Annotated in this window: 44 protein-coding genes (2 of these 44 running past the window's edge); 21 read left to right on the top strand and 23 right to left on the bottom strand. The window is 59.3% G+C overall.

Annotated elements, in window-relative coordinates:
• The 5 genes from PLH32_08480 to PLH32_08460 form a co-directional block, all read right to left on the bottom strand.
• Positions 1-343: the beginning of an SGNH/GDSL hydrolase family protein gene (locus PLH32_08480; protein HQJ64634.1), read on the bottom strand. Its footprint begins 725 nt before the window's first position; 343 of the gene's 1,068 nt are visible here — the first part of the coding sequence; the start codon lies at positions 341-343; its stop codon lies beyond the left edge, outside the window.
• On the bottom strand, positions 327-1,502 hold the full coding sequence (locus PLH32_08475; protein ID HQJ64633.1) for an acyltransferase family protein: 1,176 nt from the start codon (positions 1,500-1,502) through the stop codon (positions 327-329). The genes PLH32_08480 and PLH32_08475 overlap by 17 nt, the downstream gene beginning before the upstream one ends.
• Entirely contained in the window at positions 1,475-2,131 is a 657-nt protein-coding gene (locus PLH32_08470; protein HQJ64632.1) for a phosphatase PAP2 family protein, read from the bottom strand. The genes PLH32_08475 and PLH32_08470 overlap by 28 nt, the downstream gene beginning before the upstream one ends.
• 84 nt (positions 2,132-2,215) lie before the next feature.
• Positions 2,216-5,065, bottom strand: coding sequence for a hypothetical protein (locus PLH32_08465; GenBank protein ID HQJ64631.1), 2,850 nt, complete (start codon positions 5,063-5,065; stop codon positions 2,216-2,218).
• Between the two features lie 587 nt (positions 5,066-5,652).
• Positions 5,653-5,946, bottom strand: coding sequence for a hypothetical protein (locus tag PLH32_08460; GenBank protein ID HQJ64630.1), 294 nt, complete (start codon positions 5,944-5,946; stop codon positions 5,653-5,655).
• Positions 5,947-6,186: 240 nt separating this feature from the next.
• Here PLH32_08460 and PLH32_08455 point away from each other — a divergent pair, with 240 nt between their 5' ends.
• The 7 genes from PLH32_08455 (at position 6,187) to PLH32_08425 (ending at position 16,679) form a co-directional block, all read left to right on the top strand.
• Entirely contained in the window at positions 6,187-7,128 is a 942-nt protein-coding gene (locus tag PLH32_08455) for an MBL fold metallo-hydrolase (protein HQJ64629.1), read from the top strand.
• Complete coding sequence (locus PLH32_08450) at positions 7,125-9,659, top strand: helicase C-terminal domain-containing protein (protein HQJ64628.1); 2,535 nt, start codon at positions 7,125-7,127, stop codon at positions 9,657-9,659. The genes PLH32_08455 and PLH32_08450 overlap by 4 nt, the downstream gene beginning before the upstream one ends.
• Positions 9,660-9,709: 50 nt before the next feature.
• Complete coding sequence (locus PLH32_08445; protein ID HQJ64627.1) at positions 9,710-10,207, top strand: carboxypeptidase regulatory-like domain-containing protein; 498 nt, start codon at positions 9,710-9,712, stop codon at positions 10,205-10,207.
• 42 nt (positions 10,208-10,249) lie between these two features.
• Entirely contained in the window at positions 10,250-11,176 is a 927-nt protein-coding gene (gene queG / locus PLH32_08440) for a tRNA epoxyqueuosine(34) reductase QueG (protein ID HQJ64626.1), read from the top strand.
• 277 nt (positions 11,177-11,453) lie between these two features.
• Positions 11,454-12,152, top strand: coding sequence for a MerR family transcriptional regulator (locus PLH32_08435; GenBank protein ID HQJ64625.1), 699 nt, complete (start codon positions 11,454-11,456; stop codon positions 12,150-12,152).
• Between the two features lie 150 nt (positions 12,153-12,302).
• Positions 12,303-13,784, top strand: coding sequence for a DUF4070 domain-containing protein (locus PLH32_08430; GenBank protein HQJ64624.1), 1,482 nt, complete (start codon positions 12,303-12,305; stop codon positions 13,782-13,784).
• A gap of 198 nt (positions 13,785-13,982) precedes the next feature.
• The gene (locus tag PLH32_08425; GenBank protein ID HQJ64623.1) at positions 13,983-16,679 is read left to right on the top strand and encodes an FG-GAP-like repeat-containing protein; all 2,697 of its coding nucleotides are present in this window, start codon (positions 13,983-13,985) and stop codon (positions 16,677-16,679) included.
• 245 nt (positions 16,680-16,924) lie between these two features.
• Here the strand turns inward: PLH32_08425 and PLH32_08420 are convergent, their stop codons facing one another.
• The 7 genes from PLH32_08420 to PLH32_08390 all read right to left on the bottom strand — a co-directional run bounded on the left by PLH32_08420 (position 16,925) and on the right by PLH32_08390 (position 28,629).
• Positions 16,925-17,917: a PorV/PorQ family protein gene (locus tag PLH32_08420; GenBank protein HQJ64622.1), complete on the bottom strand. Its 993-nt coding sequence runs from the start codon at positions 17,915-17,917 to the stop codon at positions 16,925-16,927.
• A 51-nt stretch (positions 17,918-17,968) separates the two neighbouring features.
• Positions 17,969-19,984, bottom strand: coding sequence for a hypothetical protein (locus tag PLH32_08415; protein HQJ64621.1), 2,016 nt, complete (start codon positions 19,982-19,984; stop codon positions 17,969-17,971).
• A gap of 12 nt (positions 19,985-19,996) precedes the next feature.
• A complete protein-coding gene (locus tag PLH32_08410; GenBank protein ID HQJ64620.1) occupies positions 19,997-22,765 on the bottom strand; it encodes a TonB-dependent receptor in 2,769 nt (922 codons plus the stop codon).
• A gap of 380 nt (positions 22,766-23,145) precedes the next feature.
• Positions 23,146-24,468, bottom strand: coding sequence for a TldD/PmbA family protein (locus PLH32_08405; GenBank protein ID HQJ64619.1), 1,323 nt, complete (start codon positions 24,466-24,468; stop codon positions 23,146-23,148).
• An 11-nt stretch (positions 24,469-24,479) separates the two neighbouring features.
• A complete protein-coding gene (locus PLH32_08400; GenBank protein HQJ64618.1) occupies positions 24,480-26,006 on the bottom strand; it encodes a metallopeptidase TldD-related protein in 1,527 nt (508 codons plus the stop codon).
• A gap of 37 nt (positions 26,007-26,043) precedes the next feature.
• Positions 26,044-26,934 (bottom strand): hypothetical protein, encoded by an 891-nt coding sequence (locus PLH32_08395; GenBank protein ID HQJ64617.1) that lies wholly within the window; start codon positions 26,932-26,934, stop codon positions 26,044-26,046.
• Positions 26,935-27,084: 150 nt separating this feature from the next.
• Positions 27,085-28,629 (bottom strand): alpha-L-arabinofuranosidase C-terminal domain-containing protein, encoded by a 1,545-nt coding sequence (locus PLH32_08390; protein ID HQJ64616.1) that lies wholly within the window; start codon positions 28,627-28,629, stop codon positions 27,085-27,087.
• 177 nt (positions 28,630-28,806) lie between these two features.
• Between PLH32_08390 and PLH32_08385 the strand changes: the two genes are divergently transcribed.
• Positions 28,807-29,175, top strand: a complete 369-nt coding sequence (locus PLH32_08385) for a cupin domain-containing protein (protein HQJ64615.1) — start codon at positions 28,807-28,809, stop codon at positions 29,173-29,175.
• Positions 29,176-29,246: 71 nt separating this feature from the next.
• Here the strand turns inward: PLH32_08385 and PLH32_08380 are convergent, their stop codons facing one another.
• From PLH32_08380 to PLH32_08350, 7 genes are all read right to left on the bottom strand, one after another.
• The gene (locus PLH32_08380) at positions 29,247-29,948 is read right to left on the bottom strand and encodes a hypothetical protein (GenBank protein HQJ64614.1); all 702 of its coding nucleotides are present in this window, start codon (positions 29,946-29,948) and stop codon (positions 29,247-29,249) included.
• A 94-nt stretch (positions 29,949-30,042) separates the two neighbouring features.
• Entirely contained in the window at positions 30,043-30,870 is an 828-nt protein-coding gene (locus PLH32_08375; protein ID HQJ64613.1) for a 2-phosphosulfolactate phosphatase, read from the bottom strand.
• A 10-nt stretch (positions 30,871-30,880) separates the two neighbouring features.
• On the bottom strand, positions 30,881-32,485 hold the full coding sequence (locus PLH32_08370; GenBank protein ID HQJ64612.1) for a hypothetical protein: 1,605 nt from the start codon (positions 32,483-32,485) through the stop codon (positions 30,881-30,883).
• Positions 32,486-32,498: 13 nt separating this feature from the next.
• Positions 32,499-33,812: a nucleoside transporter C-terminal domain-containing protein gene (locus tag PLH32_08365; protein HQJ64611.1), complete on the bottom strand. Its 1,314-nt coding sequence runs from the start codon at positions 33,810-33,812 to the stop codon at positions 32,499-32,501.
• Between the two features lie 174 nt (positions 33,813-33,986).
• A complete protein-coding gene (locus PLH32_08360) occupies positions 33,987-36,281 on the bottom strand; it encodes a hypothetical protein (protein ID HQJ64610.1) in 2,295 nt (764 codons plus the stop codon).
• A 19-nt stretch (positions 36,282-36,300) separates the two neighbouring features.
• On the bottom strand, positions 36,301-36,915 hold the full coding sequence (locus tag PLH32_08355) for a hypothetical protein (GenBank protein HQJ64609.1): 615 nt from the start codon (positions 36,913-36,915) through the stop codon (positions 36,301-36,303).
• A gap of 265 nt (positions 36,916-37,180) precedes the next feature.
• Positions 37,181-38,182: a hypothetical protein gene (locus PLH32_08350; protein ID HQJ64608.1), complete on the bottom strand. Its 1,002-nt coding sequence runs from the start codon at positions 38,180-38,182 to the stop codon at positions 37,181-37,183.
• Positions 38,183-38,494: 312 nt separating this feature from the next.
• On the opposite strand from PLH32_08350, the gene PLH32_08345 reads away from it, so the two are divergent.
• Together PLH32_08345 and PLH32_08340 are read left to right on the top strand one after the other, a co-directional pair.
• Positions 38,495-38,983 carry a hypothetical protein gene (locus PLH32_08345; GenBank protein ID HQJ64607.1) on the top strand — a complete coding sequence of 163 codons (489 nt, stop codon included), beginning with the start codon at positions 38,495-38,497 and terminating at the stop codon, positions 38,981-38,983.
• Positions 38,984-39,417: 434 nt separating this feature from the next.
• Complete coding sequence (locus PLH32_08340; protein HQJ64606.1) at positions 39,418-44,226, top strand: VWA domain-containing protein; 4,809 nt, start codon at positions 39,418-39,420, stop codon at positions 44,224-44,226.
• A 118-nt stretch (positions 44,227-44,344) separates the two neighbouring features.
• Here PLH32_08340 and PLH32_08335 read toward each other — a convergent pair whose 3' ends face one another.
• Entirely contained in the window at positions 44,345-46,057 is a 1,713-nt protein-coding gene (locus PLH32_08335) for an NAD-dependent malic enzyme (protein ID HQJ64605.1), read from the bottom strand.
• A 171-nt stretch (positions 46,058-46,228) separates the two neighbouring features.
• On the opposite strand from PLH32_08335, the gene PLH32_08330 reads away from it, so the two are divergent.
• The 6 genes from PLH32_08330 (at position 46,229) to PLH32_08305 (ending at position 49,841) form a co-directional block, all read left to right on the top strand.
• On the top strand, positions 46,229-47,164 hold the full coding sequence (locus PLH32_08330) for a GNAT family N-acetyltransferase (GenBank protein ID HQJ64604.1): 936 nt from the start codon (positions 46,229-46,231) through the stop codon (positions 47,162-47,164).
• Between the two features lie 116 nt (positions 47,165-47,280).
• Positions 47,281-47,604: a thioredoxin gene (gene trxA / locus PLH32_08325; protein HQJ64603.1), complete on the top strand. Its 324-nt coding sequence runs from the start codon at positions 47,281-47,283 to the stop codon at positions 47,602-47,604.
• A gap of 10 nt (positions 47,605-47,614) precedes the next feature.
• Complete coding sequence (locus PLH32_08320) at positions 47,615-48,694, top strand: mannose-1-phosphate guanylyltransferase (protein HQJ64602.1); 1,080 nt, start codon at positions 47,615-47,617, stop codon at positions 48,692-48,694.
• 2 nt (positions 48,695-48,696) lie between these two features.
• On the top strand, positions 48,697-48,975 hold the full coding sequence (locus tag PLH32_08315; GenBank protein ID HQJ64601.1) for a hypothetical protein: 279 nt from the start codon (positions 48,697-48,699) through the stop codon (positions 48,973-48,975).
• Between the two features lie 65 nt (positions 48,976-49,040).
• Positions 49,041-49,502, top strand: a complete 462-nt coding sequence (locus PLH32_08310; protein HQJ64600.1) for a PTS sugar transporter subunit IIA — start codon at positions 49,041-49,043, stop codon at positions 49,500-49,502.
• 3 nt (positions 49,503-49,505) lie between these two features.
• Positions 49,506-49,841 (top strand): hypothetical protein, encoded by a 336-nt coding sequence (locus PLH32_08305; GenBank protein ID HQJ64599.1) that lies wholly within the window; start codon positions 49,506-49,508, stop codon positions 49,839-49,841.
• Between the two features lie 109 nt (positions 49,842-49,950).
• On the opposite strand, the gene PLH32_08300 is transcribed toward PLH32_08305, so the two are convergent.
• On the bottom strand, positions 49,951-51,144 hold the full coding sequence (locus PLH32_08300) for a pyridoxal phosphate-dependent aminotransferase family protein (protein ID HQJ64598.1): 1,194 nt from the start codon (positions 51,142-51,144) through the stop codon (positions 49,951-49,953).
• 364 nt (positions 51,145-51,508) lie between these two features.
• Between PLH32_08300 and PLH32_08295 the strand changes: the two genes are divergently transcribed.
• The gene (locus PLH32_08295) at positions 51,509-52,489 is read left to right on the top strand and encodes an NAD-dependent epimerase/dehydratase family protein (GenBank protein HQJ64597.1); all 981 of its coding nucleotides are present in this window, start codon (positions 51,509-51,511) and stop codon (positions 52,487-52,489) included.
• Between the two features lie 13 nt (positions 52,490-52,502).
• Here PLH32_08295 and PLH32_08290 read toward each other — a convergent pair whose 3' ends face one another.
• Complete coding sequence (locus PLH32_08290; GenBank protein ID HQJ64596.1) at positions 52,503-53,546, bottom strand: hypothetical protein; 1,044 nt, start codon at positions 53,544-53,546, stop codon at positions 52,503-52,505.
• 185 nt (positions 53,547-53,731) lie between these two features.
• Between PLH32_08290 and cutA the strand changes: the two genes are divergently transcribed.
• The 4 genes from cutA (at position 53,732) to PLH32_08270 (ending at position 57,390) form a co-directional block, all read left to right on the top strand.
• A complete protein-coding gene (gene cutA / locus PLH32_08285) occupies positions 53,732-54,067 on the top strand; it encodes a divalent-cation tolerance protein CutA (GenBank protein HQJ64595.1) in 336 nt (111 codons plus the stop codon).
• Between the two features lie 8 nt (positions 54,068-54,075).
• Positions 54,076-55,182 (top strand): aminotransferase class I/II-fold pyridoxal phosphate-dependent enzyme, encoded by a 1,107-nt coding sequence (locus PLH32_08280; protein ID HQJ64594.1) that lies wholly within the window; start codon positions 54,076-54,078, stop codon positions 55,180-55,182.
• Positions 55,183-55,221: 39 nt separating this feature from the next.
• Positions 55,222-56,718, top strand: coding sequence for a sigma-54 dependent transcriptional regulator (locus tag PLH32_08275; GenBank protein HQJ64593.1), 1,497 nt, complete (start codon positions 55,222-55,224; stop codon positions 56,716-56,718).
• Positions 56,719-56,958: 240 nt separating this feature from the next.
• Complete coding sequence (locus PLH32_08270; protein ID HQJ64592.1) at positions 56,959-57,390, top strand: HEAT repeat domain-containing protein; 432 nt, start codon at positions 56,959-56,961, stop codon at positions 57,388-57,390.
• A 117-nt stretch (positions 57,391-57,507) separates the two neighbouring features.
• Here PLH32_08270 and PLH32_08265 read toward each other — a convergent pair whose 3' ends face one another.
• Positions 57,508-57,671, bottom strand: the end of a protein-coding gene (locus PLH32_08265; protein HQJ64591.1) for an oligopeptide transporter, OPT family. Its footprint extends 1,825 nt past the window's final position; only the last 164 of its 1,989 coding nucleotides appear in the window; its start codon lies beyond the right edge, outside the window; it ends in the stop codon at positions 57,508-57,510.

The raw sequence follows: 57,671 nt of genomic DNA, 5'->3' as shown, positions 1-57,671 counted from the left end.
AGGGCGGAACGAATCCATCCGGCATGATCTGGTAGGTGGTAATACCGCCGACCGCTAGATTGATGACATCCAGGTCTGGCGTGTAATACTGCAGATAGCTCCGGTACCGGTTGACCCAGGCGCTGTCCGCCGGAACTGCGCCGACTCCGGCAGCAGTGGAAGAGCCCAGCACAACCACAACCTCTTTTTCTGTGCTGCACCCCGAGGCCCGGTGCACATCGCCGGAGCCGGCGTTCATGCCAGCCGGCGGTCTGCCCGATGCACTCCCACGGCCTCCGGCCAGAATCAGGAGGATCAGAATGGCGATGCCCCGGTTCAAATTCTTCTCATCCGCTTTCCTCACGGGGGGCTCCGGTTGTTTTTTTCAGAATCCAGGGGTTGGCCTTGAATGGCAAAAACATCAGGGAGAGCCAGGTGTTCCTGCTGACGAACTCACCGAACAGGACGGGCAGCGCGACGCCGGCCAGAATAGCCAGAATACCGGCAGGGACCGATAATGCCGGATTGGCTCCCTGCAGCCGGTGCGCGGTATGTTGCATGATGATAAAATGAAAAATCAGAACGAAAAGACTTTTACTGCCCACCCGGGATAAGGCCGGGCGCACCAGCCTGATCCTGGCCGATACCGCTGCAAGCGAGAGGACTAGATAGATCATCGCGAATGCGTTGACAGTCGACAGAAAGAGGTTGTCGTAGCGTCTGAGATTCAAATCCATCGAGGCCCGGGTGGAATACTGGATCACGGCGACGATCGCGACCGCTAAGATCAAGATCTCCCGCCGGATGGAAAACTGCAAAAGAAAGTCGCGCAGCAAAAATCCGCTGAGAAAATAGAAACCGGTCAGGGGCACCAGATCGATGCTCAGCGGCAGTCCGGCCTCCCGGTAAGAATGGGCGAGGATCCGGATAGGGAAGGCCGTGGCTGGATGAAGGATCAGGACACCCGCACCCAGCAATCCGAAAAGCAGCAGGATCCTGGCGTAAAGTGTTCGTCTCCTGATTTGCGTAATGCGGACGAACACCCAGGAAAAAAGGATGACGCTAAAAAGATGCGGTAAAAACCACAGCGGCCGCCAGCGCAAGGGCAGAAGATGGCTGGTGCCGTAAAGGATGCCAAACAGATACCCGCCCGGGTCCGCTTGATGCCGCGCCACTTCGATGATTCCGTAGAGCAGCAACGTGACCAGGTAGGGTTTCAGCAGGGCATCCGCTTTGTCGGCGAGAACCCGGCCGAAGGGTTTGCTGTAATTGAAAAAGACTCCCGAGACAAAAAAGAAAAAGGGCAGCCGGAACGAGGTGAGAAAGTTGTTCAGCGGAATCATCCTGACCAGCACGGGACTGTGTCCGATGACCACCAGGATGATACTGATGCCTTTGGCAATATCAATGACCACATTGCGTTTTTTGAGCTCATTCACCATGTAGAGTTCCAGTGCGACCGACAGAGAGAAGTGCAGAGGGGCCGCCCGGCAGATCAGGCCCGGGCTTTTTTCCAGTGCCATTTTGTAATGGCCGCATTGGCTGCCCAAACAGCGGCCGGGAAACAGATCAAGGCAACGCCGACTCCCGCCAGCACATCGCTGAGAAAATGCACGCCCAGGGCAATCCGCGAATAACACACCGTCAGCGCCACGATCACCAGCACGAGCTTCAGGAGGAAGACACGGCGCGATTCCTTTCTCAGGAAAACAAGAAAGGGAAGGATCAGGGCCGTGCTTTCGGTGGCGTGGCCTGAGGGAAACGAGTGGGTGATGGGCCGGGTGACGGGCTCGATCTGACCTGAGTAGGCGATGAAGGGGCGGGAACGGCCGATCAGCACTTTCAGCCCCTCACTGGTCAGGCCCGAGAGGACGAACGCCAGAACCATGAGCAGGTAGAGGGCTCTCGACTTGCGCAGGGCCGGCCGGGTGAAGGGCAGCAAGTAGGCGAGGGTGAACACAAAGATGGCTCCCATGCCATACCGGGAGACCAGGGAGAGGAACAGGATCAGGCTCGTATGCTGGCGGAGCGTTTCATGGGCGAAGACGATGCGGCGGTCGAGTTCGCTTTGTTGCCAGATGGCCAGAGCCAGGATCCACAACCCCGCAAAGAGAAGCAGCATCCAAAGTGTTTGTTTTTTGGTCAGGCTCAATCCGTCCTCCAGACTCGTTCTCGTGCAAACGGTCCCTGTGGGACCGTATCGTCGCGATGCTGAAATTGGCGACATTCCAGCAGGTTAAATGGGCAAGCCCAGAATCGCCTCCGTCCGCCACTCCTTTTCACGCCAACGCCAGGCGATGCGTACGCCGAGATCGAGGATAACCGGGAGGGAGAAGAGGTTGACATCGGCGGTCAGCTCGACGCCGCTGGCGTGGTACCGGGTGTTGCGGCCCTGCAGGCTGGACCAGCCGCTGTCATGGAAGAAGAGGCTTTTCAGCCGTTGCACATAGAGAAGGGCCCAGAGGTGCTGATCGGGATAAGCGAGCGGCAAGGTATAATCGATAGCGAGGCGGCCGATGCGGTCCTGGTAGCGGTAGCCGTAACCGCGCGGGAAGCGGATGAGGCTGCTGTACCGGTAGTTGGTCGGTTTCTGCTCCTCATAGTCGGCGTGCAGCGCCAGGCCGTGGCGGCGAGCCAGGCCGGGCAGGTAGAGGCTGGCGCTCAGGTTGACTCGCCGACCCTGATAGCTGCTGCTCCAGGGGGTATGGTTGAATCCGGCCCTGAGGCTCTGCCCATAGACCGGCAGAATGTCCGCGGCGGCTTTGCGGTAGTGGTAGAACTCGATGGCATAGCCCAGGGATTTCCACCAGCCGTTCTGATTGTCCCAACGGTCAAAGGCGTTGTCGTCGCTGATGGCGCTGATCCAGGTCAGCCGGGCGGCGCTTTGCAGGGTGAGGCCGGTGTTGTAGCCGCCGCGGCTGAGGTTTAGCGGCAGGCGCAGGCCCGCCTGGGCGCTCTGTTCCCGCCAGGTATAGCGCTGCAGCCGGCCGGCCGTATTGCGGTAACTGGAGGCGCGGTGGCCGTAGATCACGCCGGCATCGATGAGAGGATACAAGCGCGCCCAGGTGAGGCGGGCACTGGCGGCGCCGGCTTTTTCATCGCGGTCATAGTCATAGCCCGCCGAGGCCTGCAGGGTGCCGAGCAGGTTCTGCGAGTAGAGCCGCCCGCCGTAGGTGCGCGCGGTTTCGTCGGCGGTGATCTGCCAGCTGTGCACGCGGATGAGATCGTTCCGGAACCCAAACGCACGGACCGGATAGTGCTCGGTGGAGAGATCCTGGATCGCATCGGCGCCCGCTTCCTGGGCGGCGACGGGATCGAACCAGGAATTCTCCATCACCGGGAGATGCGCGATGGCGGTCCAGCGCGAGGAATCCAGGGCCATTTCCGCGACGTGGTAGCCCTCGAGGTCATAATCGCTGAAGAGCAGCCGCCGGCCGTCGGCTGAGACCGCTGGATAAAAGGCGCCATAGGGCCGCGCGGTGACCCGAAAGAGGCGGCCGCTGCGGCGTTGCACCGCAAAGATCTGTTCGACGTCGCCGTCGTTGCTGCTGAAGAGGATCGACGCCCCGGACCAGACCGGGGTGGTGATGCTCCAGGCACCAGGGGGGATGATATCTTGCATCCGGCCGTCGTCGAGAGCGATGACGGTCAGGGCCCGGCCTGTGGCAGTCAAGCGGCTGCAGACGATCTCGCGGCCGTCCGGCGACCAGGCGGGTGTCATGAGAAAATCGTTATCGGGATTGTCAAAGCGGCGGATTTCCGTGCCGGTTTCGGCGTCGAGCAGCACCAGGTGGCACAGGTTATCCTTCTCAAGGAGGATGGTTGCGACAGTCCGGACGTCCGGGGCAAGGGCCGGGGCGAAACAGCGGCTGCGGGCGGCGAGGGTCTTGCGGGCACCGCTGGCGAGGCTGCAGATCCGGATGGCACGGAAGTCCTGATTGCCCCAGCGCGGGTCATAGGCCCGTTCCGACCAGGCCAACAGCCCGCCCCCGAGGCTGTGCGGGCTGCCGTCGACCGGATTGGGGTGGAAAAGGATCTCCTCGCGGCCGTCGGGATGGATGCGGACGAAGGCGCTCTGGTCCGCCAGCCCGAGCTTGAGGGCGATGACGGAGCCATCGTCGGAGAATTGCGGCGCCTGGTAGACCGTCCAGAAGCCGGCATTGCCGCGGTCCCAGCGCCGCACGGAGTCGCCCGGTGCTGTTCGCTGTTGCGCCAGGTTCGCCCGGTAATGGGCCTCCAGTTCGGCCAACATCGCCGCATGGCTTTTCATATAACCCATCCCGGTGCGGCGCTTGAGAGCCCAGGAGAAGCGATAGGGAATGAATGGCAGGGTCGCCGTGCTTTTCAAAATCCCGGGCCAAAGAGCGGCGCCCTGATGGCGGCGCATCCAGGTATTAAGGACAAAACCATATTCGTAGGGATTGGCGATCCAGTTCTTGTAGGAGCCGAGATTCATCTTGTAGTACGAGTAGCGCCGTCCGGAGAGCAGCATCGTGCGGATCGGCATCAGGAATTCGGGCTGGCGGCCGCGGCCGCCGCGGGTCAGCGCGGTTTCCATCACCACAGCATCCCCCTCGAAGAACCAGGTCGGTGTGGAGATGCCGGCCCCGGCGAGCCAGCCGTACTCGCCGAGGGACCAATAGAGCAAGCGGTTGAACCCCTGTTTTAGCGCCTGAAACTGGACGACATGGCGATACTCATGGATGGCGAGTAGGGGGTACCAGCCGACCGGACCGGTCAGACCGACTTGCGGTGGGGTGTTGTACCACTCGCTGCGGCGAGGGGCGAGGGCGACAAATCCGTTGCTCACCGTGTTGCGGGTATGCAGGATCAAGGGCAGCCGGCCGGGTCGGACGCCGAGGGTCTTGCAGTCCGCCGGATAGATGTGCTCGAGGAGGTTGGCGATGTGCTGGGCCTCCTTTTCGATCTCCCGGGGGAAAACGATCTCGAAGTGGGGCGAGTCCAGAGACTGCCACGAAACCCCGGGGGGGACCTGGGCGGTGCCGAGCTCGAGGAGTTCGGACTGGGCGAGGAGGGCATTGACGCAGAGCAGCAGAATGGAAACTATATGACGTAAAACGGCCATGAATTGTCTCCGGGTAAGGATTTCTTAAAGATAAACAATTCATGGGGGAATACAAGAAATATTTCGCGAACGCCTCCGCAACGATGCCGCAAAAGTGAGCGATGCGATGTTCCCAGCGCAGCAGCATTGCATGAGTACATCGTTATTGCCAATTGCGACTGCGCAAGATATTAAAGGGCTATTTTGCGGGATGAGGACCGGGAAGTGAGCGTCTGAGTTGGTTTGGTGCTTTGAAAATGGAAGAGGCGTAGTGTTATTGATTCGGTAAAGGGCATACTTCCATAACCCACGTGGATTGCTTTTCTGGGAAAAATGGGGCACTTACCGCGGCGGGGCAATCGCAGGATTTTGTCCTGCAAACTCCACATTGGTGGATATTCAGGTAAGCAACCGTCAAGCCATCGGAATGTGGCCGCATTTCGGGCAACGTTCGTAGCGGCGCACATTCTCTCCTCGAGAGAGGGCTGTGTCCATCAGAGAATTTTACACCAGGGATCCGCAGCCCGGTAAAAGCCGACCGGCCCCCCCGGGCTGGCGGGCGCTCCCCCATCGTCGCAGCATGGAGGGCCCCTAAGCGGGACTTTTCTTTAGCTTCGGTGTAGAGTTTGTTCAACAGACCACCAAAGCCCTCCTGCGCGGCCGGGGTGCACTTCTGCCAGGAGGTCCGTGTTGGCGGCGGTGATGATGCGCGCCCGCAGCGGCAAGGTGCCGACATTCGGCTTTGTCGAGGCATAGTGCTGGGCGCCGAGCTTCATCGCTTCGACCGCCGTATCGAATCCCGTGTGGTCGGTGACCATGACTACCGGCAGGTCGGGATGGCGCTCCCGGATGCGGCGCAGGGTCTGGAACTCTATCTGCAGGATCTGGCTGCGGCGCACCATATTTTGCAGGAATTCACTCGTGCCAAGACGCAGGTCGACCTTAAGTCCGCTGGATCCCTGGAAAGCCCTTTTCAGTGAGCAGCGGTGTGTAAATTTTTAACAAATTAGCCAAATTATCGATTTTGTCAATCATAATAAAATTCGGCGCGGTGCGGCTTTCGCTGCTCACCCCTGAAAAAGGATTGGAATCCTCAATTATTCTCCCTATTTTGCTGTTAACCCCTTCCAGTGGATACCCTTATGTTTACCTATGATCAAAAAGGCATTCAGATTGCGGGCGTGGAGCTTTGGCTCGACGCCTTGCGCAAGGTGAGCTTTTCCTTCGTCTCGCATGGCCATACCGATCATCTCAAGAATCACACCCGCATTCTCGCCACGCCCGCGACGGCCTGTTTCCATGCCCTGCGCGCCAAAAAGGCGGAGGCGAAGACGCTGAATTTCGGCGAGACCCTCGAGATGGCGGGGATGCGCATCCGTCTCTACCCCGCCGGTCACATCCTCGGATCGGCGATGATCCATATCGAGCGCGACGGCCTCTCCCTCCTTTACAGCGGCGATTTCAAGCTGCGTCCCAGTGCCACCTGCGAGCCGATCGAAACACCGCACGCCGATATCCTCATCACCGAAAGTACCTTCGGCCATCCGCAGTATGTGGTCGAGCAGAGCCGCGAGGCGTTGATCGCGGAGCTGACCGGTTTTATCCGCGACTGTCAGCGCGCCGGTTTTACGCCAGTCGTCATGGCGTACACTCTGGGAAAATCCCAGGAGGCGATGAAGATCCTTGGCGATCTCGGTTATGGCGTGCAGGTCTATCCCTCAATCTGGCAAATGGCAGAAGTCTATCAGCAGTGCGGCGTGATCTTTAGCAATTGTGCGCTTTGGCAGGGGGCCGGGATCGGCGCGGAGGAGGTGCTGATCGTACCACCCCACGTCGCCTTCACCCGCGCCCTGCAGTATGTTCCACGGCGCAAGACGGTATTCCTCTCCGGCTGGGCCAACGGCAGCCAGGGCCCGGGCTGGCGCTGCGATCACCGCATTCCACTCAGCGATCACGCCGATTTTCACGAACTCATTGAATTTGTCGGCCGGGTCCAGCCGCACAAGATCTATACCACCCACGGATTCGCCGAATTCCCCGGCTATCTGCGTGAACTGGGCTATGATGCGGAGCTGCTCGCATGAGCGCGATCGGCGCCTACCTCTCTGAAGCGGTCCGGGAGCGGATCCGCGCTACGATCGACGAGGCGGGCGGCAACGAGGCCTTCTTCATCGGCTACACCGAGGAGGATCTGATCGTCCACGATGTCGCGGTGGCGGCGCGTGGCCACAAAACCGCGGTGCCGGTGATCACCCAGCTCGCCGCCGAGGCCGACGTGGTGATCCACAACCATCCCTCCGGACACCTCACTCCCTCCGAGGCCGATCTCGCAATCGCCGCGGCCCTCGATCCCTTCAGCGTCGCCTTTTACATCGTCGACAACCAGGCTGAGCAGATTTATGTGGTCGTCGAGCCCTTCGCCAAGCGGGAGATCGTCCCGCTCGATGCCGATGTGCTGATCAAGATCGTGCAGCAGGGGGGAGCGGTCTCGCGCGAACTCCCCGGCTACGAGGAGCGTCCGCAGCAGGAGGAGATGATCCGCGGTGTTGTGGAGGCCTTCAATTCGGGAAAAATTGCGACCATCGAGGCGGGGACCGGCACCGGCAAAACCCTGGCCTATCTGATCCCGGCGATCCGCTGGGCGCTGCAGAACAAGGAGCGGGTGGTGGTCTCGACCAACACCATCAATCTGCAGGAGCAGCTGATCAAAAAAGACCTGCCCTTTCTTCAGAAGGTGCTCCCCGACCCCTTCACGGCGGTGCTGGTCAAAGGCCGCGGCAATTATGCCTGTCTGCGAAAGGTCGGTGACCTCAGCAGCGAGCTTGATCTGCAGAGCGACGAGGAGGAGGAGCGTGAGGAGCTGAAACAGCTGATCGACTGGGCGCGCAATTCCAGCGACGGCAGCAAGGCGGACCTCGCCTACATTCCGCGTGAGGTGGTTTGGGAGAAAATCGCCGCCGAAAGCGACACCTGCACCCGCAGCCGCTGTCCCTTTTTCCGCGATTGTTTCGTCAACAAGGCACGCCGTCATGCCGCCCGTGCCAATATCCTCGTGGTCAATCATCACCTCCTTTTCGCCGACCTTTCGATCCGCTATCAGATCGGCTCGATCAGTGAGGCTGCGGTGTTACCGCCGTACACGCGCATCATCTTCGACGAAGCGCATCACCTCGAAGATGTGGCGACCAATTATTTCGGCGACCGGGTTACCCGCGCCGGGATCCTGCGCATCCTCAGCCGACTCCACCGCCAGCAGAAACAGGTGCTCAAGGGGCATCTCCATACCGCCCTCTACAAGCTGCGGCGCCGCCGCGGCCAGGTTGACGGTGCCCTGCTCGCCCGGGTCGAGGAGACAATCACGGGTCGCCTAGCGCCCGAGGTGGCTGCCCTACACGACGCCACGCAGGAGCTGATGGACCATCTCTACGAGGCTGTCAAGGGCTTTGCCCAGGAGAACCAGGGCTACGAAATCAAGCTGCGGCTGGTGCCGGAGGTGGTCCAGGCCCTTCTGGTCGACAGCGGGCTGAGTCGGCTGATTCAGGAGTACGTCACCAGCATGACCGATCTGGCGGTGGGATTGGCGCATCTCGGCGGCTGGGTGCACCAGTTACAGTTAGGGCCCGAGGACGATCTGGCCTCGACTGTCGTCGAGATCAAGGCGGCCTCCGACCGTCTCGCCGCTGCTGCCGCGGTGATCGGCGAAGTGGTTTTCAAACAGGATGAGGAGAATATCCGCTGGATCGAGGTGCGCCCCGGCTACAAGGGGCGCCATATCGTCCGCTTTCAGAGCTCGCCGCTCGATATCGCGCCGATGATGCAAAAGGCGGTCTATGAGAGCTACGAGACTATCGTTATGACCTCCGCGACCCTGGCTGTGGAGAATTCGTTCGAGTTCCTGAGCAAGCGCATCGGCCTCAGCGCCCTGGCGCCCGAGCGCCGCAGCGAGCTGCTCCTGCCCGCCCCCTTCGATTACGAGAAGCAAGCGGTGGTCTGCATCCCCACTGACATCCCGGATCCCAACGACCGGTCCTTTTCGGGCGAGCTCGGCAAACTGATCTACCGCTCCGTCGCTATTTCCAATGGCCGGGCCTTCGTGCTCTTCACCTCCTATGGCCTGTTGACGATCATCTACCGTCAGCTCGAGGATTCGTTCAAAAAGCTGGGCATCACCCCACTGCGGCAGGGCGAGGAAAACCGTCACGAGCTTTTAGCGCGATTTCGCCGCGACAAGAGTTCGGTTTTGTTCGCCACAGACAGCTTCTGGGAGGGCGTCGATGTTGAGGGCGAAGCGCTCGAGAACGTCATCATCAGCAAGCTCCCCTTCAAGGTGCCCAACGAGCCGGTCATCGAGGCGCGCTGGGAGGCGATCGAACGGACGGGAGGCAATCCCTTCATGGAGTACGCCGTACCCCTGGCGGTGCTCAAGTTCAAACAGGGATTCGGCCGGCTCATCCGCCGCAAGAGCGACCGCGGCGCGGTGATCGTATTGGACAACCGCGTGGTCAAAAAGGCCTATGGCAAACGCTTCATGCGCTCGCTGCCGCCCTGCCGCACCGTGATCGGCGGCAAGGAGCAGGTCTTCGCCGAGCTGGTCAATTTTTTCAACCGACGCTAATCGCTTCCTCATGAAGCGCGTTCCTGGACCCTGGATGAAAGGAATGTGCCATGAAACCGATCCATTATCTGCCCGTTCTGCCGTTTCTCACCCTGGCTTGCACCAAAACCGTCGAAAAAATCGTTTACCCGGAGAGTAACGCCAATTCCGACAAGGGGACTATTGTCGGCCTGGTCAAACAGACGGATAGCCGGGCCCATGTGATAGTGCGCCAGGCCGTTGCTGTCGATACGGTGCAGATCGACCCGGCCACCGGCGAGTTCCGCATTGAGAACCTGACGCCGGGGAACTATGACCTCAGCATCAAGGCGGCGGGTTACGGCACCACCTGGATGCGCGGTGTAATCATCAACCGCGGCACCGTCAGCTGGGTCGGCGAGATCACTCTCGCCCGCGTGCCCCTCGAATTTCCCCTGACCTTCTCCTTTCGCACCGTGCAGTCGGCCAACACCAAGTATACGGTCACCATCAGCGCCGATGCCGCCGATCTCTACGGCACGACGATGCCGGCGCCCTATTCCTTTGTCTTCATCACCGAGCCGGAATAGGGGAAAGCCTCTGGACCTTAAAACGGAAATCAGCAGGCCGGAATGATGGAATTGAAATCCACCATTGTGGAGCGCGCGCGATCGCTCGGATTTGACCGCATCGGTTTCGCCCGGGCCAAGGCGCTGCCGGAACACATCCTGATCCACCGGCTCCAGCAGGGATACTACAGCGGCTTGAAGTGGATGGCCGAACGGCTCGAGATGCGCCTCGATCCGCGACAGCTCCTGCCCGGCGCGCGCACGGTGATCGTTGCGGCGATCAACTATTACGCGGCCGAGGAGCCTCCGGAGGCGCCGCATCTGGCGCGGGTCTCGCGTTATGCCTGGGGGGAGGATTATCACCGGGTCATCCGAAAGCGGCTCAAGGCCCTGCTGGCCTCCATGAAGGAGCTGGTTCCCGGTGCGAGCGGACGCCTTTGCGTCGATTCCGCCCCGATCATGGAAAAGGAGTGGGCGCGACGTGCCGGGATCGGCTGGGTGGGCAAGCACAGCCTGGTCCTGGCCCCGGAGCTGGGTTCCTGGATTTTCCTCGGCGAGATCATCACCGATCTGGAGGTAGAGCCCGATCAGCCGGTTGCGGAGCGCTGCGGTGCCTGCACCCTGTGCCTGGAAGCGTGTCCCACCGGAGCGCTGGTAGCGCCCTACACCCTGGATACGCGGCGCTGTCTGGCGTGCCTGACCATCGAGAGCGAAGCCGACCTCCCGGAGGAGGTGCGCCGGGCTCTCGGCAATCATGTTTTTGGCTGCGATATCTGCCAGTCGGTCTGTCCTTGGAACCGGAAATGGGCGGTGCCGGCTGTTGATCCGGTATTCCAGCCGCGGCCGCTGTGGTTATCGGCCGGGCTGGATGAACTGGCCGCCTGGTCCCCGGCGCAGTTCGCAGCGGCGGCGAAGGGTTCACCCTTGCAGCGGCGGAGTTACGCCGGTTTTATGCGGATGGTGCGGGCGGCGCAGGCGAACCGCAGGTAATACCTCGTCCCCACCTCGGTGCCGCCAAGGATCTGGTGCCCACCCTAGGATCTCGTCCCCTCCCTGGTGCGCCTCATGCTCTCGTCCTCGCCCTGGGCTTCTCTCCTCCTCACCCTATATCGCCTCCCATCCTGCACCCGAACGTGCCGGCGCGCCCCCTTCCTTGCGGCATCAATGCGAAAAAAGTATAAAAATCTCTTGCATTCGGCCTGAATATTAACTATAATGTATACGTATACTGATACATTAAAAATAATCTATACGATAAGGGATATTTATGGAGAATAACCTCTACGACCAGCAAGAGTTTCTGCAAAAAACCGGTCTTTCGCCGGAAGATCTGGCCCAATGGGAAAAGAACCATCTCCTCCACAGCGAGGTGCGGATCGACAACAACCTGCCGGGGTATACAGAGGAGCATCTCCGGGCGGCGCAGCAGATCCAGAATTTGGTCCAGATCGGCTACAGCTTGCCGGAGATCCGCAAGATCCTGAAAAAAGTAGGCTTGCCGAATCGGGGCGAGAACGGGAATGGACGCCTTGCGGCCGAATACCTCACCGTCGGCGAACTGGCCGAACAGGCCCAGGTCAACAATCGCACGATCAAGTACTGGGAGGAGCGGGGGATTATCACGCCCGATCGCCGCACCAGTGGTGGTTTCCGGCTCTATGCCAAACACTGGGTGCAAATCTGCCAGCTGATCCTGGATCTGCAGAATTTCGGCTATACCCTGGAGCAGATCAAGGAGCAGGCCGATCTCTACCGTTTTTTGCTGGAGCTGGAGGCGGACAAGTCGCACAGCCATAACCCCCAAGCGGCCCTTGGGGCGCTGGAGGAGATGGAACGGCAGATGCAGGCTCTGTTTGCGCGAATGAAACTGCTGCGGGAGGGCATCGAGCGCTGGGAGGCCATGCTCAAGAAACGGCGCAAGGAACTGGCGCAGCTCAAAAACGAGTATGCCCGGCCGGGGGCCTGACAGGCCGGCCGGATGGGGGCGAGTTGGGCGGAACCAGCGCAGCTCAAAAACGACTAGGCCCGGCCGGCATAAGATAATCCGGCTGGAGGGTATGCCATTGAAAAGTGTTGGCCTTATTAACCGGGGGCGGAAAAGGGAGGATGAAGCATCATGCGTGTATTACTGCTGTACCCCGAGTTTCCCGATACCTTTTGGAGTTTCAAGCATGCCTTGCGTTTCGTGCGCAAAAAAGCCTCATCGCCGCCGCTGGGATTGATCACGGTCGCGGCGCTCCTCCCCTCGACCTGGGAGAAGCGCCTGGTGGACGTCAACGTCGCCCGCCTGCGCGACCGCGACGTCGCCTGGGCCGATATTGTGATGATTTCGGCGATGATCGTACAGCGCGAATCGGCGCATGCCTTGATCGCGCGCTGCAAAAAAGCGGGCAAGACCGTCATCGCCGGCGGCCCCCTCTTTCTCAGCGAATACGAGGCGTTCCCCGAGGTAGATCATTTCATCCTCAATGAGGGCGAGATCACTCTGCCCCTCTTCCTCAGCGACCTCGCGCGGGGCTGCCCGCAGCGGATCTACAAGACCAGCGAGTTCGCCGAAATGAGCATGTCGCCGGTGCCGATGTGGGAGCTGGTCGATTTCCGTAAGTATGAATCGCTCAGCATCCAGTATTCACGCGGCTGCCCTTTTCAATGTGATTTCTGCAACATCACGGCAATGCTCGGGCGCCGGCCGCGCACCAAGAACGCGCGGCAGATCATCGCCGAACTCGACCGCATGTATGCGCTGGGCTGGCGCCGCAATGTCTTTTTTGTCGACGACAACTTTATCGCCAACAAGCGTCAGCTCAAGGAGGAAATCCTGCCCGCCTTGATCGCCTGGCGTCGCGGCAAAGCGGGCTGCAATTATCTCACCGAGGCCTCGATCAATCTCGCCGACGATGAGGAGTTGATGACGATGATGGCCTCGGCCGGTTTCAACTCGGTCTTCGTCGGCATCGAGACCCCGGATGAAGCGAGCCTGGCCGAATGCAATAAAGGCCAGAACGTCCACCGCAACCTGGTGGAATGTGTCCAGGCCATGCAGCGCCACGGCCTCCAGGTGATGGGCGGCTTCATCGTCGGCTTTGATCATGACACCGACTCCATCTTCGACCGGCAGATCGAGTTTATCCAGAAGAGCGGGGTGGTGACGGCGATGGTGGGGATGCTTCAGGCCATTCCCGGCACACCCCTCTTCGCCCGGCTGCATGCCGAGGGCCGGATCGTCCACGAGATGACCGGCGACAATGCCGACGGCACGACCAACATCATTCCGAACATGGGCCTCGAAAAGCTCAAGGCAGGATATGCCCGCCTCATGGCGGAAATCTACAGTCCGGAGAAATTCTACGCCCGCATCAAAACCTGTCTCCGCCTCTATCGCCCTTCCAAAACGCCGGTACGGCTGCATTTTGCCGAGCTCTATGCCTTTATGCGCTCGATCTGGAAACTCGGGACCGTCGGCCAGGAGCGACGCCATTACTGGCGGCTTTTCTTCTGGACCCTCTTTCACCGGCCCCGCAGTCTGGCCCTGGCCGTCACCCTGGCCATTTACGGCTTCCATTTCCGCACGGTGAATGCGCTGAACGGCATCCGTTGACCGTCAGTACTAATGTCCCCAATGTGTATTTTTTGACTTTTTCCTTGATTTTCAGGATCATGAAAGTTATATTGCTTTACATACTTTCGCCATCTATGACCTACAATGCACATGAACATTTTCCATCCTGATACCGCCTAACAGACGTCTGAATTCAGCACCAAACCCAACATCCCACCAAACAACAAGGAGGTAGCCATGAGGAGCAGAACCGTTACTATGTTGTTGATGTGTGTGGTCGCGCTGCTTTTCGTTTCGAGCGGGAGCCTCGCTCAGGGACCGTTTGTCCGCGGGACAGAGATTCCGGTTCCGGAAACCGATCTCAACAACGGAGGCACGGGCAATTTCATCGCCGGTGTTGATCTGGACAAAGACGGGAAAACGGAAATTTACCTCGTCAATGATAACTGGAATGATACGGCGACCGAGGTGATCCCGAGGATCTACAAGCTGGAAAAACAAGGCTCCGAATGGGTCGTGGTCTGGAAAGCGGTTGGCCCGGTGCTGCGGCAAAATACCTGGCCCTGCCTAGCTGTTGGCGACCTCGACAAGGACGGCAAACAGGAGATCATCTGGGGCGTGGTCAATAACACCGGCGACGACAACCTCAATCCTTATCGCATCCTGGTCTATGAAAGCAAAGGCGATGGCAGCGATGTGATGGGTGTCGATGACGGCGTCGGTGGTTATCTCCCCAATGCGAAGTGGACCATCACGGCCGAAAATAAAGCCAACATCCGGCCGATGCGCTGGGTGATCGCGGATCCGGACAAGGATGGCAATGACGAGATCGTTTTCGCGGATCGTACCGGCAAGAGCGGCTCCGGTTATTTTTTCGGTGTGATCGGTGTCGATAAAATCCCGGACAACGGCGATGGTAGTGAGGTTTGGAGCCTGAAAACGAGTGGTCTTGATTTCAATCTCAAGTCCGGCACAACCCAGAACAAGTGGGACGTTGCCGTGCTGGGATCGAACATTTACACCTTTTGCGAAATCGAGATCACCAAGGTTTCATGGGACGGCTTTGGCTGGTCCTACAGCAAACTTGCGCCGATGGCTGGCGGCTCGCCGGTTCAGTCCGCCCAGGTCGTGGATCTCGATGGCAACGGCACCCAGGAAATCGTCTGTGCTGTCTATGATTGGGGCAACGATGCCTACAAAGGTATTTATCTCCTCCAGGAGGAAGCCGATACGCTCAAGCGCACCGAGCTCTTCAACATGAGCGCCTATTGGCCCGGCGGTAGCCGGGGTCCTTGGGGCAGCGCCTGCGGTGATATCGATCGCGACGGCAAAATGGACTTTGTCTTCGGCTCCCGTGCAGGTACGCCGAACGCTAGTATTTATAACATGTCTTATCGCGGCGGCGATATTACCAATCCGGCCAGCTACACCTTTGCGCGAATCGACTCGATGTATGCTGAGGGTGGCATCTGGACCAACCTGGCCATCGCCAACGTCGATGACGACCCCCAACTCGAGGTGCTCTATACCTCCAGTACCGATGCCGGGGTCTTCCCGGATCTGGGCACGAAACCGATCGTGGTGCTCGATTACCAGGGTTCCAGCGCGCCGGTGTTTGACAACCTGGTGGTGGCTACCGAGGTTCTGCTCAACGGAGCGGCGCCGGGAGACGGCATCCGCTTCAAACCCGGCAGCATTCTGGATAACGGTAAAATCATCTGGTTCTGCGCGGAGAATATCAATGATGAGGTGTCGTGGGTGTGGAGATCCATCGATGGCGGCAAGACCTTTACCCACAATGCCACTGCCATTCCATCCATGACTTCAGGGATGGTGGGCTTTGATGCCAATACCGCAGTGACCGTTCAATCGGACGGCAAGATTTGGCGTACCACCGACGGCGGCGCAAACTGGACCGAGGTCTACTCCTATACGATCAGCCCGATAGCGCCAGGATGGTTCGATGGCGTCAGTCTCATGGGCGAAAGTTCCGCCATTGCCTTTGGCGATATGGAACCCGATGGCTCCATGCATTTTGTGCGTACGGATGACAAGGGTGCGACCTGGAATGAGATTTTTGGGATCGACTACATGCAAGCCGCATATGCTTTTTACAGATGGGGTCTCGCGGGCTGCACCGTCGGCCAGAATATGTGGGTCTGCGCTGAGCCGACCAACTATGTCGGTTCCTTTGTCTTCCGCACCAGGGATGGCGGTTCGACCTGGGACAGTTTTGCCATTCCCGCCTCTATCATACCCACCTACCCCCGCGCCATCGCTTTCTCGTCGGCTGATAATGGCTTGATCGCGGACCGGCGCGGTAATGTCGTGGCCAGCGTGGATGGTGGCGCAACCTGGTATCCAACGAACAAGGCCGATACTTCTGCAGACAGCTGGGTCAACGGCGTGCAGAATATCCCCGGCACCAATATCATCCTCGGGTATGATGATCTTGGCGTCTATGCAACAACCGACCTCGGTGCAACCTGGAGCAAGCTGAACACTCCGGCGGAAGTTGTTCCCATTGATAATTATTATTTCTCGGGCCTCTTCCTGAACAAGGATTTTGGCTATGTTTTCGCCTATCCTGGTATCGTTCTGCGCTTCGCCAATCAGCTGACCGGAGTCACCGACCGTCCGATCGAGAGCCAGCCCGAGGCGTTCCAGCTGGCCCAGAACTATCCCAATCCCTTCAATCCAACCACGACCATCAGCTACACCCTGCCAGCCCGGCAGAATGTCTCTCTGGCCATCTACAATCTGAAGGGCGAGCTGGTCAAAACCCTTGCTGACGGTGTGATGAGCGAAGGCGCCCATACGGTTCAGTGGGATGCGACCAACGAGTTCGGCCAGAAGGTCACCAGCGGCATCTACCTCTATCTGCTTCGCTCCAACGGCCAGCAGATCGCACGGCAGATGGTGCTGATCAAATAATTTCCGCTTTGACGGAGTTTGCTCCCCCGGCAGGATCATTCGGCCGGGGGATTTTTTTTGCCGGGATTCTGAATGGGAGAGGTATAAACCATGGGGGTACATAGGAGGTGCCACGCGCGCGGGCACGAGCGGCCCGGCTGCAAGGTGGATGAGTCCGTGCAGCCCGGCCGCAAGTCAGGTGGGCACCAGCGAAAAAAAAGAGCCTCCAAACGGAGGCTCTTCTCGTTAAATCGCGCCGGGGGTGGTCAGTAGGTGATCGCCAGCGAAAAGCGGTGGGCGGAGGTGAGAATACCGAGATCGGCATAGGAGTAATCGAAGGTCACGCCGAGGTGACCGCTCATCGTCGTCTGCACCCCCAGACCAAGCCCCAGGCCGCCCTCGTCGGCCTGAATCTGGTAGCCGCCGCGCAGGAAGAACATCCGGTTGAAGCCGTATTCCAGCCCCACGTTGTACTGCTCGAGGTTGTTGTTGGGGTGGACCATATCCACCGCCGTGGTCAGGCGGTGCTGATCGTTGTTCAACAGATCGATGGCGGCGCCGAAGCGGAAATTGATCGGCAGCGAGTAGGAATTGAACGACTTGGATTTGTTGACGCTGTAGGATTTGGAGTCGCTGTAATCGATGAAACTGCCGCTGAACGTCACCTCCGGGCCAAAATGGAGAATGGACATGCCGAGGCGCAGGCCGTGGAAATCGGTGTGATACTGGGTGCCGAGGTCCAGGGCCCAGTTGGTATAGCCATTGGTCCAGTACTTCTCATGTACGACCTTGCCGGTGACGCCGACGCAGAAGCGGTCGGTGAGATAGCGGGCGTAGGAGAGTCCGGCGCTGAAATTGCTGATATTGAAATAATTGCCGGTGCCGCCCGGCTGGGCCAGGGTGGTGATCTCCATATCATCGGTCATCAGATAGACGCCGCTGATGCCGATCACGCCGGCGCTGCCGAGATTCACCGCATAGGAGAGGCCGAGCAGCGAGATGTCCGCCGGCCAGGTGCTGAAGGAGCTGTAAAAATTCTGGCCGCTGGTCTCCGCCAGGCCGGCTGGATTCCAAAAGGCGGCTTCCGCGCCCGCGGCGATGCCGGTGCAGGCTTGACCGAGTCCGGTTGCACGGGCGCCGGTGCCCACTTCGAGAAACTGGGCCACCGACGTTCCCACCGGCGCAAAGCTCTGGCCGAAGCACCAGCCAGCCAGGCTGACGAGCACCAGGATGGGAAGAGTATAGGTAAGAGTTTTCATGGTTCATCCTCGTTTATACAAATCCATAGTTCTCTCGGTTGGTCACCGCGCTTACTGGATGATGACAAATTTGCCGATCTTCTGGCCGAGTGAGGGCGAATCCACTACGTACATATAGAGCCCCGGAGCAGCTTCCTGGTTGTTGCGGGTGATGACATCCCATTCCGCCACACTAGCCGCACCCGGCACCGCGCCATTGGCGGTCTTGCGCACACCCTGGCCGGCATGGATTTCGTCGATCAGATCCCCATCCAGGGTGAAAATCTTGACCGTGGCGTCGGCCGGGAGATTGGTGAACTGGATACGATGTTGCCAGGGATCGGTGTCGCTCGGCATGGGATTGTTCCAGATGGCACTGCCGATGTAGGGATTGGGCACGACCAAAACATGGTCGAGGGTGGCAGCCACCGGATTGGCCGGCGAGAGGGTGATGGCGCTGGCGAGGATGTTGCTCTGAATCACCCCGAGAGGGATTGGATCGTTGATGTCGGGGGTGAAGGATTGCACCGAATAGGTGTAATCGAATCCATTTATGATATCCGTATCGATGAGGGCGAAGGTGCCAGCCTGGCTGCCTGCCGGGGGCGGCCAGGTGCCACCGGCCGCAATGGAATAGGTGCCGACGCCGAGGGGCATCCAGTCATAGGAGCCCTGGGCGTTCTTGCCGACCGCCTTCCATACTTTATACCCTTCAAAATACTTGTGCGCAGTCGCCGCGTTGTCCCAGGTCACTTTGATGCCGGTCACCTGGCCATTGGTGATCACTGGTTCGGCCTGAACCCTGGGCGCTGCCGGTGCGAGGGCTTCCGAGGAGATGTTGTAGTTGTTGTCGACGATGAACTGGGCGGTCTTGAAGTTTTTCACCAGTTTCATCAGGCTGTAGACCCCGCCGCTGTCCGGGTCGCTGCCCACCGAGAGGGCTGCGGTGACCTTGAACGAGTCGCCGTACATGAATTTTTCGATCGGCCCGAAAGAGAGAATGCCGCGATAATCGTAGGCGTAAGGCTTGCCCTTGCTGTAGAGTAGGCCGTCGTAAGAATGGACGTTGATCATCTTGGTCCAGGCCTCGAGATCGGTTGAGGGATCGTTGTAGATCTGGCACTGGTGGAAGGAACTCGGCTTGAGATAGGGTTCGGTCTTGAGGATCTTGAAGCCGAGGAAGCCAGGGGTCTGGAGCTTGCCGTCGGGACCGGGATTGCCGAAATCGTCAGCGACGCCGTTATCGGCGGGATAGCTGGGGTTATCGCCGTCCCACATGAAGATCATGCTGCTGTCAAGATCGGCGTCGGTGAGGGTATGGGGCCGGCCGGCCATCTCGGGAAAATCCTTGATCCACGAATTCCAGGGCTGGGCATTGCTGAGGACATAGTCGTCAATATTGCAGAACTTGGATTCCGCGCCCCAGCTCGGCAGCTTGGAGACGTCGCCGTCGAAGCGGATGGTGAAGTAGAACTGGTCAAGATTGCGCGGGGTGTCGGGCAGCTCGTCGCCGTTGGTGTCGATTCCGACGTTTTTGACTGTATATTCATAAATGATGAAATCGCCGGCCCAGCTGGCGCTCCAGGCGTAGGTGCGTTCGACCACCTCGACGCCGAGTGGAAAATGGGCGCTCGCCAGCGGCGCCGAGACGTCATAGTAGCGGGTCCAGGTATCCTCCTCGGAACGGGCGCCGGGACCGGTGTAAACATGGACTGAGTCGAGCGGCGAAAACTCGTGGTCATCGCCCTGGGTCGAGTGGGGCACGCCGTCGACCAGAGCCGTGAGCCAGATGGTGCCGCGGTAGAGGTAGGAATTGCCCGAGCCCCCCGGATAGTCGCACGAAGGGGTGCGGTTGTTGTAGGCGTCATCGCCCATGTAGCTGAAATTGGTCACCCGCGACCACAGGGTGCCGATCTTGTGGAATTTCCAATTGTCCGGCACGATCGGCGAAGCGGCCGATAGGGTGGCGGTTTTATGCAGGCGGGCCCGGTGCTCCGGACTGTCGGCCGCCCTTCCGCTCAGCGAGAGGCAGAGAAGGAACAGCAGCAGGAGCGTTCCGGCGGTGATATATCGATTCACTTTGACCATGAATAGCCTCCCTTATAGTTGAATGGCGACGCCGGCGCGAACCTGGCGGCCATTATCCCAGACCTGGGGATTGCGGATATAGTTCACGCCATCCACATCGAGCATGATGACGGAGGGGTCACCGGTGATCTCGTAATATTGCGAACTGTTGATATAGTTCACATTCTTGCGGTCGAAGAGGTTGAAAACATCGATGAAGAGGTCCAGCTTGAGCGGCGCGAGCGCGAACTGGCGCATCAGCTTGAGGTCGGTCGTGCTGGTCCAGGGCAGGCGCTGGTCGTTGACCTTGTTGGTGCCATAGCTGGAGTAGGGAAGGCCGCTGCCGTAGGCGAACTGGATGTTGCTCTGCCAGTTGGCCAGAGGGCGGATGCCGGCGAATTTCGGGCCGAATTCGCCGGGGGTGCGCAGGCTGATGTTGGCGTTGACGGTGTGGGTTTGGTCATAGTCGAGCAGGTTCATACGCTTGGCGTCGGTGAAGCTGCCATAACCGCCGAAGGCATCGGAGCTGCGGCCCTTGGCGACCGAGTAGGTATAATTGACCGTGCCGCCCCAATACCGGCCGAGGCGCTTGCTGAGGGTGAACTCGAGGCCCTTGACATTGCCGTAGTCTGCGTTGGTGAAGACATTCATCTCGATGTTCTGGATCGAGCGGCCGACATATTTCATCTGGTCGACCAGGTTGGATATGTCCTTGTAATAACCGGTGACCGTCCCCTTGATGTCGTCGTTGAACTGGTGCTCGAGGCCGATCTCGTAAGCCACAGTCTTTTCCGGATTGAGGTTGGGATTGCCGATGTAGTTGCCGACCTTGGTCAGAGCCTGATATTTATTGTTGCGGAAGAGCCAGTAGAGATCGGGCCGCTGGAAGTAGTGGCCATAGGTATAGTGGATCACATCGCGGTCGGTGATGGGATGCGAGATGCCGATGCGCGGGCTGAGCTGGTGTTTGACACTGGGTTTTTGCGGATTGAGGAGAACCGGCACATCCCCGACCACCTGGGAGAAGGGATTGCCGAAATCGGCCGGATAGTAGATCGGATCGCCGAGGCCGTTGGGATTGAAGGCGTCATAGCGGAGACCGATCAGCGCGATGATGCCCTCGAACTCGAGTTTGTCCTGGAGATAGGCGCCGAGATCATAGGCATCCTTGTCCCAGATATCTTTGCGCTGGGTCTCCAGGGCCAGGGTCCAGCTGATGTTCTCCACCTTGGTGCGGTTGTCATAGAACTCGATGCCGCCCTTGAGCAAGTGGTTCTGGTTAACCTGGCTGACCAGATCGGCCTTGACCGATTTGGTCCATGAGGCCTGATAGAGGTAGCCGGGATCGTCGCCGCGCACCCACCAGAGGTTGTTCTCGCGTTCGCGGTAGATGGGATGCGGCCCGGGCTGGGCCGTGTCCCAGACCAGATCCTCCTTGGTATTGCCATCGTTGTCACGGTCTTCGACGTCGGGGGTGGCATAATGGTAGTTGGAGAAAAAGTGCTGGGCGCGGATCTCGTAATAGGTGCGCGGATTGAGGGCGTGCGTCCAGATCAGATAATTGGTGTTGCTGCGCTTCTCATAGTTCCAGAGATAATCCTGCATGCCGCCGACGTAATAGGTCTGCATTTTGGTGTAATCCTTGCCGTTGTAGGTTCCGGAAATGGCATTGATGGCACCCTGCCGGGCCTTGAATTCGGCGGGATTGGTGACATAGAGATAATTATAGAGGGTGGCATTGTCGACGTATTGGTACTGATGCTGTTGATACTCGGCGCCGGGACCATATTTAGCCGCCCAGAAGTAGTACTGGTCCCAGTCGTCCTGATTGTAGAGGGTGCCGTAGGTCAGCTTGTAGCTGGGTGAGATCCGCCAGGTCAACTTGCCCTGCAGCGTGCGGTCATAGGTGTACTGATTGAAATACCAGCCGTGGTCCTGGTCGGTGAGCTCGCCGGAGAGGGAGAAGGAGAGCGAACCGGGCAGCAGCTTTTTGGCCAGCGGGACCGGCCCTGAAAGCGCGGCCTCATAAATCTTGCGGTTCAGAGGGGTATTGATGCTGGCGCTGCCGAAATCGGTGGTGGAGGCGCGGAAGCGGCCGCTGTAACGGTTTGAACCCTCTTTCATGGCGAGGTTGAGCACACCGGACTGGACGTTGCCGTATTCGGCGCCAAAACCGCCGAGGGCGACTTCAAGCTCCTCGATACCATAATTGGGGACGTTGCTGGTGAAACCGCCCATGTTACCGGCATACTCGCCTGAGGGGTCGCGCACCGGGATGCCGTCGATGAGCACCAGCACGTCGCTGCCGCGGCCGCCGCGAAAGTGGTTGCCGACCACGCCCGCCTGGTTGCGCGCAATCTCCTGGAAGGAGTCGACCGGCTGCAGCTCGATCTCCTCGGTGGAGATATAGTGCTTGGTGGCTACCTCATCCTTCTGAATCATCGGCCGCTGCGCCACCACCGTGATGGCGTCGGTGATGTTGAGGACCTCCGAGCTGAGATTGACATTCACCCGGCTTGTGAGATCGATGGAAACCTTCACCCCCTCCACCCGCACGGTGGTGAATCCGATCATGGACGCGCGCACCGTATAACTTCCTGGCGGGATGTTGAGGATGGTATATTGGCCATTGACATCCGTAATGCTCCCCATACTGGTACCTTCTACCAGGACATTGACCCCCGGGACAGGCTGCCTGGTCTGGGCATCGGTTATTTTTCCGGCGATCTTGCCGGTGACGCCGGCGTGGAGTGAAAAGGCCCATACCAGTGAACTGATGATTAAAAACCACTTTTTAATCATTCACCGCCTCCGTTGAGTTAGGACCATGGCTTTATTGGGCTGTAAATGTAAGATTCGCTGTGGAAATGATGCAAAAAATGTGCAGGTGTTCGTGCGGGAATCTGTAAACCTAATTTAGCTATTTATGCATCAAAGTCAAGGAAAAGTTGGCCATGAGGCAAAAAGAAGCAGGAGACGGGGCAGCCGGGTGGGAACGAGAGCAAGCCACAAAGGCCGGGAGCCAGGGATAGCAATGGCCGGAGGTCCGGGTTGAGCCGAGGGGACGCGAAACCCGGCTGCCGGGTGAGACCGAGAGTGCGCAGCGAAGCCCGGGGCAGCCGGCCCCGGGCTTTTACTCTCGTGCCCAACCGGATGGGTTGGGCGGGATCCGGAGGCTCGGCTCAGATGCCCGAGACCAACACCTCCTTAAAGACCAGGCTCGGCGTCCGCCACGAGGAGTAGGGCCAGGGATCATTCGCCGCCTCGATCAGCTTATGCCAGAACTCCAAATGGTTGCCGGCGATGTTCATCTCGGCGACCGACTGCACCGGCACGCCGTTCTCAAAGAGCTTGCCGAGGATGCCGATCGAGCTGTCGCCGGTGGTGGAGTTGGAATTGCCGCCGATGAAACCGGTGATATAGATGCCGCGCCCAAGTTCCTTCATGATTTCCACCACGGAACGGCTGCCCGGCGGGATGATGAGGTTGCTGGGTCCGCCGGTGGTCGGTTCCCAGCCCAGCTTGCGGCTGTAGTACCAGTCCACGAAAAAGTCGTTCAATACCCCTTTGTCGATCATGATCCGCTTGCGCGCCGCCAGGCCGTCGCCATCGAAGGCGCGGCTTCCCAGCCCGCCGACCAGCAGGGGATCGTCGATCAGGGTGAGAACGTCGCTGGCGATTTTCTGGCCTTTCTTATCGGCCAGGAAGGAGCGCTTTTGCTGGATGCTGGAACCGTACATCGCCGCCAAAAGGGCATTCAATACTCGTGGCACGTCCTGATTGCGGATGATGACCGGCAGGGTTTCGGTCTTGATTTTTTTAGCCCCGAGCAGGTCAAGGGTATTCATCGCCGCGGTGCGGCCGATCTCCTCCGGTTTGGGCAGGTCGTTGCGACGGATAGCAACGGCATAATGATAGCCATTGGGACGGCGATCTCCCGCATCCTGTGCGGTCATGTTAGCAACGCCGACATAATAGGTGGAGGCATGATACCCCTCGAGGCCATTGCTCGTGAGCAGTACCGATTCGCTTTCGCCATCCTGCGCCTGTGCCGTGACCGAGACGACCTTGTCGCCGCCGGTTTCCAGGCAGGCCTCTTCCATGGCGCGGGCGGTTTTATGCCGTTCCTCCGGGGTATATTGGCCGTAGGTCGCATCGGTCAGCTGCAGATCGGCAGTCGAGCGGCCCTGATAATAGCGCGGATCAGGCAGGGAGCGGTAGGGATCTTTTGCCAGGAGACGGGTAGTCCCGACGGCGTTGGTGATGAACTCCTGCAAGGCTTTCTTGCGCAGGTCCGAGGTCGTCTGTCCGGAAAAGCGGCCGTCGACGAAGATTTCGATGCTCAGGGTCCGCTTGGCGGCCTCCTTGATGTTTTCTGGTCTGCGTTCGCGATAGCTGATCTCGACCGAACGTTCGCGGTCTATGGCGACGCGGCTCGCGGCAGCCCCGTTTTTTTTTGCGGTCTCGATGGCCCAGGAGGCCAGATCGAAAAGTTCCTTGTTCATGGCGCTCCTCCTCATGATTGCACGCCGCCGACGGTCATCGACTGGACCCGGCAGGTAGGTTGCCCGAAGCCGACGGGTACGCTCTGGCCACCCTTACCGCACATGCCGGCGCCGCCGCGGTTCATTTCCAGATCGTTGGCGAGCATGGTGATATTGGCGAGCATTTTGGGCCCGTTACCCATGATATTGACATCCTTGATGGGGGCGGTGAGTTTTCCATTTTCGATCATCCGGCCCTGGGAGACATAAAAGGCGAAATCGCCTTCGCCGATCTTGACCTGGCCATTGCTGACGTCCTTGACATAGATGCCTTTATCTACGCTGGCGATCACCTCCTCGGGAGTGGCTGGCCCGGCGAGCATGTAGGTGTTGCGCATGCGCGGTTGGACATAATGCTCGTAACTCTGGCGGCGGCCGTTGCCGGTCGATTTCACCTTGTAGAATTGGGCCGAGATCTTGTCGTGCAGGTAGGAGGTGAGGATGCCGTTCTCGACCAGCAAGGTTTTCTGGCCGGGCGTGCCTTCGTCATCGATATTGAGAGAGCCCGGCAATCGTTCGTTGGTGGCGTCGTCCACGATGTTGACGAAGGGCTCGGCCACCTTTTTGCCGAGCATGGTGGCAAAGGTCGAGATCTTTTTACGGTTGAAATCGGCCTCCATGCCATGACCGATTGCTTCATGCAGCAGGACGCCGGTGACGCCGGGACCGAGGACCACGGGCATCTCCCCGGCCGGGGGTTTGACCGCCTCAAAGAGGACCAGCACGCGGCCGACCGCCTCGCTGCACAACTCATCGACCAGGGCCGGGGTATAGTAGGAGAAATTCCGGCGGCCGCCCAAGTTGTAGCCGGCACGCTCACGGCGGCCGTTGCGTTCAGCGGTGACCGAGACGGCGAGAAAACCGTTGGGCTGCAGATCCTCTGCCTTGACTCCGTCGCTGGTGACGATGAGGATGCGTTTTTGTTGATCGTTGAGCGTGGCGTTGACCTTGATGATCTCACTGGAAAGGGCGAAGCACATGTCGTTGGCGGATTGCACCAGGGGCAACTTGTCCGAAAGCGGCACAGCCGAGTAGAGCTTTTCCAAAGGGTAACGGTTGGGTAGGGTGATTTTAGAAAATTTCACTGCCGGAGCCATCTGGGTGCCAGCGGCTATGGTGGCTGCGGTGGCGGCCGCGGCGAGCATCGGTTTTTCTTCCAGCTCCTGCGTGTAGCCATAACCCACCTGGTCCCCCTTGACCGTGCGGATGCCGACGCCCAGGGCGATCTCGCCGTAGGCGCGGTTGACTTGGCCGTCCTCGAGGATCAGATAGTTCGAGATAGTGTGCTCGAAAAAGAGATCGGCGAAATCACCGCCCTTGGCCAACGCCCGGGCGAGCACTTTTTCGCAGAGGGCATCGCTGATGCCGAATTCAGACGCGAAGTAATCCATGGTTTCACCTCGGGAATGACTCAGCCAGCCGCCGTCCATGATGAGCGCCCCGGCGGCAACACCCATGGCTGAGGTTTTGAGAAAGGATCTTCGGGTTATAGTTTGCATAGATCCTCCTTCTTGATAACGGAAATGCCATCAGGGATTAACACTCCGTATACGGTATCGGGAAGGATTTGATACAGAATAAAATTTCCGGACGCGCCCCCGCCGTTGCGACCCTGGCCGGCAGAATCGTCCCCTCCTCCAGGAGCTGTTCCAGGCTCTGGCCGATATCCCCGGCGGGCCAGCCGAAAAGACGCTGGATCGAGGTTGCTCCCGCGGCTCCGGCGATGGCAAAATAGCGGCGCAGGATCGCGAACCGGGCCTGTGCGGAGGTCAGCTTCCGGGCGGCTTCGGCTGCTTCGGCATACCGGACGGTGAACAACTCCCAGAGAAAGGTGAAGGGATCGTAGAATTCGGCGATCTTGCAAAGGTGCATACGCATCTGCAGTTCGGCCATGCCGCGGTCGAATTCGGCGCGTTTGCGGGGATGGGCGTAACCGCTGGAGAGTTTTAACTCGGAGGTGATCTGGGGCGAGCGTTCGGTCAGGGCCTCCATGATGCGTCGCGCCGCGGGGGAGAGCGCCCCGGCCATGTACTCCGCCAGATAGCGATCCTCGCCGCGTTTTCCGGCGATCAGCCGGTAAAAGGCGGGGAGGAAGGCGAGTGAGATCATCGCGGGCCGCTGTCGGATCGCCTTGCCGTAATAGATCGCCCGCTGCGCAGGCAGCTCATCCTTGACTTGCCATACCAGGCTGATGAAGGGATCCGAGTGGGTGTGCTCGGGATAGACCGGGCTGCGTTCGCCGCAGGCCGCATTCCAGAGGCAGGGCAACTCGGCGCTCCGCGCGCTGAAGGCGAAGCAAAAGCCCACAGCATTGACGAAGCGCAGGGCGTCCGGGATGCTGCGCACCTGACGCTGAGGCGTGCGGCAGAAAGTGTAATCCCGGTAACACTCTATTTGTTCTTTTTTTAAGGCTATCGATTCCGGCACAGCTGTTTCCTTGAAAACGCACACCTGGACTGCGCCAGGGCATCGAGCCGAGGGCGCGACCCGGGTGGGGACGAGAATACCGGGATTGCTCCTGGCTATCGAGCCGAGAGCGCGACCCGGGTGGAAGCGAGAATGGGGCACCCGCCGCTGCTAGCGCACCTCCAGCATCAGCACCGATTTGGCTGGCAGGGTCAGCAGAAGCTTGTCGCCAAAGATGCGCTCGCCTTCAAAGGGCTGGATCCTGACGGCCTCGGGCTTGCCGAAATCGTTAAAAGCCGTCATGCTATCGGCGGTGATGATCCGGCCGTCGACCTGCTCCGGCGATAATCCGCTGAGGTTGCAGGCGATCTCCTGGCTCTTGTTGGGATCGGCGTTGGTGAGGGTGATGTGGATGACGCCGGCGCGGTCCTTCGATGCCGAGACCGTGACCGCGGGGATACTCTGGCCGCCGAAGGAATACAGGGCGGACTCGACACGGCTGGGCAGCAGAGTGGCGTCATGATGCGGCCGGAAGAGCCGGAAGGCATAATAGGTCGGGGTACGCACCGTCTCGGTGCCACGCGTCAGGACGATCGACTGCAGGACGTTGACAGTCTGGGCGATGTTAGCCATCTTGACGCGGTCGCAGTGGTTATTGAAGATATTGAGGTTGATCGCAGCGACCAGAGCATCGCGCAGGCTGTTCTGCTGATAGAGAAAGCCGCCGTTGGTCCCTGGTTCCACGTCGTACCAGTCGCCCCACTCGTCGACCACCAGACCGATCTCCTTTTTAGGATCGAAGCGGTCCATGACCCGGGCGTTCAGGTTGATGGCCTCCTCCATCTGCAGAGTGGCCTTGATCTGTTCGAACCACTCCGCCTCGGTGAACTGAGTAGCCGAGCCCTTCTTGTTCCAGTCGCCGCGAGCCACGGTGTAGTAGTGCATCGAGATGCCCTGAAGAAGGCCGCGGTTGACGTTTTTCAGCAGCGTGGCGGTCCAGGTCGTATCGCCGCCGTAGGGTCCGCAGGCGATGCGCTGGCAGCGGGTGTCGTCATAGTCGCGGCAAAAGGTGGCGAAGTGGTTGTAGATATTGGCGTAGTATTCGGCGTTCATGTTGCCGCCGCAGCCCCAGACTTCGTTGCCAATACCCCAATAATGGACGGCCCAGGGCTTGGCCCGGCCGTTGGCGGCGCGCAGGGTGGTCATGGGACTGGTCCCGCCGGCATTGACATACTGCACCCAATCCTTGAGCTCGCGCGGGGTGCCGGTGCCCATGTTGGCGGCCAAGTAGGGTTCGCATTCGAGCAGTTCGCAGAGATCAAGAAACTCGTGCGTGCCGAAGCTGTTGTCCTCGGTGACGTTACCCCAGTGGTAGTTGAGGATGGGCAAGCGTCTGGTCTGCGGGCCGATGCCGTCCTGCCAGTGATAGATGTCGGCGAAGCAGCCGCCGGGCCAGCGTAGGTTGGGGATGCCGATCTCCTTCAGGGCGGCGACGACGTCGGCGCGGTACCCGTTGATGTTGGGAATTTTGGAGCTTTTGCCCACCCAGATGCCGTCATAGATGCAGCGCCCGAGGTGTTCGGAAAAGTGGCCGTAAAGGTGGCGGCTGATGGTTTGCGTCCCCTTGCCGGTCTCGATGAAGATTTTAGTCTGGGCGGTGAGGGGAAGTACACAACAAAACGAAAGCAGGATCAGCAACAGCTTGTTAGGTCTCATCACGGACTCCTTTCATTTTCTACCAAAATGTAAATAGTACGCCACGGAATAACAATATTTATTTCGCACGGGTTGATTTTTCTGTTGCAGCTGGATCGCACGCATGTAAAATGCGGATTAAATTCCCCTCTGTCCGTGTTGCTCATTCAAATGGAGACCTTCAGCGGAGGGAACACCATGGCCAAAGCCAAAGTAGTCCATTTCGAATCCATCCCCGCCCGCGCGGTCGGGCCGGAGGCCGCCGGGGCCGCTATCCGGGTGTTGATCAGCGATGAGGCGGACGACGCCCCGGTGTATGTGATGCGCATGATCGAGATCCAGCCAGGGGGCCATTCTCCCGATCACGCCCACCCCTATGAGCATGAAAATTATGTGCTGGAGGGTGAGGGGGAGGTGATGATTGAGGACCGGGTCTGGCCGGTCGGGCCGGGATCGGTTATCCTGGTGCCGCCGGACGTCCGGCATCAGTACCGCAATACCGGCTCTTCCCTGCTGCGTTTTCTCTGCGGCATTCCGGTCGCGCGTCTGCGCCCGAGCGCGCACTGAGGGCAGGCGGTCGAACCGGGAGCAGGCCTCCTCGGGAGAACGCCCTCCGGTGGGTGCCATCGATCCATCTGTCAGAACGCCCAGCCAAATTTCAGCAGCTCGATATCGACGATGAATTTACCGTCGTCGTTGTTGAACGAGGCGATATTGTCCCAGTCGCTGTGGAAAATGTCGTTGCGTCCGGTGAGATAACGGCCGAAGCTGAAACTGCATCCCCAATAGGGGCCTTTGTAGGAAAATTTGCGGTACCCCAGGCCCACACCGATGCCGATCTTGTCCTGTGTCGAGCTGACGCGGGAAAGGCTGCCCGAATCAGAGAAGGAGATATCATCCTCTCCTTCATAGCCTTCGAGGTGGGCGAAGCGGGCGAAGCCGCTGAGGTAGAATCCGTTGCGGGTGTTGCCGAGAAAATAGCGGTAGTGGCAGTCGACGGTGATCTCGCGCAGGTTTTTCGGGTCATCGGGATGGGCGTAATAGATGGGAAAGGCGATCTCGGCGTTGCGATCGACATCGAAAAGCGAGAAGCCGCCGCTGAGGGTGACATCGTCGCCGATCAACAGCGCGCGGATGAAATTGAATTCCACCCCCATGCGCTTGCCGGCGAGCGGTTCATTGCGGATTTCCCGGTAGATCTGTTTTTGCATCCGGTAAACGGAATCGATCTTGGACTGCACCGAGAGAGTATCCTGGGCTTCCTCCCGGGCGGCTGTAAGGCCGGATCCGATCAAAAGCAGGAATACGGTCAGCAAACCGGGTACACCAATGGTCTTCATGGCGCCTCCTTGTGCTACTCCCCAAGGGTAATACGACTTTCCCGCCAAAAAGTTCACCCACTCCATGCGCCCCGGTTCCGGGGCGATTTGCCTTTTAGATCAAGCGGATGGTGCCATCCTGCAGTTCGGGCACGATCGGAATGCGGTTCAGCCGCGCGCAAACAGTGAGATCGGCGCCGAACCCGTTTTCTGCGAGAAAGCGTCCGTGCGGGCTTGCTTGCATCATGGCCAAGAGATCATCCCGATGCGTCCGAGCCAGGCCCAGAGTTTCCCGGGCCGGTTCATCCAGCGTCCATCCGCGTGCGGCTGCCGCATTTGCGGTGAGGAGATCGATGAGCATCCCGGCGCAGACCTCGTCCTCGAGGGATCGATCTCCGTTGCGGCCGGAACAGAGGATATGCAGGTCAAGCGGCTCCTTCTGCAGCCGGGCCGCCACCGCCTCCAGGTTGAGGAAGGCGAGCAGCAGTGTCCTGTGCGCGAGTCCGGTCTGGCGCATGGCTCGGGTGCCGTTGGTGGTCGTGAGGATGAGATGTTTGCCCGCGACCTTCTCCCGGGTGTACTCCAGCGGCGAATTGCCGAGATCGAAACCTGTTATCCTGAAGCCATGGCGTTCGCCACCGAGCAGGACTTCGCCGGCGGCGAAGCGCGATTTCAGGCTGAGGGCCTCCTCCACTTCAAAAACCGGATGGACCTCACGGCAGCCGTGGTGCAGGGCGGTGATGACGGTGCTGGTGGCTCTCAGGGCGTCAATGACCACCGCGTTGGCGCCCCGGTAGCGTTCGGGGGCGAAATCAGCCGGCAGCCGATGGACCGATATCCTCCGGCCTGGCTTCTGCCGAACGGTGGCGCCGCTGTTCTCCTGCGGGCGTACGGACGCCACCCGGGCGCAGTGGTCCCTCTTTTCAGGCCTGCGGGCGGACATGGTCTCTGGCCTAGTGCGCCATGCCGGTAACCGGCCCCTTGCTCTCGCGGGTGTACGAGAGCCCGAAAAAGAGGGCCGCCAGGCAGAGATAGGCGAGGGCAAACTGATAGGGCACCTGCTGCGCAAGGCCGTTCAGCGTCCAGGGCAGGTACATCGAGCCGTCGGGCATGGCTGAATGGATGATGCCGAAAAAGGAGAAAGCAGCCAGGATCAGCAGATAGAGCGCGGAGATCTTGAGTCGGCGGTCGATCAGTTCGGCGAGGAAGGCCCCCCAGAGCATGGCGGTGACGATAAAGCCGTTACCGAGAGCGGTGATGACCTGCAGCTCCGGCAAGGCCTTGCCGGGGGCGTTCATCAGCTCATGAAATTTATCCGCGGCGATCGGATCCGGTGTGCCGAGTTTGATCGCCAGTAGGCGCAGGACCGTCGGGAAAAAGGCGAAGGCGACGGCCGGGGCATGGCGTTTGGGAACGGCGTGGAAGGCCTGCATGATGATGTCGAAGGCGACGAAGACCAGGATCGGCGCGAGCACGGCGCGCGGAATCAGCTCGATGATGAAGGAGACATAGCCGAGCATGCCGCCTAGGCCGACGAAGATGCCGGTGAGCAGGGTATAGCCGGCGCGCGAGCCCATGTTCTTGTAGGCGGGCTGGCCAATGTAGGGGGTCGACTGGGCGACGCCGCCGCACAGGCCGGCGACCAGGGTGGCCACCGCCTCGGTCAAGAGAATGTTACGGGTGTTATAGTCGTCTCCGGCGACCCGGGCGCTCTCGGTGACGTTGATGCCGCCGACGACGGTGAGGATGCCGAAGGGGATGGCCAGGGGCAGATACTTGACCGCCGGAGCCAGGCCTTTGAGAAAGTCCAGCGTTGGCAGGGGCAGCCCGAGGTGCAGATTGAGCGCGGGCAGGCCCGCATAGGTGCCGCCTGCGAGGCCGAGCGGGCCAAGCAGGTAATAGACCACACTGCCGATGAGCACCGAGGCGAGGACGCCGGGAAACTTGCCGGGCAGACGGATGCCGGCGACCAGGGTGTAAAAGATCAGTCCGAGGGCGATCAAACCGACCACCGGCATGCCAAAGATGTCGATCAGCGGGGTCACGCCGATCAGTCCTAGGCCGATGCCGGCGAGCGATCCGAGCAGGCCCGCCTGGGGGACGATCTTTTGCACCCATTTGCCGAGGAAGGAAAAGATCAGCTTGATTGCTCCCATGAACATCATCGTCGCCATGCCGATGTACCAGGTCATCATCGCGGCGTCGCGCTCGGCATAGCCCTCGTTTTTCAGGCCGATGAAAGCCGGGCCGAGGACCACCAGGGCGAGTCCGATGGTCGATGGGGTATCGAGGCCGAGGGGCATGGCGGTCACATCGCTCTTGCCGGTTTTTTGGGCGAGACGGAAGGCCATCCAGGTGTAGACCAAGTCGCCGAAGAGGACGCCGAATGCGGTGCCCGGCAGCATGCGGGTGTAGACGATATCGGCGGGATACTTGAATCCGAAGATGAGGATGCCGGCGAGGAAGGAGAGCACGGTCAGGTTGTCGAACATCAGGCCAAAAAAGCCGTTGATATCCCCGGGTACAAACCAGCGGTATTTGCTTGCGTTCTTGGACATGGTTTCCTCTCGATTAATTGGTCAGCAATCCGGCGATGGCCGCGGTCATCCAGGTGGCGATGGTGCCGCCAAGCACCGATTTAAGCCCCAGCCGGGCGATGTCGCTGCGGCGGTTTTCAGCAAGCGGGCTGAGGCCGCCGATCTGGATGGCGACCGAAGCGAAGTTGGCAAAGCCGCAAAGGGCGTAGGTGGCGATGACGATCGATTTGGTCGAGAGCTGGCCGGTGGCGACAATATCGGACATCTTGAGATAGGCGACGAATTCGTTGACCGCCAGTTTGATCCCCATCAGGCTGCCGACATCGAGGGCCTCGTGCCAGGGCACGCCTATGATCCAGGCGATGAACTGGAAGACCAGACCGAAGAGCAGCTCGAGGTTGAGGGGTTTGTTGAAATGGGCCATAAGGAAGCTGTTCAGGCCGGTGGCGCTGCCGATGAAGCCGAGCAGGGCGTTGATCAGGGCGATCAAAGCGATGAAGGCGATGAGCATGCCGCCGACGTTGAGGGCGAGGCGCAGGCCGTCACCGGCGCCGCCGGCGGCCGCCTCGATGACGCTGCCGCTGCTTTTCTCCACCTTGAGCTTGACGGTGCCCATGGTCATCGGCTCGGCGGTTTCAGGGACGAGCATCTTGGCTACCACCAGGGTGGCGGGAAAGGCCATGATCGAAGCCGCAAGGAGATGGCCGGCGAAAAAGACCTGCGATTCATCCAAAGGTACACCGCGCGCTTTGGCCAGGGCTAGGCCAAGCATCTGCATGTAGGCCGCCAGCACGCCGCCGGAGATATGCGCCATACCGCTGGCCATAATGGTGTACAGCTCCGATTCGGTGAGTGAAGAGAGATAGGGGCGGATGACCAGGGGCGCTTCGGTCTGGCCCATGAAGGTGTTGGCCGCGACATCGAGAGTCTCCGCACCGCTGGTTTTCATGAAGCGTTGCATCACCCAGGCCATGCCCTGGACGATCTTTTGCATGACGCCAAGGTGGTAGAGGACGGCCATGAAGGAGGCGAAAAAGATGATCGTCGGCAGCACCTGAAAGGCAAAGATCACCCCGAGACTGCCCTCGCCGCTGCCCCTGGCCAGGGGACCGAAGACAAACTGGGCGCCGTCGGCGGCGAAGCTGAAAAGGATGACGAAGAGCCGGCTGATCCAGGCAAAGATGTCGCGGCCGGCGGTAGTCTTGATGACGAGAAAGGCGAAGAGGAACTGCAGCAGTAGGCCGGTGAGAACCAGCCGCCAGTTGATGGCTTTTTTATTGGTGGAGAAGAGAAAAGCGAGAAAGGTGACGAAGAGCAGGCCGGCGAGGCCATGCAGGATCGGGATCATACCAGGGTACTCCTTCTGCGGAAAAGTCGGCTATGGATGCGAGAATATAAAAAGAATTTTGCAGGGATGCAAAGGGTTTCCCGGAAGGGAGCAAGGGCGCAGGCGTGGCCGGGAGCGGCGCGGGAGGCGTCAGCGCGGGATGGTGGTTCGCGACCGGCTGAAGCGCGGGAGGCATCAGCGCGGATTGGGAATTGCCGACCCGGTGTACGCAAGCGGGCGGGGCTGCCAGGCCTGGCCGTCCCATTCGTCGATGACCTCCAGCCGGGCGCGGTCGGCGGGGCTGAAATCGCGCCCGAAGATATCGTGGAAGCGGGAGAGGAAATAATCCGGCAAATCGAAGAGGGCGACCGGCTCGAGGTGCAGGGAAAAACGATAGCTGTAAATACCATACTCCCCAATCTCGCCTGCGTAGGTTTTCAGCAGCCCGTGGTTGGCCAGTTGCATGCGAAAATGATCCAGGCCCAGATCGATGCGCCACAGCGCATCTCGATAGGCTTTCGGCTCAACGAACGGTGAAGCGGGAAAGCGGAAGAGCTTGAGAGGATGCGACGGGGAGATATCCGCCAAGGTAAAATATGGATCCGCCTGCGGTGAGGCCCCCGACATCTGGTTCGGATCAAAGGCCGCCAGGCGCGTCCGGCCATCCTCGTTGCCGTACATGCTAGCAATGATCTCGTTGTGCCCGTCTTCATTGATGTCGTACGCCACATAATCCGTGATATGGCCGGAATTCCAGTAGGAGCCGCAGATGCGGCCGGCGTGATCGGCCAGTACCAGCCGAGCGGTGTAATCCTGGATGGAGCCGATCGAGCAGAGGATCATCCGGGGCTCTCCCGGCCGGATCTGGACGCTGTGGACCGGCCCGGCGTAATAGGAGTCTTCGAACTCCAGACCGCTGCAAGTTTTCAGTTTTGCGCTTAATTTTAGCGGCGGCCAAAGTTCGTGTCCCCGGTCATCGAATCCGAATAAGGTTCCGAGCAGTTCTGGCCGGGAATAGTCATTGAGAGCAAAGATGACCTCCGGTCTGCCATTGCCATCCAGATCGTCGATGAGAAAGGATCCGAGACCATTGTTTTCAAATTTTGCCGGCGTCAGCGGAACGCTGAAATGATGCGACCACAGTTTCTGGCCGGAGCGATTTTCCACGATGAATTCATTCCCCGATATTTCTGCACGCGCAGGCACGCGGTCGCGCCACCACTGCAGCGCCGGGACGATGGCGAAGAGTAGCACGAGTGCAGCAGCAGCCGCCAGGGTGGCGAAGAGCGGCTTGTTGCGGGCGCGGGAGAGGGCGGCCAGGACGCGCGCCGGTGCGCGCGGCGATTGCGCGTCGATCAGGTTGCGGTCCTGCAGGGCCTGCTGCAGGGTCTCCAGCGGCTGCAGCAGCAGATGGCGGTGGGGATATCGCGCTTCGAGCGCCGCCAGCAGCGGCCAGGCCTCCGGCAGATTGGCCGCCGGCAGGAAGAGGCGTTCAGCGGGCGAGAAGAAGGCGGCGCGGAGTTTGGCGCCGAGGGTGAGACTGTCGACAGGTGTGACGCTGCCGTCGGGGCGGATGCCGCCGGTCACCGCCGCATCTGCGGCGATGCGCGCGATCGGCGCGCGGTAGTGTCGGTTGCGGCAGGCGACCCAGGCGAGCAGCGCCGCGGCGAGTCCCAGAGAGGTGCCGCTGACCTCGGCGGATTTTTCCTGCAAGGAATAGTGGACCGTATAGTAGCGCTGCGCCGTCCCGTCCGGCATGCGGGCGCGCGCCGCCAGCAGGGCATCCTGCAGGGTCCAGTGGAGGGCCTCCTGGCCCAGGGTGCCCACCCGGTTGTTGATCATGCTCTGATCGGCCTCCGCATCGCTGGGTCGCTCGCGCGCCTCGGCATGCAGCGGCAGGAGCACCCCCTGGGGATCGGTACCGCTTGCGACGAGGGTGCTGCTGTCGATGAGCAAGACCTGGGCCCGGTTGGCCGAAAAGGAGCTGGGGGCTTCCGGCCATGTATTCAGCGCGCTGAGCCATTCTTCGCGGAGCGGCGGTGCGGCCCGGCCTGCGAGGGTGCGGGCGGTTTCCAGACGCGATGAGGCGGGGGCGCTCTCCGGATTCCATTCTATCCCGGCCAGAGCGGCGGCCCGGGCGAAATCAGCAGCATAGCAGGCGTGGAGTATGGCGGCGATGCGGATGCGATGGCTGCACTGTTCGATCACGGAGAGGTGCTCGGGAGCCAGCTGCTTGAAGCGTGCGATCAGCTCGAGCCAGGCGCCGAGTTCTTCGGGATCCCGGCTGGTATCATTCAGCTCCTGCACCAGGGGTAAAAGATAGGAGCTGAACTGCACATAATAGGAACGCAGGAGCTGCGGATCGGGCCACGCATCTAGGCGGCGAAAGAAGGTGAAGAATCGGCCGCGTCGGCCCTCGAGAGAGGTTTCGCTGCGCAGATATCCGGCAAGCTGAAGGGAGTCGTTCTCGAGGTCGATAAGGGAGGGCACTGGGCTTCCGGCTGTCATGTCAATAGATCAGGAGTTTAACCATCTCTTCGCCAACGTCGGTTTGCAGCAGCGCGAGGCCATCCTGCATTCTCGCCGTGAGGATGCGTTTATTGGTCACGCCGACCACTTCGAGAGTGGTTCCCGGTTGCGTCGCCGCTTCGGGTTTGCAGGCGACCAGATAGCGCGAGCCCTGCGGCGCGTGCTCCAGGCGTAATTCGATCTGAGCCAGAGGATGGCCGGGAAGATGCATGACCTGAGGTGGTGTGCCACCCTCAGGGGGTGGGACTGTTGGAGAGAGATCATATACCCCGCGCGGGCTGATGATTTCGATTTTGCTGAAGTGTGGTTCAGGCTGTTCGCCGAAATCGATGCAGCCCTCGAGGTTGGCAAATCCGCAGAGACGATCACCATCCAGATTTACCTTGAGCCCCTGGAGCTTTTGCCCCGGTTCGGCGATGAGGTAGAGGGTGAGATGGCGGGTTTGACGATTGAAAAGCAGGCGGCCAACCACGCCGGTTTCCGCATTGGCAAAGCTGGAGACGTGATAAAGTTCGTCTGGCTGCTCCCCCTGGGCAGCCAGACGAGGTATTGCAGAATGACTCCCCAATGTTCGCGGCAGCGGCCGTAATACCATAGCCTCCCGCGGTTGCGCTGCGGCGTAGGAAGGGGAGACAGGAGTGATCAGGGACAAAGGAGAAAGTAAAGCGTGATGGAGCGTTGTGAGCGCCAGAAAACGCTCACGGCAGCGGTCGCATTGAAAGAGATGCCCCCGCTCTCTTTCAGAGACCTCTGCTTTCCCCCAGATAATGTTCTCTAGTCTTTTTTGGGCAAAACATGACATGCTTTCAACCTTGTCTATGAACGCCTGCATCCTTAATATAGGCCCGCTCGGCCGTTTTTCAGAAATTATCGATGATTTTTTCCGACATGATGCGCCGGAAAATCCGCACCATATAATCGAAAATAGCATCGATCCGGCGCGGATGGGGCATCGGCATCGCCGGCGGCCAGTGGGCCAGGATCAGGGCATGATCGCTCTCCGGCGCTTGCTCCTGCATCAGGGAACGGCTGCGGGCGACCAGGGCTTCATAGAGCGCCAGACCTTCCGCCAGAGTGAGCTTGCCGCTGCGGATATACTTTTCGATGGCCTGCCGGCGGATACGCTTCAGGGTCTGGTCGATGAGCCGGGCATAGGCGGCGTGGTCGGGCACCTCCACGGGCTGCACCACCTCGGGAAGAGGCCCTGCCGCCTGTCGATGCTGACGGATGGCATGGACGATATCAGCCACCCCGACCCAGACCGGCCGGCGGCAGTGGAGCTCCAGTTCGGATATCAGGGCGCTCAGGAGTGGCCCGGTCTGCCGGTGCGTAGGCAGCAACTGTTCGAGAAGCGCCATCAGGAGGGATCGGTCCGGCTGACAGAGCGTCCCGGAGGGCGATAGGCTGGAAAGGATATACCAGCCGGCGATATCACGTTTCAGGATCATATCGGTATTCTTCTTTGCCGCCTGGAGGATGTTGCGCCTGATTCGGGCTCCTTCAGGATCGCGCTGACGGAAATACCGGATGGCCTGCTGGTGGGTCAGGCGGATGACCAGACGGATGAGAGCGCTGTATATCTCTTCGTCGGGACGACCTGCCGAGAAATAGGGGGTGAAATAGGCGGTCAGTTTGGGGAATTGCTGCGGCGCGCTTTGCTGGAAGAACTCGGCGATGCAGTCGGCGGCCAGCAGATCATACTCCAGGTCACGCTTGCTCTGGCGCAGATGCCGGCCTTTGCGCTCCAGCAGCCGCAGATGGGCGGCGCTCAGGGACTGGGCGGCACGGACAAACAGATGCACATCGCGCTGCGAGGCGGTGCCGGTGCAAAGGCGTTGCAGCGTACTGATCAGCACGCGCATTCTGTCGTCCTGGGCTCCCATCCCATCCTTATACACGAGCGACGCTGTACAACGACTTGGTCCGCTTCACTGCCCCCAGGCGGATACTGCATGGAACAATATAAGTGTTTCAACGAAAAAACAAAATTCTTTTTTGAAATAGGATCGCTATTGCTTGTTACGTGTACTCGCTCCGCCCCAGCCCGCCTCGGGCACTATCCCCTTGACTTTTTGCCGTGAAATGTCAATATTATTAAGGGGATGCCTTGAAGAACCACCGGTATGAGAGAGGAGTAGAAAATGGGTGCAAATCCGTTAACGTTGGAGGATTGGTTGTTGAGCCTGGCACAGGAGTGGCGGCTATTGGGCTTCGCGATGATTGCGATAACCCTGGTCAGCCTGCTGATCTGCTATCTGGTGTTGAAAGCCAATCGCCCGGTCCTGGCGCATCGTTTCATGAGCCTGCCGATCTTTCTGACCATGATCCCCGGGATATTTTACTGCGTCATCCTCGCTTATCTGCTTTTCTTCGCCCAGACCAATCTCATGAGCTTGCCCCTTTTTACCTTTCTGCCGCCGTTGTGGATGGCTGTTTCACTCTATCTCTACCGGCAACTTATTGATTTTAAAAATGTTCCTGGATTCGACCGGTTGAGCGGCCTGGCCCTCTTCGTGACGGTGATTTTCGTGTCCGCCTTTCTCCTGGCGAAGCTGCGCATCATCGCCGTTTTTTGGCTCAGCCCGAAGTGGCTTTTCCCGATAGTAGCGGTGCTCTATTTCGGGTATCGACTGGCGATGCGGCGGATGCTAAGCAAGGAATAGCTGGCTCCATTGCAATTATCTAGCCGCGTGCAGTGGAGCGCGCTGCGCCTGGTGCGACATAGTGGAGCTGGCAGAGAGCTCGGGGTGAATGCGAGAGTGGCCGGGGAGCCGGCCTTCCGCTGAATTTCACTTTTGTAATGGTTTTCCCTTGCTTCGAATGCGAAAATTGATTATTATTCATTGAGGTCAGGGGAGGGGAGACCTCTATACGACCCGCTGTGTCGGATTTATTTACATTCGCTCTGCCCCTGGGGATATTAGACCTTCCTGCTGAACAAACTCTCCCTTCCATTCTAGGGTGCCGCAAGCGCCGTAATGCGCCTGTTGGTGGCATGCTGCAAAGCGGGGTTGTCTGCACCGGGACGGAGAAGATAATCCGTCATCAGCTTTGATCCCCCTGCTGCAAACCTTTCATAAAAGAGGAGGAGCACGCTATGAAAGGGAGAAGGGCGTTATTTTATCTGCTTGGACTGGTCCTGCTGTTTTCCCAGGCCTTCAGCCAGACGGCCCCGCGCATCGCGGTGACGGAAAGGGGTTATGATAATATTCAGAGTGTACTGGATGCGATGGGATCGTACTTTGCCTATTCTAATATCACCAATGCCAATCTTGCCGATCCGGGGTTTGATCTGGGGCAATTTGATGTTATCTTTATTAACTGTTCCGGCTTGAATTCCTCCTACGCCACGGCAGCTGCGTCCCGTTTGCGGAATTGGGTGAACAGTGGTGGTTATCTCTATGCCTCAGATTGGGCCTATGAGTACATTGCAGCGGCATTCCCCGGCTATATAACCTTTCCGGCATCGCCCAAGATCGGCGTCACACAAACCATAACCGCGAATGTGGAGGACGCCGGTCTGCGCTCCTATCTGGGCGCCAGTCAGATCCCCATCACCTATGATCTGGGAGGCTGGGTGGTCATCAACAGCCTGGCGAGTTCGGTCAAGACCTATCTGAGCGGCACCTTTTCCACCAGCAGTGCATCTTTGGCCAAGAGTATCAACGGTCCCGAGGACCGCCTGGCACAGAATCCCGAGCCAGGTCTCCAAGCCACGCGCACCGGACCGCTTATGGTCTCCTTCGGCTACGGTTCGGGTGGGGTATTTTACACCACCTTTCATCATCATGCCCAGGAGTCCAGTGACCAGCAGATCATCCGCTATCTGGTGCTGCGTCCGGTCGCCGATGACCTGTTGACGCAGGCGAAAAACAATCTGCCTGCCGGAGCAACCGTTACAGCAGAAATTATCGGCACGGCAAGCTTGGGCCTTACGGTCCGGTATGAAGTCCCATCCGACGCTGCTTACAGCCTCGATATCGTCCTGAATTGGCTGAGCGGCACTCTCCGGCTGGCGGTTTACCGGCCGGACGGTACCCTGACGAATACCTGGGAATCTTCGAGTCCGCCTCTGATCAAAAGCATCAGCAATGCCGAAGCCGGGACCTGGGTGTTTTGCGTGACCGGGATCAGCCTTTCCTACAACAACATCCCCACCGTCCTGATCATCGCCAAACGGCAGGGATCGGACCACATGACCCTGCTGGATCCGGTCAATGGCAAGACCAAGATCGGCAACGCGATCTGGTTTTGCTGGGCGAAATTTATCGGAGCCACCGGCTATGATATCGAAGTAGACGAGCAAAACAATTTCAGCTCCCCCTTTGCGAGCAAAACCACAGCGGATACGACGATCTTGATTACGGGAATGGCCTATGGCCAAAGCTATTACTGGAGAGTTCGGCCCCGGGATGGTACAAAAAGCGGGAAATGGTCAGAGACTCATTCCTTTACCACGATGCTTCGTCCTCCCCTGGTGATCAATGAGCCTGGCAACTATGTGATGACCTACCTGGAGAAAGGGGATCAGTTCTACTGCGACCGCGGCATGAAGATCACCGCGATTTCTACCTTCCTGAGGGGGCTGGTGACGATCAAGACCTTCAATAATGACAAATTCAATACCGATCCCGTATTGCTTTCTTGTACACTTGAAAAGGCTGCAACGGTTTATGTCGCCTGGGACCAACGCCACGTCGATACCTTGCCAGGCTGGCTGCGCAACGGCTTTGAAAAAACGGACTTGACACTCACGACCGACAATACCGACATGGTCTATTTTGTCCTCTACAAGAAAGCATACCCTGCTGGCACGGTGATTTTCGGCGGGCCGCGGGTCGATGGCGGCTATACCCGGTCCAACTATCTGGTACTGGTCGATTTTCCCGCATTGCTGCTGGATCCGGTCGCCAACAAGGTGGGCACAGGCTCCTCCGTCTGGCTGCACTGGGCACTCAAATCCAGCGCGACCGCCTATCGTGCGCAAGTTGCCGCTGATTCCTTTTTTACCGCTCCGGTTTTCAGCCAGGAGGTGAGTGGCAGTGATCGCTGCCTGGTAAGCGGTCTGGCCTGGGGCCAGAGCTACTTCTGGAGGGTGGGAGCGCGGCTGAGCAGCGGCGCGATCGAGTGGTCCGAAGCCAGAAAATTCACGGTCATGGCCGAACCCCCGGTGTCGCTGGCGGCGCCGGCAGGAGCGGTGCTTTACCGATTTCAGCCGGGAGATGAATATTTAACGGACCGGGAGTATATACTGCTGCAGATGCCTGAAGAGATGGAGAGTATGCTGGGTGCCAAGTTGCCCGGGGAGGACAAGATCAACACGCTCTCCAGCTATCTGACCTTCAGCCTCAGCACCGCGTGCAAGGTTTATGTGGCCTACGACCACCGTGGAACGACCCCGCCTGCATGGCTGTCAAGCCGCTTCACGCTCCAGGCCGGGGAGTTCCGGCTCTCGGATGAACTCGGTTCGCCCTACTATATCTATGCGGCCGATTTCACTCCCGGCACCTACTCCCTGGGCGGCAATCTCGCCAGCGGGGCTGTGGGCGCTCGCTCCAACTACTTTGTTCTATTCAAGCCCGTAGTCAGTGCGTTGACCTTGACCTACCAACAGATCGAATCGGGGGCCTTTCCGACGGTTACCTCTTATGTCAGCGTTACCGATAACGCTGGAACGCCGATCGCCGGGTTGACCACCGCCCATTTTACGGTCAAGGAGAATGGCAGCCTGCAAACTCCCATCACGGTCACTGCTCTGGGTGGCACAGCGGTGCCGATCTCGGTGGCATTGGTTCTGGACTGTTCCGGGAGCATGGCCGGACAGCCCCTCAATGATGCCAAAGCCGGAGCCAACCTTTTTGTGGATCACCTCAGCGCCGCTGACAAGGCCGCGGTCATCAGCTTCGAGTCCATTGTAACCCTGCATCAATCCTTCACCAGCAATAAAACCCTGCTGCATGCTGCGATCAATGCGCTGGCAAGCGGTAATTCGACAGCGCTTTACGATGGCATCCGCGAAGCTGTCAACCAGACCAATACCCAGAGCGGGCGCAAGGCCATCGTCGTCCTCAGTGACGGCAAGGAAAACGCCAGCGCGGATACCAGTCTCGCCCACTGCATCGATGCCGCACGCACCGCCGGTCTCCCCGTGTACACCATCGGACTTGCGGTCAATACCGCTTCTGAACAGGAGTTGCGCCGCATCGCGAACGAAACGGGCGGCCGCTATTATAGTACAGCGACCTCCGCCAATCTGTTGGAAATCTATCAGCTGATCTCGATGCAATTGCAGAATCAATATGCCATCACCCATACCTCCAGCACGCCCGCTTTTGACTGCAATCCGCGCACGGTCGAAATCAGCGTCAATTATCAGGGCAGCACCGACAGCAAAAGCCGTAGCTATCAGGCGCCGTGCGTGACCGGTCAGCCGATCGGGCCGGTTGTGGCCGCTTCCAGCCTGAACGCCTGTATGGATTTCTGGATGGATATCGTTGCCGGCAGCAGCACCGCGCCGGTGGGGAATCTCTTCGGCGTCAGCTTCGTTCTGAATTTTTCACCCACGACCTACCTCGACGTGGTCACGCCGACCGGAAGCGCCATCGTTCCGGGATCTTTTCTCGGCAGCGATGTGGTGCTGTTCCAGAATGTGGATGAGAGTGCCGGAAGCATCAGTGCTGGCGTTTCGCGGAAAGCGGGGGCAGCGGGAGCGAGCGGGTACGGCAGCGTGCTGCGTATCCACTTCAGGGTCGCATGCACTGCCCCCGAGATGACCCCCCTGAATTTCACCCTGAGTTCCATCCGGGCGATCGATGTCAACGGTGCCACGATACAACTGGCCGGCCGAAGCCTGACCCTGCTGGTCGCCAACCAGCTGCTTGTATGGCCGGGAGATGCGGACAATGACGGCGATGTGGACGAAGCGGATATCTTGCCCATCGGTCTTTACTTTGGCAAAGCCGGACAGAGCCGGCCTGGTGCGCCCGACCTGAGCTGGAAGGCGCAGCCTTGTCCGGCGGCCTGGACACCCGAGAAAGCAACCTATGCAGATTGCGATGGCGACGGTGTCATCAACCAGGGGGATGTTCTGGGTATCGGGATAAACTGGCATAAAACCCATGCGGCAGCTTTGGCGGCGTCGCTGGCTTTGGAGCCTGCGCCTCCAGTCTCTTCGCGGATCTTTCCGCTCGCCGATTCTGCGGCTGCACCGGGACAGCTGATCTACATGGCGGTTAAGGTTGAAGAGGTCCAGGATCTCTTTGGGCTGGCCTTCCAGTTGACATGGGACGACACCGAGCACGTGGAGATTGTCGGGGCAAAGCTGGGTTCTTTCCTGGGAGAGGATATTCTAGCGATTGAACCGCAGATCGATACCACCCTGCACCAGGTCAGCGTCGGGATGACACGCAAGGCGGGACAGACGGGTGTTTCCGACAGCGGGCGCGTGCTCTATGTCCGGTTGAAGATCAGCCCGGACACGCCTTTCAATTCCCGGCTCATTTTTCGCGTCATCCATGTCAAGGCGAATGATGCGGAGGGCAATCCCATCTACCTGGATACCCACAGTGATACGATCCGTGTCAATATGGCCTTCACAGCCGCCGGCGATCGCAGTCTGCAGCAGCCAGATCGCTTCGATCTGTGGCAGAATTATCCCAATCCCTTTAATCCAGCGACACTGATCACTTTTCAGGTGGCCACGCCGGCGGTCGTGGACCTGGTGATCTTTAATGCGGCAGGCCAGCGCGTGCGTTCGCTGGCGCATGCGTTGCATGCCCCGGGCATCTACCGGGCGCGTTGGGAAGGCGATAATGATGCGGGGGAGGCGGTATCGCCCGGCCTCTATATTTGCCGGATGCAAGCTGGGCGCTTCACCCAATCCATCAAGTTGATTTATCTTAAATAGGGCAAGTATTCCGGCAGGTTGCTTCCCGGATCGGGGCATGCTGCCGGAACGGAGCTGTAAGGAGAAAAAAGCGGGCGGCCTGTTCATCAACAGGCCGCCTTTTTTTTTGGGGGGGGGCTTATTCCGCCAGCCGGTAGGGCAGGTATTTAGGCTCCCACATGGCGTTCATAACCATTTGCAGGAGGTGCTCGTCATCGGCGCGGATGCCAAGACCACTGCGGCGCGCCTCTTTGGCCACGGCCAGGGCCACCTGTGCCGAAACGTAGCGGATCTTGTCGATACGCGGCAGCATCCGCCCACCTTTCAACTCCTCATCCGAGACGAGGTCGCTGAGAGCCTGGGAGGCGGCCATGAACATCTCATTGGTCACCTTGGGGGTGCCGCTGATCAGGGCGCCGAGTCCAACGCCGGGGAAGATGTAGAGGTTGTTGCACTGCGAGATCACCTTGTCCTGGCCGTTGATGTTGACCGGCTTGAAGGGGCTGCCGGTGGCAATCAGGACGTGCGGTCCGGCAGCGGCGACTGCCTGCTCGGGGGTGCACTCCGCTTTGGCGGTAGGGTTGGAGAGTGGCATGATCATCGCCTGGGGATCATTAGCGGCCATTGCTTTGAGGATTTCCTCATTGAAGGCGCCACTCTGCCCGGTCACGCCGAAGAGCACAGTGGCTTTGGCGTTTTTGATGGTCTCGAGCAGGGTGATGTGGCTGCGGTCCGCGACGCTCCAGTTCGCCACAAAAGCAGGATCCTTGGCGAACATCTGTTGCTCCTCGCTCATCTCCATCCCCTTGAGCAGCAGGCCGTCCTTGTCGATTCCGAAGATATGGTTGGCCGCCTCTTCGCGGCTCAGCCCTTCCATCATCAGACCGGTGCAGATCTGGCGGGCGATACCGAGACCCGCCTGGCCCTGACCGAACATCACGAAGCGCTGGTCGCTCAGCTTCTGTTTCTTGATCTTCATCGCCGAGAGGAGCACAGCGGTGGCTACCGAACCGGTGCCCTGGATGTCGTCGTTGAAGGAACAGATGCGCTCCTTGTATCGCTCGAGCATGCGGAAGGCGTTGCCTTTGCCGAAATCCTCCCACTGCAGCAGGGCGTGCGGGAAGTGGCGGCGGACGCCATTAACGAACTGCTCGATGATCGCGTCATAGGCTTCACCGCTGAGGCGTTTCTGGCGCAGGCCGATATAGAGGGGATCGGCGAGGAGGCTTTCGTTGTTGGTGCCGACATCGATCTGGATTGGCAGACAGTAAGCGGGGTGGAGGCCGGCCGCGGCGACATAGAGGCTGATCTTGCCGATGGGTATGCCCATGCCGTTGCTGCCGAGGTCGCCCAGGCCGAGGATGCGTTCGCCGTCGGTGACGACGATCAGTGAAATGTTGGAGAAGGGGGCGTTGCTGAGAATCTGATCGATATGATGGATGTTATTGGCGGTGATATAGAGGCCGCGGCGGCGGCGGAATAGGTGGCTGAACTGCTGACAGGCCTTGCCTACAGTCGGGGTGTAGACGATCGGCAGCATCTCCTCGAGGTGGTCGAGGATGAGGGAGTAGCAAAGCGTCTCGTTCCGGTCGAGAAGGGAAAGCATAAAAATGTATTTTTCCAGGTCATCCGGCTTGGCGCAAAAGTTCTCATAGGTCTTTTGCTTCTGGAGCTCCAGAGTGGAGATCGCCTCGGGCAGCAGTCCGCAGAGGCTGAGGCTCTGGCGCTCGTCTTCCGGGAAAGCGGTCCCTTTGTTGAAGATCGGATGCTCGGTGAGGAGTTCTCCTTTGAAAGGGACTTCAATGTACTCTTCGCCGCTGAACCGGTCGGTACGTTTCTCGTATGTCAGCATGTCAACTCCCTTCGCTAAGGTTCCGTAACCCGTGAATGTTCATCATCTCAAGTTAGCAAATCCGATGCAATCAGTCAAGCGCAACCTGCAGGATTTGCAATATTCTTCTTGCCGCTTTGATGCTCGTTCTGTATTTTACACTGGAGGGTGGAATTCCATGAAGAGGGTGAAATGTCTGTGACGAGTTTGCGTCTGATGCAGCCCGGAGATTTGCCGGGGGTCAATGTCTTGCTGGTGCGGGCGTTTTCGGCGGCGCGGCAGCAGGAAGGCATGCGCCAGCCGGAGCTGTCGCTTTGCCGGATGGAATTTTTACGTTATTATTTGCAGGAGACGCCGGAAAGCAATTGGGTGGCGGTCGAAGGGGAGCAGGTGTTGGGTGCGGTATTCGGCCATGCCGCAGGGCCGGTGGGCTGGATCGGCCCGCTGGCGGTCCTGCCGGAGCGGCAGAATCAGGGATTCGGCCGTTCACTGCTGCGGCATGCAGAGGAGGCGTTACGCATCGCGGGATGCCGTCTGATCGGTCTCGAGACCGATGCCGACAGTTTATGTAACATCGCCTTTTACAGCCGCCTGGGATTCACACCCGGCCCGATGCAGGTGGATCTGGTGCGCAGTGTCGACTCGGGCTGGCCTGGGGCGACGGACCGGGAGGTGAAAAGCTTTTCGCAACATCCCGCGCAGTTCGCGGCACAGCTGCCGGCTTTTCTGAAATCGCATGGGATCGATACCGATTATTTGGCTCTCGCACGCCGGCTCGAAGAGGCGCGGTTTGGCGACAGTTATCTGGTGCTCGCGGAGGGACAGCCGTTCTTTTTTGCCGCTCTGCAGCTGGCGCCGGTCTCGGTGCATGAGACAGCCCATGTAGGGCGGATCATGGGGCTGGTCGGTCCGCGGCGCGACGCCGCCATTTTGGATGAAATTCTGCAAACGGTGGCGGAAAGTGCCGAGTGTCGTCATCTCATCGTCCGGATCTCGACCCATTATTCCGAGATCTTGACCGGACTGTTACGACGCCGCTGGCGGCTCGCCCACGCGCATCTCCGCTTCTACCTCTTGGGTGGCGAGAAGGGTGCGGAGGAGATACTGCATCTGAACAAGTGGGATTAGCTCTTTTTTTGACAAGCTATCAATGCTTGTCAAGGTACTTTTCTATTGCAAATATGGACAATTCTTCTTATTTTCGCAGGCGAGAAAACCGGCAGGAATATATTTTGGGAGGAATGATGGGCAATGCGCTTGAGGTAACGGATGCCACCTTTGCCAAGGAGGTTCTGGAATCGGACAGCCCCGTTCTTATTGATTTCTGGGCGGTCTGGTGCGGCCCCTGCAAGATGATCGCTCCGATCGTCGAGGAAATCTCGATTGAAAAAGCGGGCAAACTCAAGACGTGCAAGATCGACGTGGATCGTAATCATCAGGTGGCCACGCGCTATGGCATCCGCAGCATTCCCACCTTGCTGCTTTTCAAGAATGGCGTGGTAGTGGAACAGATTGTTGGGGCGGTTTCGAAATCGGCTCTGTTGGGAAAGATCGAACCGCATCTCTAGGATGGACTTTTTGGAAAATACCTACGCACTCATCATGGCCGGTGGCGTGGGCACCCGCTTCTGGCCTAAGAGTCGCAAGTCCCTTCCAAAACAATACCTCAACCTGTTGGGCGGGGAGACCCTGATCCAGACCGTCAGCCATCGTCTTCAGGTCCTCCTGCCGGCGGAGCACATCTTCATCATCTCCACACAGGGTCAGTTTCCGCTGCTCAAGGCGCAACTGCCATGGCTTCGCCCCTCCCAATTGATCCTTGAACCTTTCGGCAAGAACACAGCCCCTTGCATCGGACTTGCCGCCTTGCATCTGGTTCGTCATGATCCCCAGGCCATCATGATGGTTCTGCCGTCGGACCATCTGATCTCGGATTCTGAAAAATTTGCCCGGCTGTTGCAGGAGGCGGTGGCGGTCATCCGTACGAATCCGGAGGCGCTCGCAACCATCGGCATCGAACCGGCCTATCCGGCCACGGGCTATGGCTATATCCAACGCGGCGCGCCCCTGGAGGCCGCCGGAGGCAAGGTCTTCCGCGTCCGGGCTTTTGCAGAAAAGCCCGATTATGAGGTGGCGCAGCAGTTCATTTCCAGCGGTGAATTTCTCTGGAACAGCGGCATTTTTGTCTGGCGGGCGGCGAATATTCTCCATTGCATGGAGGACCTCATGCCGGATCTCTCCGCCGGGCTCAAGGAGATCGACAAGGCCATCGGCACGCCCGATGAAGCGGAAGTGACCGAGCGCGTCTATAAACAGATACACAGCGACTCGATCGATTACGGCATCATGGAACATGCCAGCAACGTCATTGTGCTGGAGGGGAATTTTGGCTGGAGTGATGTCGGCAGCTGGGAGGAGGTCTACAAGATCTCGCCCCATGATGCAGAGGGCAATGTCCTGGTCGGCGATCCGATCGTCCGCAATTGCCGGAACTGTTACATCGACGCCGGCGGGCGGGTGGTTGCGGCGATTGGCGTCGATGATCTGATCATCGTGAATACGCCGGATGCGTTGTTGATCTGCCGGAAGGACCAATCGCAGGATGTAAAATGGGTCGTGGAAAAATTAAAGCACAGCGGCCAACACGGAGTGCTTTAAATATGAGCGAGGAGGAGACCCTCTTCGCTCTGGAAACCCTGGCCAAAACACTCGACGTCGAAGTACGCTATGAAAAGGGGGATTTCAACGGGGGATTATGCCGGATCGATGACAAGACGATCCTGCTGATGCAAAAGGCCGATCCGCTCTATCGCAAGATAAGCATATTGGCGCGCGAACTGGGGACCTGCAACCTTGAATCCATTTATATTGTTCCGGCGCTGCGCACCCTGATCGAAGAGGAAGTCGCCTCTACACAGTCCGCCGGCAACGAGAGCTGACGGGCATTCTGTCCGCCTTGCAGCCGCTTCTTGATTCAGATCCATAACCTCGCAGGAGGAAGCTTATGCACAGATCCGAGTTGGCCAGGTATTTCAAGGATAACCTCTTCGTGGCCGGGCTGAAATCGAGCACCAAGGAGGCGGCGATCGCCGAGCTGCTCGATATTTTTGTCCAGGAGAAGTATATCCGTAACCGCGACATCGTCCTGGAAATGCTGCATCAGCGGGAAACTCTGGGCAGCACCGGCATCGGCAAGGGAGTGGCCATCCCCCATGGCAGAACCACTGCCGCTGCGGATGTCCTCATTGCCTTCGGCAAATCGGATCCGGGGATCGATTTTGACGCCATCGACGGCAAGCCGGTCCATCTTTTCTTCATGGTCATTGCGCCGCCCAACGATGAGGGCAATGTCTACCTGCCCATCCTCGGCTCTCTGGTGACCATCCTCAACGAAAAGGCCAACCGCGACAAGTTGATGAAAGTGGCCAGCTTTACTGATTTCATGTCGATAATCACGGGAGAGTGATGGATGATTAAAAAGGATTTGGAACTTTTGGTTTCGCTCCAGGATATCGACCTGATGATCGAAGAGGTCGGAGATGTTGAAAAGCTGGGTTTTTCCGTCACCGGCTACATGGAGCTAAAAAAGGCACGGGAAGAACTCGCGGCCAATATCAGTAAGCCGCTGCTTTCTCGCTACGAGCGCTTGCGCGGCAAACTGAAACGGGCCATCGTCCCGGTCAAAAATGACATCTGCCTTGGCTGTTTTTTGCGCCAGCCCACCTCGATCGGGGTCAAGGGGCGCGAGGATGAGCAGATCTTCACCTGCGAAAACTGCGGCCGGATGCTCTACTGGCTCGATTGACCCCCTGCATCGCTTCACCACACGCGAAGCCGCTGGGACAGGCGATACAAAAAAGGCCACTGAAAAAGTGGCCTTTGTATTGTATCCCCTTCCACGACTGCCGCAGCGCTCAGATGATCCCCAGCTTTTTCCCCATCTTGCCGCAGATCTCCAGGACCTTGTCGAGCTCTTCATCGGTGTGCGTGGCCATGTAGCTGGTGCGGATCAGCGAGTGGCCGGGCGGAACAGCCGGGCTGATCACTGGATTGGAGAAAATGCCGGCCTCATACAGAGCCTTCCAGAAATTGAAGGTCTTCTCATCATCGCCGATGAGCAGCGGAATGACGGGTGTCTCACTGACGCCGGTGTTGAAGCCGAGCTGATGATAACCTTCGCGCATTTTTTTGACATTCCTCCAGAGGCGCTCGCGGCGTTCGGGCTCCTTGATCAGGATGTCGAGGGCGGCAATCACGGTGGCGACGGCCGCCGGCGGGGGACTGGCCTGGAAGATGAGGGCGCGGGCGGTATGCTTGATAAAATGGACGACCTCTTCTGGGCCGGCGATGAAACCGCCGATGGAGGCGAAGGATTTGCTGAAGGTTCCCATGACCAGATCCACTTCGTGCTCCAGGCCGAAGTGTTCCGCCGTGCCGCGGCCATGGGCGCCGAGTACACCGAGGGAATGGGCATCATCGATCATGATGCGGGCACCGTGCTTCCTGGCGACCTTGACCATCTCGGGCAGCTTGACAATGTCCCCGCCCATGCTGAAGACCCCATCGCTAACGATCAGGACCCCATGGTCCTTCTTGTTGTTGCTGAGAACGCGGTCGAGATCGGCCATATCCTGATGGCGGTACTTCAAGGCACGGCCGAAGGAGAGGCGGGTGCCGTCGACGATGCTGGCGTGGTTTTCGCTGTCTCCCACCACCAGATCGCGGCGCCCGACGAGTGCGGAGATGACCCCCTGATTGGTGGTGAATCCCGTCGAAAAGATCAAGACCGCTTCTTTTTTCATGAAATCGGCCAGACGGCTTTCCAGCTCTTCATGGAGCGCCAGGGTGCCGTTGAGAAAGCGCGAGCCCGTGCAGCCTGACCCGAATTGCTCGATGGCGTTCATGGCGGCCTTTTTAACCCGCGGATCTTGGGTGAGCCCGAGATAGTTGTTGGAGCCGATCATGATCAAGCGGTGGCCCTTGATCATGACTTCGGTGTCGGCGCCGGAATCGATGGCTTTAAAATAGGGATACCATCCCTGTTCCATGGCCTCGCGGGCGCGGGCAGATACGGTCGCCGATTTGCATTTGTCAAACAAGTCTGCCAATTCGTGTGCCTCCGTAATTTGGCGAAAATGGTTATGACCCGGTCCCGGTCGGATTAATAATAAATATGGACGGTGTAAATGATTATATCAGGAAGGATGCTGGTCTGCAGCGGTCAGCAGATAACCGCCAAGTCATGGGTATTATGCTGATTTGTTAAAATATAGCCATTGCTGGGAAGAATGTCAAGATTAAACTGTCAGTGGATACCCCGGGATATCGCTCCCAGCCCACGCCTCGTGCTCCCCTCATTTCGTTTTCAGCTGGGTGAAACATTGCTGTGGAGTAGACATGCGCTCCTGCGCTTTTTCTTGGAATTCGCGATAAAATGCATTAACTTTTCTATTCTAATGGAGAAACGGAAAAATGAAGGTTCTCGTCACCGGAAGCAACGGATTCATTGGCAGCACCCTGGTGCAAAAGCTGGTCGCCATGGGGCACCAGGTGCGCTGCCTGGTGCGCCGCACCAGCGACCGGACCTGGCTGCAGGGGTTGCCGGTGGAGTATGTCGAGGGGGATTTGAACGATGCTGCGGATCTCGATCGATGCGTGGCGGAAGTAGACCGGGTCTATCATCTGGCCGGTGTGACCAAGGCGCGCGATGAGGCGGGCTATCTCCGGGGGAATTACGCGGCGACCTGCCATCTGCTTGAGGCTTGCCGTGCAGCCGGCCGACCGGATGCGCGTTTCATCTACGGTTCCAGCCAGGCGGCGGCCGGACCGAGCGGGGTTTCCGGCGCAGTGACAGAGAGCGATCCACCACAGCCGATCTCGCTCTATGGCAAGGCCAAGCTGCGCGCCGAGGCGGCGGTGCTCGAGTATGCCCGGGAGCGTTTTGCCACGATCGTGCGCCCCCCCTCCGTATATGGCCCACGTGAACGCGATATCTTTGTCTACTTCAAGGCGGTGGCCCGCGGCGTGCTGCTGCTCCCGGGAGATGGCAGCCAGAGGATCAGCCTGGTCCATGTCGACGATCTGATCGATGGGATCCTGCTCGCGGGTGAGACGGCGCAAGCGCGCGGCCGGGTCTATTTTCTCAGCAGTGATGAGCCTTGCGACTGGCGTACCTTTGGCGCGGTCATCGCCCGGGCCTTGCATAAAAAACCCCTGGTCCTGCATGTGCCCCTCGGTGTGATGTCGCCGGTTGCCTTCTTCAGCGTGCTCGGCAGCAGACTGACGGGCAAACCGGCCCTGCTCAATTGGGACAAGGTGGCGGAGATGCGGCAGCACAGCTGGGTTTGCAGCAACCTTCGTGCTCGCGACGAACTGGGTTTCCGGCCGCAGGTCGGACTCGAGGCCGGGATTGCGGCGACGGCAGCCTGGTATCAGAAAGAGGGATGGCTGTAACCGGAGCGGGCCGTCAATGTTGCGCCCCGTTTTCGATGAGTTGGCGGATGTGGCCTCGGATCTCTGCGCAGAGGGCGGCGCTGTCGGGGCGGGCGGTGGTGCTGACATAATAGTGGGCGGCCTGCAGGTAACGCATCATGTGATCCTGATCGATGCGGCTGTGGTAGCGATAGACGCGGTTGAGGACATTGAGACGGCTCATCTCGACCCCCTTGCTTCCGAGCGGCGTCATCAAGGTGAATTCGTTACGCGGCGAAATGATCTCCTGGTCCAGCAGACCCTGATCGACCAGACCGCTGAGCACCCGATGCAGATCCTCAGCGGTGAGTTGCAGCAGGGGATCCAGATCCTTGTAGATATCGTGCTCGGTCGGCTTCTCCATTTTCCAGACGGCGCAGAGCGCGGCCATCTCTTCGCGGCTCGGCATCTTGCGGATTCGCGGCGGCCGAACCTTGTCCTTGTTCAATGCCTTTTGGAGAGCCTGCACCCCTTTGGCAGCCAGTGCGCCGAGGTCGACCGGCCCCTGGTTCACACCGCTGCGGCGTCGCTGCTCCTCGGCGGCGCGGTCGGTATAGGCACCGGGATTCCAGGTGAGCCGTTCCATGGGAAAAGGCGCCGGCCGCCTGGGCTTGCGCTCTTCGCGATAGGGGGCCAGCGGAATGGGAACCGGAAAAAAGTAGGGGACCGAATAGCTGGCGACCTGGGGTGCACCCGCTACGCTGTCGGCTATGGCGAGCAGGCTGTCCAGTTCGGCGGGCCAGACGATGGTCTCGGTGGCAGGTACGGCCGTTTCGGGCAGGACGATTTCGGGAGCCTGGGCCGGGGTTTGCTGCTGGCGTTCGCGGCGTTTGATGTGCACGGCACCATCTCCAGCGGTCACCCGGGGCAGGGCAGGCTCGGGCATCCTAGGAATCGGCAGTTCAAAGAAGGCCACATCCGCGGTCTCTTCAGCTGCCGGCGGAGCGGTTTTGAAATGCCAGTAATAAAAAAAAAGGCCCAGGCCGAAGTGAAACAGGGCGGAGAGAAGCACGGCCAGCCGGAGTGTGTGTGAATTCATAGAGGGTGAACCATAACCAATCGCTTGCTTCCAAGAGATCACAGATGCGGCAGCATTCCACAGGGATTTTCCGGGGTGTTCGGGCCTTGATAATACGCCTGCCCGGAATGAAAGTTCCGGCATAGCCGCCAACCCTATAATGTACAGCATAGAAACCATTAATCAAACAGTTTTAGCGGAGTCCCATGGAATCTTTCCTCCTGGTCATGACCACCTGTGCCTCCCGCGAGGAGGCCGCGGCGCTGGCTGACAAGCTGCTCAAGGTGCGGCTGATCGCCTGCGCCAACATTATCCCCGGGGTGCATTCCCTGTTCCACTGGCGGGGCAAGATCGATCAGGCCGATGAAGCCATCCTGCTGGTGAAATGCCGCAAGCGAGTCTTCAAGGATCTTGTGGAGTGGATTCAGACCCACCACAGCTACGAGGTGCCGGAGATCCTCGCCCTGCCGGTTGTGGACGGCGCAAAGGAGTACCTCGAGTGGTTGGAAGAGGAGACCCGGTTTACCGAATTTGATATCTAGGAGCGCGCATGAGCCGATCCAAACACCCGCTCGCCACGCGGGTGGCCAATCTCGAGCCCTCGGGAATCCGCAAAGTCTTCGAGATCGCCAGCCAGCATCCCGAATATATCAACCTCTCGATCGGTGAACCCGACTTTGACATGCCGATGTTCCTCAAGGAGGAGGGGATCAAGGCGATCCTTGCCGGCTACAACCGCTACACCCCGACGCGCGGCATTCCCCAGTTGCGCCAGATCGTGGCCGATCAGCTTGCCGCCGATGGCATCCGTTTCGGCGACCTCATCATCACGGCCGGCGCCACCGGAGCGCTGCTCCTGAGTGTTCAGGCGCTCGTCGATCAGGGCGATGAGGTGATCGTGCCCGATCCCTACTTTGTCGCCTACCGCAACCTTGTCTACATGTCGGGCGGCAAACCCGTCGCTGTCGATACCTATCCCGACTTTCAGATCCGGGCGGCGGCCATTGAGCCGCTGATCACCACTCGCACACGAGCCTTGATTCTCAACAGTCCGAACAACCCCACCGGCATGATCTACAGCCGGGCGGAGCTGGAAAAGATCGTCGCACTCGCCGACCAGCACGGCTTTTACATCATCTCCGACGAGGTCTATACGCCGTTCATCTATGAAGGGCACTACACCAGCCTAGGCCATCTCACCGGTGAGGCCATTGTCATCAACAGTTTTTCAAAAAGCGCAGCCATGACCGGGTGGCGGCTGGGTTATGTCTCCGGGCCCACGGAGGTGATCGACAAGATGGCGATGCTGCAGCAGTACGCCTATGCCAGCACCAACTCGGTCGCGCAGTATACCGCCCTGCGCGCCTTTGAGGTCGATTATAGCGAACAGCGCGGCAATTATCAGCGCAAGCGCGACCTCTGCTATGAAATGCTGGTGCAGAGCTATGCCGTGCTCAAGCCGGCGGGAAGTTTTTACATTTTTCCGCAGGCTCCGGAGGGGAACGCCTCGGCCTTTTTCCAGCGCGCCCGGGAGGCCGGCGTGCTGATCATCCCCGGCAAGGATTTTTCGCATCGGGACACCCATTTCCGCATCTCCTTTGCGGTGGCGGACGAGGTGCTGATACGCGGCATGGAAATATTGCTGGGTCTGGCCTGAAAATGAAACAATTCTCGAAGCCCGGCAGTATAGGGGGATATGGAGTGCTCGGATTCTACACATGGCGCGATGCTCGCGGTCCTGGCGGAGGCTGTTGAGCGGATTTGCGCTGCGGAAGACCTGGCCGGAATAGCTGCGGCGGCGCTGACCGGCGCTACGAAGCTCCTCTCTTGCCCGTCGCTCTCCTTTGCCGCCTTCGAACTGCCCGGCCTCAACCTGCTCCTCCAAGAGCAGCGCGGCCCGGCGCGCGGCCTCCGGGCCGCTCCGCGGCTCGAGCGGAGCAGGGATCTGGCCACCAGTCTCGGAGAGGGCGCGCAGCTCCTGACCCGGGCGGAAGGCCCGGATGAGGCCTTTTACGTGCTGTACGAACCGCCGCCGGACGGTGGCCGGCCACCCTGCGAGCTGCGCATCCCCTTTTACCTGACCTCGAACACCCTCTGCATCCTGACCCTCGGTAAAAAAGAGTCCGGCACCGATTATACCCCTGCGGATATCGACGCCCTGCGCGTTCTGGTCGCGCTGCTGGGCAGCGGCGCGCACGGTCGCTCTCCCCTCGGCGCAGCAGGATTTTCGCGAAGGTTTCCCGGCATCTGGAGCGCTCACCCGCGGCCGGAGAGCGCGTTCCAGCTGCTGGGGGAGTCGGAGTCCATCGTCGCCCTGCGCGAAAAGATCGCCCAAGTCGCACCCACCGAGGCTTCGGTCTTGATCCGGGGGGAGAGCGGCACCGGGAAGGAGCTGGTGGCGCGCGCCATCCACCAGCAAAGCCGTCATGCCGGCCGGGAGATGGTGATCGTCAACTGTGCCGCCCTGCCGGAGCCGCTGGCCGAGAGCGAATTGTTCGGCCATGAGCGCGGGGCCTTCACCGGGGCGGTCGCGCTGAAAAAGGGCAAGTTCGAGTTCGCGGATCAATCCACGCTCTTCCTCGACGAAATCGGCGATCTGGATTTGACCATCCAGGCCAAGCTTTTGCGTTTTCTCCAGGACGGGATCTACCAGCGCGTCGGCGGTCAGCAGAACCTGCGCAGCCGGATTCGCCTGATTTCGGCCACCAACAAGGAACTCCAGAGCAGCATGAACGCGGAGCGCTTTCGCAGTGATCTCTATTACCGCATCAATGTGGTGCAGATCGACCTCCCGCCCTTGCGGGATCATGCCGAAGACATCCCCCTGCTGGCGGAATACTATGCGCGCTATTTCGCCCGCAAGTATGGCAAGGCACATCAGCGTCTGCATCCAGCTATTAGCGCCTGGCTTCAAGCGTGGCCCTTTCCCGGCAACGTGCGGGAGCTCATCAACATCGTCGAACGTATGATCATCCTCGGCAACGGCTCCTCCGCCCTGGCGACGTTGCCAGCGTTGCCTCACGCTATGTCCTCGCCGCATCTCACTTCCCCCCAGAGCCTGGATGCTCTCGAAAAGGCGTATATTCAGTCCGTCCTCGCGGAGACTCGATGGAACAAAAGCGCCACCGCCCGCATCCTTGGCATTGCTCGTAAGACCCTGCGTGAAAAAATCGCGCGTTATCATCTGCAGTGATTGTGCCGGCGCGCCGCTGGTGCTCCTGCATGCTCTGGTACGAAAGGTGCCAGGCGGGGGATTTGTACCAGAGATCCGTGCGCCAGGCCCTTTGCTAGCTCGATGAGGAGACCATAAAAACAAGGTTATGGATCGTTGCTGCTGTGCCATCCTTTGGCATGGACTTTGCAAAAGCAGTGTTGAAAACCGCAGTCAAGATCCTTTTGCGGGTCTATTAGGAGTAATGAAGGGAGGCGCGCCATGAAACGTAATCCAGTTTTCCAGGTGATGGTAACCGTTATGATCGTCGCCCTGGTCACGGGCGGATCGCTGGCGCTCGCCGCTGAGCAGACGGCGGCTACGGCGCAAGAGATGGTACCGCACGCTGTGGTTGCGGCGAAGATTCTGCCACAGCTGAAGAATGAAAATCCCGAGGTCCGGGCGGCCATGGCCCGTCTGCTCGGCGAGATGTGCTGCAAGGATGCGGCCAATGCCCTGGTGGAATTGATGAAGTCCGATAAGGTGGCGGGTGTGCGGATGATTGCCGCCAACGCCCTGGCGAAAGCCAAGGAGTACCGGGTCATCGTCGAAATCCGTGAGCAGGCACAGAAAGATCAAAATAAAACCGTGCGCACGGTCCTGAATGCGATCGCCGATCAAATGGAGCGGGAGAAGAGTCTGGCTTCGAGTTGATCCTGTTCACACGCTCCGGAATCCGGGCCGGAGTCCTTCTGCGATGGGACAAAAAAGGCTGCCTTTACACAAGACAGCCTTTTTTTATTCAACTAACAGGCGGGGTAAGGTGTGCGCTCAAACCCGCACCTTTTTGGCATCACGGATGAAATAGAGACAGAGCAGTGCGAATAGGGCGAGGGCCAGGAGTTGGCCGCCATGGCTGTCGGCCCACTCCAAGGTTATCAGCGGGGTGACAAAATCAACCTTGTCGAATCCCAGATACTTCAAAAAGGCCGAGA

It is taken from the genome of bacterium (assembly GCA_035419245.1).
GTDB lineage: Bacteria > Zhuqueibacterota > Zhuqueibacteria > Residuimicrobiales > Residuimicrobiaceae > JAKPUX01.
The sequence above is the reverse complement of the archived record's forward strand: the minus strand, read 5'-3'. Positions and strand labels throughout refer to the sequence as shown.

Excerpts from the sequence above, each read along its gene's own strand:
- PLH32_08475 (HQJ64633.1), bottom strand. The coding sequence starts at position 1,502 with ATGGCACTGGAAAAAAGCCCGGGCCTGATCTGCCGGGCGGCCCCTCTG.
- PLH32_08465 (HQJ64631.1), bottom strand. The coding sequence starts at position 5,065 with ATGGCCGTTTTACGTCATATAGTTTCCATTCTGCTGCTCTGCGTCAAT.
- PLH32_08460 (HQJ64630.1), bottom strand. The coding sequence starts at position 5,946 with ATGGTGCGCCGCAGCCAGATCCTGCAGATAGAGTTCCAGACCCTGCGC.
- PLH32_08455 (HQJ64629.1), top strand. The coding sequence starts at position 6,187 with ATGTTTACCTATGATCAAAAAGGCATTCAGATTGCGGGCGTGGAGCTT.
- PLH32_08450 (HQJ64628.1), top strand. The coding sequence starts at position 7,125 with ATGAGCGCGATCGGCGCCTACCTCTCTGAAGCGGTCCGGGAGCGGATC.
- PLH32_08445 (HQJ64627.1), top strand. The coding sequence starts at position 9,710 with ATGAAACCGATCCATTATCTGCCCGTTCTGCCGTTTCTCACCCTGGCT.
- queG (HQJ64626.1), top strand. The coding sequence starts at position 10,250 with ATGATGGAATTGAAATCCACCATTGTGGAGCGCGCGCGATCGCTCGGA.
- PLH32_08435 (HQJ64625.1), top strand. The coding sequence starts at position 11,454 with ATGGAGAATAACCTCTACGACCAGCAAGAGTTTCTGCAAAAAACCGGT.
- PLH32_08430 (HQJ64624.1), top strand. The coding sequence starts at position 12,303 with ATGCGTGTATTACTGCTGTACCCCGAGTTTCCCGATACCTTTTGGAGT.
- PLH32_08425 (HQJ64623.1), top strand. The coding sequence starts at position 13,983 with ATGAGGAGCAGAACCGTTACTATGTTGTTGATGTGTGTGGTCGCGCTG.
- PLH32_08420 (HQJ64622.1), bottom strand. The coding sequence starts at position 17,917 with ATGAAAACTCTTACCTATACTCTTCCCATCCTGGTGCTCGTCAGCCTG.
- PLH32_08415 (HQJ64621.1), bottom strand. The coding sequence starts at position 19,984 with ATGGTCAAAGTGAATCGATATATCACCGCCGGAACGCTCCTGCTGCTG.
- PLH32_08410 (HQJ64620.1), bottom strand. The coding sequence starts at position 22,765 with ATGATTAAAAAGTGGTTTTTAATCATCAGTTCACTGGTATGGGCCTTT.
- PLH32_08405 (HQJ64619.1), bottom strand. The coding sequence starts at position 24,468 with ATGAACAAGGAACTTTTCGATCTGGCCTCCTGGGCCATCGAGACCGCA.
- PLH32_08400 (HQJ64618.1), bottom strand. The coding sequence starts at position 26,006 with ATGCAAACTATAACCCGAAGATCCTTTCTCAAAACCTCAGCCATGGGT.
- PLH32_08390 (HQJ64616.1), bottom strand. The coding sequence starts at position 28,629 with ATGAGACCTAACAAGCTGTTGCTGATCCTGCTTTCGTTTTGTTGTGTA.
- PLH32_08385 (HQJ64615.1), top strand. The coding sequence starts at position 28,807 with ATGGCCAAAGCCAAAGTAGTCCATTTCGAATCCATCCCCGCCCGCGCG.
- PLH32_08380 (HQJ64614.1), bottom strand. The coding sequence starts at position 29,948 with ATGAAGACCATTGGTGTACCCGGTTTGCTGACCGTATTCCTGCTTTTG.
- PLH32_08375 (HQJ64613.1), bottom strand. The coding sequence starts at position 30,870 with ATGTCCGCCCGCAGGCCTGAAAAGAGGGACCACTGCGCCCGGGTGGCG.
- PLH32_08370 (HQJ64612.1), bottom strand. The coding sequence starts at position 32,485 with ATGTCCAAGAACGCAAGCAAATACCGCTGGTTTGTACCCGGGGATATC.
- PLH32_08365 (HQJ64611.1), bottom strand. The coding sequence starts at position 33,812 with ATGATCCCGATCCTGCATGGCCTCGCCGGCCTGCTCTTCGTCACCTTT.
- PLH32_08355 (HQJ64609.1), bottom strand. The coding sequence starts at position 36,915 with ATGGTATTACGGCCGCTGCCGCGAACATTGGGGAGTCATTCTGCAATA.
- PLH32_08350 (HQJ64608.1), bottom strand. The coding sequence starts at position 38,182 with ATGCGCGTGCTGATCAGTACGCTGCAACGCCTTTGCACCGGCACCGCC.
- PLH32_08340 (HQJ64606.1), top strand. The coding sequence starts at position 39,418 with ATGAAAGGGAGAAGGGCGTTATTTTATCTGCTTGGACTGGTCCTGCTG.
- PLH32_08335 (HQJ64605.1), bottom strand. The coding sequence starts at position 46,057 with ATGCTGACATACGAGAAACGTACCGACCGGTTCAGCGGCGAAGAGTAC.
- PLH32_08330 (HQJ64604.1), top strand. The coding sequence starts at position 46,229 with ATGTCTGTGACGAGTTTGCGTCTGATGCAGCCCGGAGATTTGCCGGGG.
- trxA (HQJ64603.1), top strand. The coding sequence starts at position 47,281 with ATGGGCAATGCGCTTGAGGTAACGGATGCCACCTTTGCCAAGGAGGTT.
- PLH32_08315 (HQJ64601.1), top strand. The coding sequence starts at position 48,697 with ATGAGCGAGGAGGAGACCCTCTTCGCTCTGGAAACCCTGGCCAAAACA.
- PLH32_08310 (HQJ64600.1), top strand. The coding sequence starts at position 49,041 with ATGCACAGATCCGAGTTGGCCAGGTATTTCAAGGATAACCTCTTCGTG.
- PLH32_08305 (HQJ64599.1), top strand. The coding sequence starts at position 49,506 with ATGATTAAAAAGGATTTGGAACTTTTGGTTTCGCTCCAGGATATCGAC.
- PLH32_08295 (HQJ64597.1), top strand. The coding sequence starts at position 51,509 with ATGAAGGTTCTCGTCACCGGAAGCAACGGATTCATTGGCAGCACCCTG.
- PLH32_08290 (HQJ64596.1), bottom strand. The coding sequence starts at position 53,546 with ATGAATTCACACACACTCCGGCTGGCCGTGCTTCTCTCCGCCCTGTTT.
- cutA (HQJ64595.1), top strand. The coding sequence starts at position 53,732 with ATGGAATCTTTCCTCCTGGTCATGACCACCTGTGCCTCCCGCGAGGAG.
- PLH32_08280 (HQJ64594.1), top strand. The coding sequence starts at position 54,076 with ATGAGCCGATCCAAACACCCGCTCGCCACGCGGGTGGCCAATCTCGAG.
- PLH32_08275 (HQJ64593.1), top strand. The coding sequence starts at position 55,222 with ATGGAGTGCTCGGATTCTACACATGGCGCGATGCTCGCGGTCCTGGCG.
- PLH32_08270 (HQJ64592.1), top strand. The coding sequence starts at position 56,959 with ATGAAACGTAATCCAGTTTTCCAGGTGATGGTAACCGTTATGATCGTC.